At 49.7% G+C, this 49,431-nt stretch carries 39 protein-coding genes; 28 read left to right on the forward strand and 11 right to left on the reverse strand.

Annotated elements, in window-relative coordinates; genetic code table 11:
- The 3 genes from IEX98_RS06860 to IEX98_RS06870 all read left to right on the forward strand — a co-directional run.
- On the forward strand, window positions 1-2,977 hold a 2,977-nt coding region (locus tag IEX98_RS06860), incomplete at its 5' end, for a glycoside hydrolase family 2 TIM barrel-domain containing protein (RefSeq protein WP_229692021.1).
- Window positions 2,978-3,113: 136 nt separating this feature from the next.
- A complete protein-coding gene (locus tag IEX98_RS06865) occupies window positions 3,114-4,028 on the forward strand; it encodes a hypothetical protein (protein ID WP_188888196.1) in 915 nt (304 codons plus the stop codon).
- Between the two features lie 85 nt (window positions 4,029-4,113).
- Entirely contained in the window at window positions 4,114-4,311 is a 198-nt protein-coding gene (locus IEX98_RS06870) for a hypothetical protein (protein WP_188888197.1), read from the forward strand.
- 151 nt (window positions 4,312-4,462) lie between these two features.
- Here the strand turns inward: IEX98_RS06870 and IEX98_RS06875 are convergent, their stop codons facing one another.
- Window positions 4,463-4,813: a hypothetical protein gene (locus IEX98_RS06875; protein ID WP_188888198.1), complete on the reverse strand. Its 351-nt coding sequence runs from the start codon at window positions 4,811-4,813 to the stop codon at window positions 4,463-4,465.
- Window positions 4,814-5,352: 539 nt separating this feature from the next.
- Complete coding sequence (locus IEX98_RS06880) at window positions 5,353-5,727, reverse strand: hypothetical protein (protein WP_188888199.1); 375 nt, start codon at window positions 5,725-5,727, stop codon at window positions 5,353-5,355.
- A 247-nt stretch (window positions 5,728-5,974) separates the two neighbouring features.
- Between IEX98_RS06880 and IEX98_RS06885 the strand changes: the two genes are divergently transcribed.
- The 4 genes from IEX98_RS06885 to IEX98_RS06900 all read left to right on the forward strand — a co-directional run bounded on the left by IEX98_RS06885 (window position 5,975) and on the right by IEX98_RS06900 (window position 10,588).
- Window positions 5,975-6,907, forward strand: a complete 933-nt coding sequence (locus tag IEX98_RS06885; RefSeq protein WP_188888200.1) for a permease — start codon at window positions 5,975-5,977, stop codon at window positions 6,905-6,907.
- On the forward strand, window positions 6,904-7,905 hold the full coding sequence (locus tag IEX98_RS06890; protein ID WP_188888201.1) for a TIGR03943 family putative permease subunit: 1,002 nt from the start codon (window positions 6,904-6,906) through the stop codon (window positions 7,903-7,905). The genes IEX98_RS06885 and IEX98_RS06890 overlap by 4 nt, the downstream gene beginning before the upstream one ends.
- Before the next feature lie 80 nt (window positions 7,906-7,985).
- Window positions 7,986-8,864: an ROK family protein gene (locus tag IEX98_RS06895; protein ID WP_188888202.1), complete on the forward strand. Its 879-nt coding sequence runs from the start codon at window positions 7,986-7,988 to the stop codon at window positions 8,862-8,864.
- A 653-nt stretch (window positions 8,865-9,517) separates the two neighbouring features.
- Window positions 9,518-10,588 (forward strand): LLM class flavin-dependent oxidoreductase, encoded by a 1,071-nt coding sequence (locus tag IEX98_RS06900; RefSeq protein ID WP_188888203.1) that lies wholly within the window; start codon window positions 9,518-9,520, stop codon window positions 10,586-10,588.
- Here IEX98_RS06900 and IEX98_RS06905 read toward each other — a convergent pair.
- Together IEX98_RS06905 and IEX98_RS06910 are read right to left on the reverse strand one after the other, a co-directional pair.
- Complete coding sequence (locus IEX98_RS06905; RefSeq protein WP_188888204.1) at window positions 10,585-11,799, reverse strand: MFS transporter; 1,215 nt, start codon at window positions 11,797-11,799, stop codon at window positions 10,585-10,587. The genes IEX98_RS06900 and IEX98_RS06905 overlap by 4 nt on opposite strands.
- An 81-nt stretch (window positions 11,800-11,880) precedes the next feature.
- Window positions 11,881-12,162, reverse strand: a complete 282-nt coding sequence (locus tag IEX98_RS06910; protein WP_188888205.1) for an ArsR/SmtB family transcription factor — start codon at window positions 12,160-12,162, stop codon at window positions 11,881-11,883.
- A 192-nt stretch (window positions 12,163-12,354) separates the two neighbouring features.
- Between IEX98_RS06910 and IEX98_RS06915 the strand changes: the two genes are divergently transcribed.
- The 3 genes from IEX98_RS06915 (at window position 12,355) to IEX98_RS06925 (ending at window position 17,692) form a co-directional block, all read left to right on the forward strand.
- Window positions 12,355-13,179 (forward strand): hypothetical protein, encoded by an 825-nt coding sequence (locus IEX98_RS06915; RefSeq protein ID WP_188888206.1) that lies wholly within the window; start codon window positions 12,355-12,357, stop codon window positions 13,177-13,179.
- Entirely contained in the window at window positions 13,172-13,873 is a 702-nt protein-coding gene (locus IEX98_RS06920) for a hypothetical protein (RefSeq protein ID WP_188888207.1), read from the forward strand. Before IEX98_RS06915 ends, IEX98_RS06920 begins: the two co-directional genes overlap by 8 nt.
- 513 nt (window positions 13,874-14,386) lie before the next feature.
- Window positions 14,387-17,692 (forward strand): OmpL47-type beta-barrel domain-containing protein, encoded by a 3,306-nt coding sequence (locus IEX98_RS06925; RefSeq protein WP_188888208.1) that lies wholly within the window; start codon window positions 14,387-14,389, stop codon window positions 17,690-17,692.
- Window positions 17,693-17,772: 80 nt separating this feature from the next.
- Here IEX98_RS06925 and IEX98_RS06930 read toward each other — a convergent pair whose 3' ends face one another.
- The 5 genes from IEX98_RS06930 to IEX98_RS06950 form a co-directional block, all read right to left on the reverse strand.
- Window positions 17,773-19,236, reverse strand: a complete 1,464-nt coding sequence (locus IEX98_RS06930; RefSeq protein WP_229692022.1) for an FAD-dependent oxidoreductase — start codon at window positions 19,234-19,236, stop codon at window positions 17,773-17,775.
- Between the two features lie 196 nt (window positions 19,237-19,432).
- Window positions 19,433-20,284 (reverse strand): phosphonate ABC transporter, permease protein PhnE, encoded by an 852-nt coding sequence (phnE, locus tag IEX98_RS06935; RefSeq protein WP_188888209.1) that lies wholly within the window; start codon window positions 20,282-20,284, stop codon window positions 19,433-19,435.
- A complete protein-coding gene (gene phnE, locus IEX98_RS06940; protein WP_188888210.1) occupies window positions 20,281-21,072 on the reverse strand; it encodes a phosphonate ABC transporter, permease protein PhnE in 792 nt (263 codons plus the stop codon). Before phnE (IEX98_RS06940) ends, phnE (IEX98_RS06935) begins: the two co-directional genes overlap by 4 nt.
- The gene (phnC, locus tag IEX98_RS06945; protein WP_188888527.1) at window positions 21,069-21,842 is read right to left on the reverse strand and encodes a phosphonate ABC transporter ATP-binding protein; all 774 of its coding nucleotides are present in this window, start codon (window positions 21,840-21,842) and stop codon (window positions 21,069-21,071) included. The genes phnE (IEX98_RS06940) and phnC overlap by 4 nt, the downstream gene beginning before the upstream one ends.
- A gap of 110 nt (window positions 21,843-21,952) precedes the next feature.
- On the reverse strand, window positions 21,953-22,921 hold the full coding sequence (locus IEX98_RS06950) for a phosphate/phosphite/phosphonate ABC transporter substrate-binding protein (protein WP_188888528.1): 969 nt from the start codon (window positions 22,919-22,921) through the stop codon (window positions 21,953-21,955).
- Between the two features lie 203 nt (window positions 22,922-23,124).
- Between IEX98_RS06950 and IEX98_RS06955 the strand changes: the two genes are divergently transcribed.
- From IEX98_RS06955 to IEX98_RS07000, 10 genes are all read left to right on the forward strand, one after another.
- Window positions 23,125-24,729, forward strand: coding sequence for a bifunctional metallophosphatase/5'-nucleotidase (locus tag IEX98_RS06955; protein WP_229692023.1), 1,605 nt, complete (start codon window positions 23,125-23,127; stop codon window positions 24,727-24,729).
- 397 nt (window positions 24,730-25,126) lie between these two features.
- Window positions 25,127-28,702: an AAA family ATPase gene (locus IEX98_RS06960; protein ID WP_188888211.1), complete on the forward strand. Its 3,576-nt coding sequence runs from the start codon at window positions 25,127-25,129 to the stop codon at window positions 28,700-28,702.
- A gap of 18 nt (window positions 28,703-28,720) precedes the next feature.
- Window positions 28,721-29,146 carry a hypothetical protein gene (locus IEX98_RS06965; protein WP_188888212.1) on the forward strand — a complete coding sequence of 142 codons (426 nt, stop codon included), beginning with the start codon at window positions 28,721-28,723 and terminating at the stop codon, window positions 29,144-29,146.
- A gap of 11 nt (window positions 29,147-29,157) precedes the next feature.
- A complete protein-coding gene (locus IEX98_RS06970) occupies window positions 29,158-29,766 on the forward strand; it encodes a hypothetical protein (protein WP_188888213.1) in 609 nt (202 codons plus the stop codon).
- Window positions 29,767-29,991: 225 nt separating this feature from the next.
- Window positions 29,992-30,780 (forward strand): hypothetical protein, encoded by a 789-nt coding sequence (locus IEX98_RS06975; protein ID WP_188888214.1) that lies wholly within the window; start codon window positions 29,992-29,994, stop codon window positions 30,778-30,780.
- A gap of 969 nt (window positions 30,781-31,749) precedes the next feature.
- Window positions 31,750-33,294 carry an argininosuccinate lyase gene (gene argH, locus IEX98_RS06980; RefSeq protein ID WP_188888215.1) on the forward strand — a complete coding sequence of 515 codons (1,545 nt, stop codon included), beginning with the start codon at window positions 31,750-31,752 and terminating at the stop codon, window positions 33,292-33,294.
- A 15-nt stretch (window positions 33,295-33,309) separates the two neighbouring features.
- Window positions 33,310-34,266 (forward strand): amidohydrolase family protein, encoded by a 957-nt coding sequence (locus tag IEX98_RS06985; protein ID WP_188888216.1) that lies wholly within the window; start codon window positions 33,310-33,312, stop codon window positions 34,264-34,266.
- A 16-nt stretch (window positions 34,267-34,282) separates the two neighbouring features.
- Window positions 34,283-35,644 carry an extracellular solute-binding protein gene (locus IEX98_RS06990; RefSeq protein WP_188888217.1) on the forward strand — a complete coding sequence of 454 codons (1,362 nt, stop codon included), beginning with the start codon at window positions 34,283-34,285 and terminating at the stop codon, window positions 35,642-35,644.
- 31 nt (window positions 35,645-35,675) lie between these two features.
- Window positions 35,676-36,659: a carbohydrate ABC transporter permease gene (locus tag IEX98_RS06995; RefSeq protein WP_188888218.1), complete on the forward strand. Its 984-nt coding sequence runs from the start codon at window positions 35,676-35,678 to the stop codon at window positions 36,657-36,659.
- Window positions 36,660-36,679: 20 nt separating this feature from the next.
- On the forward strand, window positions 36,680-37,573 hold the full coding sequence (locus IEX98_RS07000) for a carbohydrate ABC transporter permease (RefSeq protein ID WP_188888219.1): 894 nt from the start codon (window positions 36,680-36,682) through the stop codon (window positions 37,571-37,573).
- 48 nt (window positions 37,574-37,621) lie between these two features.
- Here IEX98_RS07000 and IEX98_RS07005 read toward each other — a convergent pair whose 3' ends face one another.
- Both IEX98_RS07005 and IEX98_RS07010 read right to left on the reverse strand, forming a co-directional pair.
- Entirely contained in the window at window positions 37,622-38,281 is a 660-nt protein-coding gene (locus tag IEX98_RS07005; RefSeq protein ID WP_229692024.1) for a M15 family metallopeptidase, read from the reverse strand.
- A gap of 115 nt (window positions 38,282-38,396) precedes the next feature.
- Complete coding sequence (locus IEX98_RS07010; protein ID WP_188888220.1) at window positions 38,397-39,335, reverse strand: helix-turn-helix domain-containing protein; 939 nt, start codon at window positions 39,333-39,335, stop codon at window positions 38,397-38,399.
- Window positions 39,336-39,497: 162 nt separating this feature from the next.
- Between IEX98_RS07010 and IEX98_RS07015 the strand changes: the two genes are divergently transcribed.
- From IEX98_RS07015 to IEX98_RS07050, 8 genes are all read left to right on the forward strand, one after another.
- Complete coding sequence (locus IEX98_RS07015; RefSeq protein ID WP_188888221.1) at window positions 39,498-40,352, forward strand: sugar phosphate isomerase/epimerase family protein; 855 nt, start codon at window positions 39,498-39,500, stop codon at window positions 40,350-40,352.
- Entirely contained in the window at window positions 40,352-41,374 is a 1,023-nt protein-coding gene (locus tag IEX98_RS07020) for a Gfo/Idh/MocA family protein (protein ID WP_188888222.1), read from the forward strand. The genes IEX98_RS07015 and IEX98_RS07020 overlap by 1 nt, the downstream gene beginning before the upstream one ends.
- 176 nt (window positions 41,375-41,550) lie before the next feature.
- A complete protein-coding gene (locus IEX98_RS07025; RefSeq protein WP_188888223.1) occupies window positions 41,551-42,150 on the forward strand; it encodes a carbohydrate-binding family 9-like protein in 600 nt (199 codons plus the stop codon).
- Between the two features lie 545 nt (window positions 42,151-42,695).
- The gene (locus IEX98_RS07030) at window positions 42,696-43,463 is read left to right on the forward strand and encodes a hypothetical protein (RefSeq protein ID WP_188888224.1); all 768 of its coding nucleotides are present in this window, start codon (window positions 42,696-42,698) and stop codon (window positions 43,461-43,463) included.
- A 157-nt stretch (window positions 43,464-43,620) separates the two neighbouring features.
- Window positions 43,621-45,285, forward strand: coding sequence for an S-layer homology domain-containing protein (locus IEX98_RS07035; protein WP_229692025.1), 1,665 nt, complete (start codon window positions 43,621-43,623; stop codon window positions 45,283-45,285).
- A gap of 153 nt (window positions 45,286-45,438) precedes the next feature.
- The gene (gene pdxR / locus IEX98_RS07040; RefSeq protein ID WP_188888225.1) at window positions 45,439-46,929 is read left to right on the forward strand and encodes a MocR-like pyridoxine biosynthesis transcription factor PdxR; all 1,491 of its coding nucleotides are present in this window, start codon (window positions 45,439-45,441) and stop codon (window positions 46,927-46,929) included.
- A gap of 63 nt (window positions 46,930-46,992) precedes the next feature.
- Complete coding sequence (locus tag IEX98_RS07045; protein ID WP_188888226.1) at window positions 46,993-47,916, forward strand: D-alanine--D-alanine ligase; 924 nt, start codon at window positions 46,993-46,995, stop codon at window positions 47,914-47,916.
- 6 nt (window positions 47,917-47,922) lie between these two features.
- The gene (locus IEX98_RS07050; RefSeq protein WP_188888227.1) at window positions 47,923-49,104 is read left to right on the forward strand and encodes an aminotransferase class I/II-fold pyridoxal phosphate-dependent enzyme; all 1,182 of its coding nucleotides are present in this window, start codon (window positions 47,923-47,925) and stop codon (window positions 49,102-49,104) included.
- Window positions 49,105-49,431: the final 327 nt, after the last annotated feature.

Raw genomic sequence — 49,431 nt, forward strand, 5'->3', positions numbered from 1 at the left:
GACGATGCGCAGTAGTCTGAACGGCAATTGGAAATTCAGCTATGCGACCAATGCCGCCGGCAGGATCGAATCGTTTTACCGCACGGACTATGACTGCCATGGTTGGGAAGACATTCAAGTGCCGGGCCACATCCAGCTTCAGGGCTGGGGTGGTCCTCAATATGTAAATACGATGTACCCTTGGGACGGGCTCGACGGCGTTAGGCCGCCGGCCATCCCGGAGGAGTACAATCCGGTCGGCAGCTATGTGAAACATTTCCGCTTACCAGAAACGATGACGGGGCAACCCGTTTATATTTCGTTTCAGGGCGTGGAATCGGCTTTCTATGTATGGCTGAACGGGGAGTTTGTCGGTTACGCCGAGGACAGCTTTACCCCTTCGGAATTTGATCTTACTCCTTTTCTAAAGGAGGGCGAGAACAAGCTGGCAGTTGAGGTGTATCAGCGCAGCACAGGCAGTTGGCTCGAAGATCAAGATTTTTGGCGATTCTCCGGCATTTTCCGCGAGGTATATCTGTATACGGTTCCCCAGCATCATGTTCGCGACTTGCGGGTACTGGCAGAGCTGGATGATTCCTATACTGCGGGCCGTCTGACCGTTGATCTCGAGCTCTTGAAGCAGGGAATCTCAGCATCGGCAAGCGTACTTATGGAATTGAAGGATGCCAGCGGCGAGGTTGTGCTTGCCGAGCATGGCCACTTCGATGAACAGGGCAAGCATTCTTTCGCTGTAGATGCGGGTATTGTGAAGACTTGGAGTGCGGAGCGTCCTTATTTGTATTCGATCTGCCTGTCTGTAATGGATGCGGATGGCGTGCTAGTGGAAGCGATCGTGCAAAAGGCAGGTTTCCGGCGCTTTGAAATGATCGATAAAGTAATGTGTCTTAACGGCAAACGGATCGTATTCAAGGGCGTTAACCGTCACGAGTTCAACAGCCGCCGAGGCCGCTCGATTACGAAGGAAGACATGTTGTGGGATATTAAAACGATTAAGCAAAACAACATGAATGCGGTTCGCACCTCGCATTATCCGAACCAGACGCTGTGGTACGAGTTATGCGATGAATATGGCATCTATGTCATTGATGAAATGAATCTGGAATCTCACGGCTCCTGGCAAAAGATGGGCGCAGTCGAGCCATCATGGAACATTCCGGGCGATCATCCGGAGTGGCAGGGCTCGGTCATGGACCGTGCAGTGTCGATGCTGGAGCGGGATAAGAATCATCCATCAATCCTGATCTGGTCCTGCGGCAATGAGTCATACGCAGGCGAAGTGATTTTGAACGTATCGAATTATTTCCGCGAGACGGACCCGGGCCGCTTGGTTCATTATGAAGGCGTGTTTCATAACCGCAAATTCGATGCGACAAGCGATATGGAAAGCCGGATGTACGCTAAACCAGCCGATATCATCGAGTATCTGGAGAGCAACCCGGGCAAGCCGTACATTAGCTGCGAGTATATGCATGCGATGGGCAATTCCATCGGCGGCATGCACAAATATACAGAGCTTGAAGATAAGTACAAGCTGTACCAGGGCGGCTTCATTTGGGACTATATCGATCAGTCGCTGGTGAAAAAAGACCGTTACGGCCGGGAATATTTGGCCTACGGCGGCGATTTCGACGATCGTCCGACGGACTATAGCTTCTGCGGCAACGGGATCGTATTCGCCGATCGAACGGTGACGCCGAAGATGCAGGAAGTGAAGTTTCTTTACCAGAACATCAAGCTCGAGCCTTCCCGGTTTGGGGTCAAAATAAAAAACGGCAATCTGTTCGAGAGTACGGAGAAGCTTGCTTTATCGGTGAGACTGCTGCGCAACGGTCATGAGGTCTATTCTTGGCTAGGCGAGGCGCGTGTCGAAGCGGGCGATGTAGCAGTCGTGCCGCTGGAGCTGCCGGACAGCTCGGTACACGAAGCAGGGGAATATGCTATTCATGCGGCATTGGTGCTGAAGGAAGCTGAATTGTGGGCCGAAGCAGGCCATGAGGTCGCGTTTGGTGAAGCTGTATTTGAGGTTTCGAGCGCTGCTAATGCTTCTGAGGTCTCGCCGATTCCGGCAGGATCGGTTCGCGTCGTTGAAGGAGATGTCAATATTGGGGTCTCGGGTAACGGCTTCTCGATCCTGTTCTCCAAGCAAGTTGGCTCTCTCGTATCGGTTCGTTACGGCAATCGCGAGATGATCGCGGTTCCGCCGGCTCCGCTGTTCTGGCGGGCAGCGACCGACAACGATAAAGGAACGCAGCTTGGCTATGAAGCGGGCGTTTGGTACGCTGCCAGCTTGGCACGTAGATGCACGAATGTTAAGCTGACGGTGGACGATGAAGGAATTAGCGGGATTACAGCATCAGGAGCTTACGCAACGGTTGCCTTCGATTATGCGTTTAGCGTCAGCGACAAGCTGCAGTTCCGCGTCGCTTACACCGTCTATGCCGATGGAAGCATTCGCGTGCGAAGCGGTTATAAAGGTGTGCCAGGCTTGCCGAATTTGCCTATTGTGGCGTTATCGTTCAAGCTGTCTGCAGATTACGACCATACCGAATGGTATGCAATGGGGCCGGAGGAAAACTATATCGACCGTGCCTTCGGAGCAAGACTGGGCGTGTTCAGCCGCAAGGTAGAGCAATTGCCTTCGCCGTATTTGGTGCCGCAGGAATCCGGCAATCGCACCGGCGTGCGCCGCTTGGCGATCACGGACAGCCGCGGACTGGGGATTTCATTGACTGCAGCGCCTTCCGCGCCTGTGGAGTGCAATGTATCGCCGTATACCGCTTTCGAGCTGGAAAATGCGGCCCATGCTTGGGAGCTGCCTGCTGTACATTACACGGTAGTAACCGTTGCCGGACGCCAGATGGGCGTAGGAGGCGACGACAGCTGGGGAGCGCCGGTGCATGACGAGTACGTCATCCCATCCGACTGTGAAATGACATTTGAATTTGTTCTTTCCGCGGTTGACCGTTCCGCAGAATAATAATGGAGGCTGATGCTTACCGGGGGGAGTTTGAACCCGGGGTGTCGGCCTTCTTTTTTTCTGGCGGAGAGGCCGTTTATTTCATTATGAATCATGCTACAATGGTACATAACGATTAGAGAAAGGCGGAGATTAGATGGCTTATCCATTTGCAATCGAACCTGCTGATTATACGGGATTTGAGAATGAGGCTGCCCAGATCAGCCAATGCAAAGAATGGGGCTTGCTCTCAGACAAAGCGACGAAGAGCAAAGTCTTTTTCTATAAAGGAAATGGCTTGAATGAGGCCGTCTCCATTATTGGCTATGTTGACAAATTAACCGCTGTTATTGAACTGGGTGATGGCGCTGTGCGTCATTGCATTCATCCTTCTTATTTGAAGGAGATGCAGGCGGCCAACTACAGCGGCGTGAAGGCGGCTGCAGCAACTGAGGCTGATGCTGGCGAAGACGGGGAAGCTGCAGAGTCAAATGAGGCTGCTGAGGCGGCAGCGCAGCCGGTGTCCGGCGGTGGCGATGGGGAGCAAGCAGATACTGCTGAGGTTGCCCAAGCAGGCGAAGCTGCGGCTGATGCGGCGGCGGAGTCTGTGAAGGCAGCTGACACTGCTGCTGGCGGCAGCGAGGAAGCGCCGGTGTCAGCGAAGTCTGACGCTGCAAGTGATGCGGACGAGCCTGCTGCGGAGGAAGCTGAGGTGAGAGCAGCGGCGAAGCCGAAAGCGCCGCCGAAGGCGAAGAAGGAGAAGGCGCCAAAGCTGGAGCTGCCTGAGGAGAAAGTCAAGCTGACGGCAATCGTGCAGGAATTCACGACCGTTCCGAACCATTTCTCCGATACGGATGACGAGGTTATCATTTATGAAGCAGTGGCGATTCTGGAGTCTTCGACGGATATCGGTCTGGCCTGGTCCAGTCATAGCGCGACCTTGAAGAAGCTGGAGTTGGAAGTTGGCGACAAGATTCAGTTTGATGCAAAAGTCGTAGCTAAGAAGCTGACGAAGCATCCGGTCCCTTACAAAATCAACAACCCGGCGAAAATTCAAAAGGTCGAAGAATAGCAGCGGGTATGCTGGAGCAGTGAGTGTGGTCCTGCCAAGGGGATGTCCCAAAAGGGGAAGTCCGAGTGAGAGAATCCCATAGTATGTGCAAAAGAACCTTCAAAACCACGAAGAAAGTGGATCTGAAGGTTTTTTTATCGCACATATTACACAAAAAGTGGGGGCTATTTTTTTTGGAAACTGCTTTTGGGACGGCCTCTTTGTTGTTGAATTTGGGGTGGTACTGCCTGACATTATGTATCATAGCGATTTAGAAGCTGCTGTTTTGAATGGTATTGCTTGAAAGGAGGCAATGAAGTCTAGTGTATTCTTAGGCCTTCTTTATTGTGTACCCTAATCGTTATATCGCTTATGGCTTCGTCACTTAGTAAATAGTTCAAATCCTGTTCGGACATCGCTGGGGAGCGGAGCACGGTTGCATTCGACACAATTTTCTATGAGGTTGGTCCGCTTTCCAGCAAGGTGTAGTCCTTCGTATACCCAGATTCATTAACCCCGAGAATCTCGGCTGTTTTACCTGTATAATGCAGTCTAATTTCTAGCTCATGGAGCTGCTCTGCCGGTACGTGCTCGACCAAGGCGGTAATGTCGTACTGAACACCTTTATAGGGCTGGCCATCTTCCTCGAAGGAGGTTAATCTAGCCTGAATGTTTTGGACGGTGAAGGATTGAGGTTTAACTTCATTGATGGTTTCAACCGTTGTTTCAGCCGGTTGACCGACAGTACAGCCTGCGAGCAACGCAGAAGTAAGAAGAAAAATAGCTGCTGCTTTAGAAAAGTACATGTTGCACTTCCTTTCCTAGTGTTGGTGATCTGTGAAGGAGTGGATGCTATGCGGGCGCTGCAAGGTTTATATAGGCGATATTTGCGGGTCACGGCGGGCATTAACGAATCAGCTTCGCAATATTGCGAACTGAACTTCGCTAACGTAACTACTTTCTGTTCAGAGTCGGGCATTAGCGAACTGAATTTCGCTGTTGGAGAACCTAGGTTCACGAGTAACGAAGCTTGGTTCGTTAATTGAAACGGTGACTGCCGTATGCAGCTAAAGAGCGAACCCAGGTTCACTATTTAGCGAAGCAGCTTCGTTGCTGCTGTTGGATGGAGATGGATTCTGGAGGTGTTTTACATAATTATACATTGTCAAAGCGAGTGTAACCATCTTTACTCAGCCGCATGGCTGTACAATGATGAGCGCTGATCCAATTTGGTCAAGGCTGCCCGCAACTCTCTCTTGTCAACCACATAACCACATGAAATAGCAAAAAGACCGTCCCACGTTTCCTAATTAGGAAAAGGGGCAGTCTCTTTTGCGGGCTTCTGCTAGTTTTCACCGGGCGATCCGGCTAGCTGCAGCTGGTGGTATTGTTTTTGAATAGCTAGTTGGTTTAGTGCCAGCTCGTTTAAGTAGGTTTGGATATTGGACTCCAGTTTATGGATGATTTGAAGCTTCATGTCGTGGATATGGTCTTCTCGGCAAAAGACGGAGCAAGAGAGGAAGCCATGTGCAAAATGTTTGCTTTCTTCGCAAATGGTGTTTAGCTTCTCCTTGTAGAGCCGTTTGACGGCCCCGGTCTCCGGTTTAATCTCATAATACCGATTTGTCTCAATCAACAGTTTCCACTTGCCTATTCTGAAGAGGAGCTCTCCGTTATTCAAATCGCCGGTTACTTTGCAGAATGTCGTTGCCTTCGTCATGTTGTCCGCAATCCTCTCGTTCATTCATGCATGTCACGCTAATTAATCCACGATGACGATCATGGTGGATATGGAAATTATAGCATAAAATGCGACTTAGAAACTATGAATAATATGTGAAAAATAATTCTTAAGAACTATTTTTATATAGGAGTGATTGCAGTGTGAATTGCTGTACTAGCGAATCATTTGAACATGTTTCATAATAGGGAATGCGCTAGATTACGAGTGTAAAGTCGACGGAGGCATGACGGTGAAAACGATACTACAGTTGAACACGATTTTTTTGAGCATGATTATGGAGGCTATTCCATTCGTGCTGTTAGGCGTCTTGATCTCCGGCTTTATTCAAATTTTTTTAACCGAAAAATGGATCGCCCGCATGATGCCGAAAAATCGTTTTCTGGCGTCTTTGTTCGGCTGCGGAATCGGGATTTTATTCCCGGCCTGTGAGTGCGGGATCGTTCCTATAACGAGAAGACTGTTGAAAAAAGGAGTGCCGCTGAACGCAGGCGTTGGCTTCATGCTGACAGGTCCGATCATTAATCCCATTGTATTGTTCTCTACCTATATCGCTTTCGGAAATGACTGGAAAATGGTTGGCATCCGGGCAGGAATGGCTATCGCAGTCGCTTTGGCCGTTTCGATTATTGTAGGCTTTCTGTTTCCCGTTTTGCCGCTGCGCCAATCTGTTGCAGAGCAGCAGGCTGCAGCCGCGCTTGCCGTCTCAGATATCCAGTCAATGACGGTGGACCCTCCAAAGCCTTCTTTAAAGCATCAACTGATGGATGTGCTTAGCCACAGTGTGGAGGAATTTTTCTCAGTCGGAAAATATCTCGTCTTAGGCGCTTTTATTGCCGCATGCATGCAGACCTTTATTCCGACCTCAACGCTGCTTCATTTGGGCAGCAATCCGCTGACGGCTTCCTTGATTATGATCGGGCTCGCTTTTACGATGTCCTTATGCTCGGAGGCAGATGCGTTTATCGCTTCATCCTTCCGCAGCACATTTTCGACAGGCGCGCTGTCGGCCTTTCTCGTCTATGGCCCGATGATCGACATTAAAAATACGATTATGCTTCTCGCGTCGTTTAAAGGGAAATTCGTAGTGGTGCTTATCGCTTTGGTGACGCTGTTTACCTTGGCCGGATCATTGGTGGTAGGGAGGTTGTTCGGATGACACGTCTTTATATTTTGATCGGATTTATACTGATGTTCGCCCTGATGCATAGCAGCGGCGACTTGAACAAATACATTAATATGAAATACGCGTATCTCTCTATTAGCGCGATTGTTTTGCTCGCCGTGCTCGCCATTGTCGAGTTTGTCCGAATCTACCAAAAGGAGGGGGCGGAAAAGGCGAGGGCGGAGGCTGCTGCCGCTGCTCATGCTAAGGAGCATAGTGACGAGCCAGGCCATGCAAGCAGTCACGGTGATGATCATATCCATGATGATCATGCCCATGGTCATGATCATCCCCTTCACGATCACCAGCACGAGCACGATCCCCATCATCATCATCATGATGGGGATGACAGTCATTTTGGCCATTCGCATGAGCCCTCCTCCAGATGGAAGCGGGTCGTCGGCTATTTTATTTTAATCGTGCCCATCCTTACGGGTATTTTCCTCCCGGTGCAAACGCTCGATTCCAGCTTTGTGAAGGCGAAGGGGTTCTCTTTTCCAACCTTTGAGGAAGCGGAAAATAATCCAGGACAGCATCAATTTCTGAAGCCGGATTCCAGCGTGTTTTACGGTAAGGAAGGATATGAGAGCCTGAAGAAGAAAGAGCTGTCTGAGTTTGCAGGCATGCGGCAAATCGAGTTGACTGACAGCAATTATTTGAAGGGTATGGAGGCGCTGTACAACAATCCGGGGCAGTTTATGGGGGCGTCCATTAGCTTTGACGGTTTTGCCTACAAGGGTGAGCAGGTAGATGGCAATCATTTCTTTGTATTTCGCTTCGGCTTCATTCATTGCGTGGCAGATTCCGGTGTATTCGGCATGCTGGTCGATTTTCCGAAAAACACGGATTTGAACGATAATGATTGGATTAACGTAACCGGCAAGCTTACTTGGGAGTTCTACCAGCCCTTTAAACAGACCATTCCAGTGCTGCAGGTGACGTCATGGAAGCCGATTTCTGCACCGAAAGATCCTTATGTTTATCGGTTATAATTATTTTTGAGCAATTGGGTTGCAATTCGTCGGCGTCTAGCCGATAGTAGAGTTATTACTATGAAGGAGTTGACTTACAAGTGCGTATTGGAGCGATTGAAGCAGGCGGGACGAAGTTCGTCTGCGGCATCGGCAATGAAGAAGGCGTTATTGAGGATCGCGTAAGCTTTCCGACGGAAAATCCGGAGAGCACGATGGCAAATGTCATCGCATATTTCGAGGGCAAGGGAGTCGAGGCAATCGGGATCGGCACGTTTGGCCCCATTGATATTGATAAAGCAAGTCCTACTTACGGTCATGTGACGACGACACCAAAGCCGGGCTGGTCGGGCTTTGATTTTCTAGGAACGATGAAGCGTAATTTCGATGTTCCTTTTGGCTGGGATACCGATGTGAACGCCGCCGCTTTCGGCGAAGCAACATGGGGTGCCGCTAAAGGGCTCGACAGCTGCGTTTATTATACGGTTGGTACGGGTATCGGAGTAGGCGTATACAGTGAAGGTAAACTGGTTCACGGTCTTGTACATCCGGAAGGCGGTCACGTATTGACGCGTCGCCATGCTGATGACGACTATGAAGGCTTCTGTCCTTACCATGGCGATTGCCTGGAGGGGATGGCTGCTGGTCCAGCACTGGAGAAGCGCTGGAAAGTGAAGGGCAGCGAATTGGCGGTTGACCATCCGGCATGGGCGCTGGAAGCTTATTATCTTGGACAAGCAGTCAGCAACGTTATTCTGATGCTTTCTCCGAAAAAAGTAATTCTCGGCGGCGGCGTTATGCATCAATTGCAGCTGTTCCCGATGATTCGCGAAGAAGTGCGCAAGCAGCTTAATGGCTACGTAAGTGCTAAAGAGATCGTAAGCGGTCTCGACAGCTTTATCGTACCTCCAGGTCTTGGCGACAACGCCGGCCTTAGCGGTTCGCTCGCGCTTGGCTTGGACGCGCTTAAAGGCAAATAAGCAGTATGAATAAGAGGCGGTGCAGGGATTAATCCTGCGCCGTCTCTTTTTTTGGATATGGAGTATGGAGGTGCTTCACATCGTACGGCGTTAGATCGTAAGGGAGAGCACCCAGAGGATATGGCTGGATTTGAGGTTAAGACCCTCGGAGGGTCTTAACGCGCTAAAGTGAATGAATAATTAAGTGGATAAGACCCTGAGAGGGCCTTAAGGCAGCTGAAAAACCTGCGAAAATGCGGTCAAGAGTATGATTGGAGACAGTTAAGACCTTTTGAGGGTCTTAAGGTGAAGATACGTCACTATAATTAGATAGATAAGACCCTGCGAGGGTCTTATCATGCTGGTTGGTCTTTAAGAAGATAGTTCCAAATCGCCGCAATTAAATATCCAGATGATCACACGCCCGCTCGAAATAAATATTCGACAGTAAGACACTGCAACGTAAAAAAGGACCCCGGAGGGTCTTTTTTACGTTGCAGTGTCACCAAGACAGCGGCACCAAGCATCTATCTCCATCTAATATAGAATTTTTCAATGGATTATAGAATAGTATTATAATAGGAATTGTAAGATTTTAATTGCCCCAGGTAACCGGGCGTGCTAGAATAGTTCAAATTAATGGAAAAGCATAAGGAAACGGAGCTGAAGGTCATATGAAATTCGCATTGTTCAGCATTATGATGAACGTCCCTAACGCGGTTAGCGGGGAGACACTGACTTCACAGCAAAAATTTCAAAATATATTAAAGCAAGCGGCATTAGCCGAAGAGGTTGGCTTTGAGGCATACGGGGTGGGAGAACGGCATGGCGAGCCGTTTTTGTCTTCCTCGCCTCCCGTTGTATTGGCCGCAATAGCTGCCCGAACTTCCAAAATCCGCTTGCTGACGACGGTTACGGTACTAAGTATACTCGACCCGGTAAGGGTCGCTGAAGATTATGCAACGCTGGACCATCTTTCCGAAGGAAGACTGGAGCTGATTATTGGCAAGGGCAATGATCCCCGCCACTATCCGCTCTTTGGCATCAAGGAGGAGGAACAATGGGAATCGCTTGCCGAACGGTATGCCCTTCTCAAGCAGCTGTGGAATGAGGAGAACGTGACCTGGCAAGGGAAATACCGGCCTGCGCTTGAGGGTGTGACGACTTATCCAAGGCCGTATCAAGTCTCTATTCCAGTCTGGCACGGAAGCGCCTCGAGCACCAATTCCACCGAGCTGGCGGCGAAATATGGCGAGCCGTTGTTCTCCTCGAATACGTTTCACCCGCAAGCAAAGTATAAAGCGTTAATCGATCACTACCGGGAACGTCTGGCCTACTACGGACATGATCCGAAAAAAGCCATTGTCGGCTCAGGAGCGGGCAGCCTTTATTTGGCTAATACCCGTGAAGAGGCGATCAGCCGCTTCCGTCCTTACTATGATGCGTTTCAAGGTACGGGCGCGGCGCTTCACAACAATTCTCCATTTACCGGGCTTGAAGACAGCATCGAAAACGGGCCTACGCTGGTAGGCAGTCCCGACAGCGTCATCGAGAAAATTTTGAATTATTACGAAGCGTTCGGCAATCAAGTGCTAAGCATTTCAGTCGACGGATTGACCGAAGCTGAGCAGCGTGAGCAAGTGCAGCGTTTTGCGGACGAGGTTGCTCCAGTGCTTAGAAGAGAAATCCCGAGCGACGTATGGGAAACTGTTAAGCCGACCTCATCCGCCTCTCTCGCGATTTAAGCGCCGTTTTTTAACACTTGGCTTTCTTCCGTTGCCACGCTATTACTAATGCTGCTCGAGCGGGAACGAACGGATCGGCGATATGCAATAGTCGTAATGCTGACGGCTACAGCAACCCCAACGGCGCCGATCCAGCTTACAGCATGCAGCGATCCTTGCTCAACGATGATACCGCCGAGCCCTGCGCCAGCAGCCATGCCTAGCTGCAGCACGGAGCTGTTTAAGCTGAGCATGATACCCGTTGCGCCTGGAGCCAAGCTAATAAGGTTATACTGCTGCGTCGGACCCGAGGACCAGGCTGAGAACGCCCAAAGCATCAGCAGAGGGAACATTAGAGCTGCGGACTGACCTGCGGCTGCAAGCAGCAACAACGCAATAATATGCAGCGACATCCCCCCAATGAGAGTTCTAGGAGCTCCCCATCGATCTGTGCTGAAACCGCCCAGCTTGGAACCAAACAGGCTGGCGATGCCGAAGGCGAACAGGCCGATGCTGACCCCTTGCTCGCTCATCCCGGTAACTTCCAGAAGGAACGGTGAAATATACGTATAAGCGATGGAATAACCGCCGATCCAGAAAAAGGTGACAATTAAGGCCGCCGTAATACGCGGCTCTTTAAACAGCTTAAGCTGGTTGCGGAGCGGCACAGGCTCCTCGCCATTCATTTTCGGAATAAAGAAAGCGATAAGAAGCATGGAAAGCAGCCCCAGTACGCCGATTCCCCCGAAAATCATTTTCCAGTCATAGACGGATGCGATGACCCTGCCCAAAGGCACGCCCACAATGAGAGCGGCGCTAAAGCCCATTACGACAGTAGCGATCGCGCTGCCTTGCTTCTCAGGCGGAGCCAGTGACGACACGACAGTCAGCGACGTTACGACGAATACGCCAGCGCTAAGCGCCAGTATAATTCGCGATATGATGAGAAATTCAAATCCGGACAATACTGCAGCAATGCCGTTGGCTACGGCGAATATAGCAAGCGAGTAGAGGAGAAGCTTCCTTCTTTCCATCCGGGAAGTGAAGGCAATTAGAAAAGGCGTACCGAATGCGTAAGCAATCGAGAATACCGTAATAAGTTGGCCGGCTGCTGATACGGATACGTTGAGATCTGCGGCAACCCGGTCCAGAATACCTGCGATGATAAACTCCGAGGTACCAACAAGAAAGCTGATGACAGCCAGCAAGTAAATTTTCCACACTTGCGACATAAATGAATTGCTCCTCTCTCCACTCCAATAAATCTTTATATTTTATATTTCTAAATATATAGAAATAACAACGAAAAAAAATTACTCCAGCAAATAAGGGGCATATCTCCGCGCCAGCTCGCGGTCAATGCTGTAGAAGATGTAGGTGCCGTCTTTGCGCGTATGAAGAAGCCCGCATTCCGTCAACTGCTTCAAATGATGAGACAGCGTTGAACCTGCTACTTTCTCGAGTTTGCTCCCGATATCCGAGCAGCACAAATTTTTCTCATCCATAAGCAGAAGAGCGATATTAATCCGGGTAGGCTCTCCCAATGCTTTGTATACTTTTACGGCTTGACGTACTTCCTCGTTATCCCCTGCCATCGTCCCTCACCTTTTTTTGCTGCGTCATTATTTCGATAACTGTGGAAATAAAGATAGCACACCTTTTCAGGATTGTAAATGGCATTTTTTCGTTTGCTGATTTCCGCTTAATTGTGCTAATTATGAAACCATTGTCTTTTTCCAGCGTCTAAACTTAAATATAAAATGTTGGAAAACGGAAGGGGAGGGAAGATGCGGAAATATGGATTGAGTCTGTTATTGCTTGTCATAGCCGCTTCATGGGGCGGGAACCTTTGGTATTATAAAATGCAAAAGCTGGAACAGCCGATTTTTCTGCAGCATTATTACGAAATGCCGGCATCCTTGTTCCAGAATACAAGTCTATACTATGTGATGAATAAGGATGATCTTAGAGAGCCGGTATATTTTGAGCTGCCAACTGGGCAATTGTTACAGGTAGCGCATATACAATCCCGCGATGAGCGAGGTCGGCTCCAGTTGAAGGAGGCGATTGTCTCACCCGCCTTTATAGACGATTTGAAGCAGATGAAAGAGCCGCTAACGATTGATCAGGTGAAGGTGCATTATTCAACAGGAGGAGAGACCGAAACGGTATCGATCGGTAAAATCATCGTGTATCCGGATCGCAGAGAGGAGCAGGCTTTGGAGCAGCAGTCGGTTCATGCCTCATCGGGCGGGACCGGTTCAGCGAGTTATACAACCACTCGAGACTTAACAATTGCATCTGTTGATTATAGCTTTCCCGAAATGCTCCAAGGGATAATGAAGGTAAAAGTGAATGGAATAGATGCTGCAGACGCAGCTTCATTTCCGATTCAACTGAAAAAAAGGGCGGGCTTTCATGTATCTTACAACAGCTATAGCCTGCCTAAAAATGATGAAAGACGATTCCAAGCTTTTATTGTCCGGATTAATTATTGGGACGAGAAGGGCGATTCTGTGGGAGATCAGTCTTTTTATATTCAGCCGCAGCTTTATGCCGGCGACCTTCGTTCCTACGTGAAATCGAGGGAAGGAGACGATAATCGTGAGTAGAGCCTTTTACCGAATGAGCTGGGGCCTCTTGCTGACAATAGTGGATATTCGTCTTGGCTTTTTCGATATTTTACCTGATTTTATCGGCTATTGCATGATATGGAGTGGCATTCAAGCGCTTGAGAACTACGAAAGCGCTTATCGCAAAGCGAAGCCGTTTGCCATTCTATTGACGATTGCTTCGTTGAGCGAGCTGCTGCCGTTTTGGTCAGGCAGCACTATTCAACTAACTGCTAATGAAGTAGTCTTTTCCCTTCCTAGCCTGATTTATTCGGGTGCAATGATGCTATCGCTGCTGCTTATGCTGGACAGCCTACTCTCGGTGCTTCATAGGCATGCTTTTCAAGAGGGGTATGTGGAGTTTGCCGGTAGCGTTAGAGGAAGAAGGCAATTCTTTACGTCCGTATCAGCAGTTACTTTGATCGTATTCCCGTTCAGCATGAATGCGTCGACAGATGTGCTTCTCGCGATGATCCCTCTCACGCTTCTCGGGATGCTTGCGTTAATTATCGTATTCTTCACCTTAAGGAAGGCGGGGAAAACTTGGGGCTATACTGGCAACCACGAAAATAATCCCATGTTGGTGGAAGAGAGAGATACCCATGCCCAAGCGGAAAATGAAGAGATTGTTGCTGAGGATGAATCCGTGGAAGCCTCATTTGCCTCGCAGAATGAGGGGAACGACAAGACGTAACATTGGATGCGGAGGGCGAGCGTAAATTGCAGCCTAAAAGTAATAATAACAATCGGAGCATTCCTTGATAGCAAGGGTGCTCTTTTTGTTGCCGCCCGCCGCAGCCCGCGAGCGAAGCAGCTTTGCAAAATAGCGAAGCAAAGCTCGTTGTAGACATCTGGAGGGGAACTAGCTCAGGATTTACGAACTAAAATTCGCTATTCGTGAACCTAGGTTTGCGAGTAGCGAATTTTAGTTCGTTGTACCTCGGCGGCCAAACGGACTGGCCTGGTGCAGCGAAGAAAGGTTCGCTAAATAGCGAACTTGCTTCGCTCAATTGAGCCTCCAGATCGAGTCGCTCAAGGAAATAAGACCCAGCCATATTAGTGCTATAGTAGTGTCTCTCTTCCGGCGTCCTTACTGGGATTTCAACGCCTCCTTGGCCTTTACAATAACCTATCACTTCGCGTAAAAATATCATGCTAAACTAATGGCGGATTCAAACTACGTCTATCGAAAATTAGGAGGCATGGGATGAGAGGGCTGGAGTTTTTTAAGAAGAAAGGTTTAAAGCTGGCGATCCTGTTATCACTCGTACTGTCGATTCAAACCGGATTAATCCGCAATTATGACACAGTGCATGCAGAAGGGCCGGTCGATCCGGCACCGTATATTGAAGCGAAGGTTGTTAATGGCAATGCAGGCAAAAAAGTATTGTTCGACAACACGCACGCCCAAACATCGGGTGCAGCAGACTGGGTTATTGACGGCGGCTTTTCCGACTTTGGACAAGCACTTGCAGCAGACGGTTATTATGTAAAAGAGCTGCGCAAAGCTTCTCCTTTCAACTTCAATGATTTGAAAGATTATGACGTATTTGTTATCGCGGAGCCGAACATTCCGTTCAAGCAAAGCGAGCAAGCCGCTATGGAGCAATATGTGCAAGGCGGCGGCAGCATCTTCTTCATCGGCGATCACTATAACGCCGACCGCAACAAAAACCGCTGGGACGGCTCGGAAGCCATCAACGGCTACCGCCGTGGCGCTTGGACCGATCCGGCTAAAGGCATGAGCGCTGAGGAGAAGAATTCTGCCGCCATGCAAGGCGTAGTCAGCTCCGACTGGTTGAGCGACAACTTTGGTGTCCGTTTCCGGTATAATGCGCTGGGTGATCTGGATGCGAACAACATCGTAGCACCAAGCCAAGCCTTCGGCATTACGCAAGGCGTGAATGCTGTCGCGATGCATGCCGGCTCGACACTTGCAATTACAGATCCGACGAAAGCCAAAGGCATCGTATACTTGCCGAAAACGAATGCGGCTTGGGGCAGCGCAGTTGACCAAGGCGTCTACAACGGCGGCGGCGTTGCGGAAGGTCCTTATGTAGCCGTAGCCAAAAAAGGCGCGGGCAAAGCTGCTTTCATCGGCGATTCCTCGCCGGTTGAAGATGCAACGCCGAAATATTTGCGCGAAGAGACAGGCGCTAAGAAAACGACCTATGACGGCTTTAAGGAACAAAATGACGGCGTACTGCTCGTCAATGTCATTAACTGGCTCTCCAAGAAAGAGAGCTATACTAGTCTGGATCAAGTGAACGGCTTGCAGCTCGATCAGCCGACAGCACTGCTTCCGATGGAAACGCCGGCTTCGTCGACGGAACCTCAAGCAGAGCCGTGGTCCGCACCGGCAGCAGGCTACAAATGGTATGACAGCTCGACGTTTAAACTAGGCTCCTATGGCGGTCCGACATCAAGTGCTCCTGCTGCCTACAGCTTTGTAAACCAGGCGCAACTTCCGAATGCACAAGACTTTCAGATTCGGGTTGTCGTAACGAATTTGGCTCCGAATACGACCGTATCCGGTTTTAGCACAGGTATTTATTTGACTGGCGGCACTCAGGTGGCGTTGTTCCAGAAGGAAGACGGCACATGGCCAACGGCTTACGGCTACAGCTCGAACTTCAGCGTTACTTCGGATAGCAAGGGACGTGCAGTTAAAGATATTACGGTACGGATCAAAGCGGGAACGGTCAGCAACACGGCCAGTTTGCGTCTCCGTCTGAACGGCTCGAACTTAATCACGAATACGGTGTCCATCGCGGATGTGCCGGCTGAACCGCTGCCGGTAGAAGAAGGACCGATCCCGGCGAAAATAACGGTAGCAGAAGCACGAAGCAAAGCAGAAGGTGCGACGGTTACTGTTGAAGGCGTCGTAACGACAGAACCGGGCGCATTTGGCGGCCAAGCATTCTACCTGCAGGACGCTACCGGAGGCATCTACGTTTTCCAATCGCAAAGCGGGTTCCATCTTGGCGATGTTGTGAAGGTTACCGCGCCGCTTGCGCTGTACAATACGGAACTAGAGCTGGCAGATGTTGCTGCTATCGAGAAGACGGGAACAGCATCGATTCCAACCGCTGCTCAAGTTAGCGCGATTACGGATAGCCTGCAAGGGCAGCTCATTCAACTGAATGATGTGAAAATCAGCAATATCATTACAGCAACGCCTGCCGGCTCCTTTGAATTTGATGTGGTGAAAGGATCCGTAAGCAACCATATTCGAGTTGATGCACGTACGGGTCTGACGCTTGCGAACTTCCCTTACACAGAAGGCGATGTCGTTGATATTACCGGCGTAGCCGCTATTTTCAAAGGCGTTAATCAGCTTAAGCCTAGAGGCATCAGCGACTTCCATCATCAAGCAGATAGCGCGGCTCCTGTAACGACGGCAGCTCTGTCGGCTGAACCTGCAGCCGGAGCAAACGGCTGGCACAAGGAAGCAGTGACAGTTACGCTGAAGGCAGTCGATGATCAACCGGGCATTATCAAAACGTACTATACGATTGACGGAGGCAATGCAGTACTTTACAACGGTCCAATTGCGATCAGCACCGAAGGTGTTCATTCCCTCCGCTATTATTCAATTGATGCGGCCGGCAATGAAGAGTCGACGCACACTTTGGAAGTGAAAATGGATGTAACGGCTCCAACTGCAGTGCTGACACAAAACGGCGGAGCAGTAAGCGATGTGACGGATGCGGCTCAACTGACTTTTGAATTAAAAGCAACGGACGCACACTCCGGTATTGCTTCAGAGAGCTTGCTGCTCGACGGAAAAGCAATTGTCAGCGGTCAATCGCTGAACGCAGCTGCAATCGGCGCAGGCAGCCATACGCTAACGTATAAAGTGACGGATTTTGCGGGACATTCCTCGCAAGGCAATGCATCCTTCAAAATCACGGCTTCGGAAACGCCAAAGGCAACAGGAGCACCTGCTAAACCTGTCCTGTCCGACAACAATGGGCAAGCAAACGGCCTCCGGGGCGGCAGCTATACGGTCACAATGAATGTATGGTGGGGCAACAACGGTTCGGAATTCAAGCTGTATGAGAATGGCGTACTAATCAGCACGAAACGCGTGACGGACAACTCGCCTGCGGCGCAAACGGCACAAGTTGACGTTTCCGGTAAAAAGAACGGCACTTACGTCTACGTAGCCGAACTGACGAACCGTTATGGAACGACAACAAGTGCACCGCTTGTTGTTAATGTAACGGATGCGGCGCCAGGAAAAGCAGTATTGTCCCACAACAATTGGAGCGGCAGCGGAAGCTACCTCGTTACGATGAATCTGTGGTGGGGAACGAATGCTTCCGAATACCGTCTCTACGAGAACGACAAATTAATCGATACGAAAAGTCTGACAGAAGCTGCCCCGAATGCACAAACGGCAGTAACGGCAATCGAGGGCAGAGCACCGGGCCGTTATGTATACCGCTGTGAGCTAGTCAATGCGGCAGGGTCGACTTATAGCGAGACGATTACGGTACAGGTGAAATAGCAGCAATAAACAAAAGGACCTCACTACCCGCTGTAAAGCGGGGATGAGGTCCTTTTTCTAACAAAGCTCAACACGGCATATTAACCGGCAAGAACGATGTTGAAATCTTTCTTCAAATACTTATGAATCCGTTTGAAGTCTTCCGGAGTGAGCTCCTTCAGCCTTTTTTTACCGGATTCACGGCCGATAATGATGCCGATCGTTTGAGCTGCTGTAGCTGTATTTGGCATAATTCTGGCGCTGCCGTAAGCCTGGATCGATGCACCGACGTTTTTGCCTGCAACAATGACATTCTCGTAAGCCTTAAGCTCGAATGATCGGAGCGGCATGCCGTAGCGGTCCGTTAGGCCAAAGCCGATGCCTGTCGGAATCCGTTTCGTTGCCTGCAAGTCCATTCCATATCCGCCGATGCTCACATTATCCCAGAACATCTTGTTCGACTTTAAATCTTCTTTCTGGAGAATGTGCTCCGTTTCAAAACGGTTATAATCTCTGATATAGAGGTAATCCGGGAAGCCATCGAGCTCTGCTTTGGCGAAGCCGGGAATGTTCTGGCGCAAAAATTTCAAAATATGCGGTGCTTCAGCCGATGCTTTTGCGATTGCGGACTTCACTGATTCCGGTTTGGACGGGTCCACGTCAAAAACAAGCAGGGCGTTCATAATAGCGCGGCCGTTTTTCTGATTGAGCGTATTCATGCCCCTTAGCACCAATTGAGGATCCGTTGGTTTGTACTGATTGATCAAATTTCCGAAGCCAGTCGCAATCGTCCAATCGACATAGGTGTTTGGACCGTACTTCTTCTGAACATTCGTCAGCGGATAATCCTTCAGAATCGTCTTATGAAGCTTGGACCAGTCGACGTTTTTGAACTTGATCATCAACGTGGCGGACATATATTCTGGCGTGGGATCTTTCTTGGAAACTAGGCTTTCCATTCCCGGTATCCGCTTAAGATCAAGCAGGCTAGTAAGGGCGTTGAAGTCTGTATTTTCGACCCAGTAATTGGCTTGCACATTACGGGTTGCTCCGTCTTGCGTTTTGTAGGTGATCGATTTAAGCGATTTTTCTTTTGCTAATGGAACTGTTTCTATCGTCTGAATCTTGATGCCTTTTTCAATAGGAATTCCCCGGACTAATTGATTGAAATATTGATTGAATTCATGTGCTTTGCGGATGCTTCCTGACTTATAGGCGTCAAATAGATATTTAATTTCGCCCTGCACGATGCTTTTGTTTTTCCGGTCATTAGGAATATCCAGAAACTGCATTTGTCCTTGAATGAGCTCTCCTCCAGTTTGAGTGCGAGGATCAAGAATAAGAACGCTTTTACGTGCTTTACGCACTTCTTTCGCCAATAGAACGCCTTGAATTTCGCTGCCGATGACGATTACGTCATAGTAGCTGCAATCTTTGCCGCAGGACGGCTCTGCTTGCAAATGCGGTTCGAGTGAGCTTGGTGCAACGAGTTGAAAAACAATCGAGAGCATGACGAAAACCATAATGATACGAGCGGTTTTAATACCTTTTAATCGATTAAACAAAGCTGTTTATCTCTCCTCTGGAACAATAATGGATGGAAATATAATATTTTCCATACAGAAATATAACAACCTTGAGGGTAACATAGAATGGTGAATCTATCAAATCCTAATTATTGTAGAATAAGGCGGCCTTCTAGGAACTGATGCTCAGCTCGAAGAAGGCACGCTAAAGAGGAAATAGATGAACGGGGATTTATTAAACAAGACGTTTGCGGATCAAGCCGGAAATCGCGTCGATCGCGGTAATCATAACGATGATGCCGAGCAAAATAATGCCGACACGGTCCCAATTGCGTGTGCTTAGTGCGAAGATCAGCGGCGTACCAATGCCGCCGGCCCCGATAACGCCGAGGATGGTGGCGGAACGCACATTAATCTCGAACCGGTACAGCGTGTAGGATAAAAAGCCAGGAAGCACCTGCGGAATAACGGCGAACCATAGCAGTTGAAGACGGTTCGCTCCTGCTGCGGTCAACGCTTCTAACGGTCCGCGGTCGATATTCTCAATTTCATCGGCAAACAGCTTGCCAAGCATGCCCACGGAATGGAGGCCAAGTGCCAGTACCCCAGCGAAAGAGCCTGGCCCCACTGCCTTTATAAATAAAATAGCCATGACGATCTCAGGGAATGTACGAATCACGCTCAGCAGCAGCTTGCCTGAACCGGATACCGCACCTGAGCGGCTCATATTGGTCGCCGACCAGAAAGCGAATGGGATGCAGATTAGCGTGGACAGGAAGGTGCCGCCAATCGAAATGGCGAGTGTATCCAGCAAGCCGCGCAGCAAATCCTCGCCGTCGGGCAAATAGACATAATCCCAGTCGGGGGAGAAAATCCCGCTAATAATCGCTTTCGTAATTTGAGCAGCTGTTTCTTTAAAGCCATTGAACGGAATGCCGGCAAGCGTCCATGCATAGACGGCGATAAGCGCAACGAGAATGAGCCAGCGATAGCGGTTTCTGCGTGGTTTGGGAACAAGAGTGTCCCATGATTTAGCCGCCGGCACTGCCCGATTGGACTTGTTTGTTGAATTCGAGTTTGTCGTCATAGCAGCTTCTCCCGCAGCTTCGTGCTTGTATAATCAATAATCAACACGATAGCCAATGTGAAAATAATGATGGTGCTTGTTTTGTCGTATTCGAAAAAACCAAGCGTTACTTCATAATAATGTCCGATTCCGCCGGCCCCTACGAGGCCGAGTATTGCCGCGGCGCGGATATTAATCTCAAATGTGTAAAGCGTATAGGACATGAAGTGGGCCTGAATTTGCGGAATGACGCCGAAAATAATTTTTTGCATCCGGTTTGCGCCAACGGATGTCATCGCTTCAAGCGGCCCTTGATCGATTGTCTCCAGCGCTTCATAGGTCAGCTTGGCGATAAGGCCGATGGAGAAGACGGTCAAGGCAAAGATGCCGGGCAGCGGCCCAAGGCCAAAGATCGCGACAAACAAAGCTGCGAGCAGCAGGTCAGGTATCGTCCGTATGAGATTCAGCAGCAGCCGGATCGGGTAGAAAATCCATGCGCTGCCGACCATGTTGCTTGCGCAGAGCAGGGCGATCGGCACGGCCAGAATTGCGCCCGCCGTCGTTCCGATGAGCGCCATGCGGATCGTCTCCAACATCGCATCTGTAATTTTTTCGAAGTAGCTCCACTTTGGAGGGAACATCTCCCGCAGCAAGTCCATCATATTGGGCAGTCCGCCGATCAGCTCGCCAAAGTTGGCTTCCGTCTGAAAGAAGCTGCCCCACAGCAGAACGATGAGCAGTCCTCCGGTTATATAAAGCTTCAGTTTGCCCGGCGGCTTCGGCCGATTCAATTCGGTGTTCGCTTTCATCCTTCAAGCTCCCCTAGCAGCTCGTCCCGCTTGATCGGACGACCGTAGATTTCAGCGAATTTTTCATCCGTAGCCTCTTCCACCGGCCCGTCAAACACAACCTGTCCGGCGCGCAGACCGATAATTCTCGTTGCATATTCCCGCGCAAGGTCGATAAAGTGCAAATTGACGATCGTTGTGATGCCCAGCTCTTGATTAATGTTTTTTAAATCGTCCATGACCTGCTTTGTAGTAAGCGGGTCGAGCGATGCGACAGGTTCGTCAGCGAGTATGATCTTGGCTTCCTGCGCAAGCACGCGAGCAATTGCGACCCTCTGCTGCTGGCCGCCGGATAGCTCATCTGCACGGGCATACGCTTTTTCGACAATATTAACGCGATCAAGCGCCTGGAAGGCAAGCTCGGTGTCGCTTTTCGGGAACAAGCCCAGTAGCGTCCGCCAAGTAGAGCGGTAGCCGACCCGGCCGGCAAGCACGTTCCGCAGAACAGAGGAGCGTTTGACCAGATTAAAGCTCTGGAAGATCATGCCGATATCGCGGCGGATAAACCGCAGCTTTTTCCCGGAAGCTTTTGTAATGGACGCGCCATTAATGAGAATCTCGCCTTCGGTTATATCATGCAGCCGGTTGATCGAGCGCAGAAGCGTTGATTTTCCGGCTCCCGACAAACCGACAATAGCAATGAATTCCCCTTTATTGATCGTCAGGTTAATATTGTTCAAGCCTTTGGTTGCATTGGGGTAAACTTTAGATACATTGCGGATTTCGATCATCTTCATGTGGATCCTTCCTTTTCGCTTCATAAAAAGTACAGCCAGTACGGGCTATGCCCACACTGGCTTATTGCCTAGCTGACTATGCGATTGTCCTTACAAATTGCGGCCTATTCCGTTTTTACTTTTTCGCCGTATTCGCGGACGATGTTGAAGATGCTGTCGTCGGATTTTACATAGCCTTCATGGGAATAGATATCTTTGATGATGGTATGTCCTTCTGGATCATTGCCGATATCGATGAAAGCTTGTTGCAGCTTAGCAACCCACTCTGCGCTCATGTCGGAACGGACGGAAATGGTATCGTTAGGGATTGGCTCCGTGAACGTAAGGACGCGAGTATCTTCAAATACTTTCGGATAGTCTTTGCTTACAATGTTGCGGGCATCTTGGAAAATCGCTGCAGCATCGACATCACCATTCAATACAGCGATAACGCCTTGGTCATGACCTTTAACCGTTACAGGTACAACGTCTTTCAGCGGATCAATGCCGTTCTCCAGCAATTTGCCGGCAGGCCATACATAACCAGCGGAAGAAGTTACGCTTTGGTAAGCGATCTTTTTGCCTTTCAGGTCGGCAACGGTTTTAATTGGCGAATCTTTTTTGACGATAATCATCGATTTGTAGAAATCGACCAGATCTTCTGTTGGCGCTCCAGTCTCATCTTGTACGCCGAAACGCTGCGCTTGAAGGATAACTTCAGCTGCGCCTTTTTGTTTAGCCAATACATATGCGGATGGAGGAAGGAAACCGACGTCGACTTTTTTCGAAGCCATCGCTTCAATAATTGTGTTGTAGTCCGTCGAGATGCTTACTTTAACGTCAATGCCGAGTTTGTCGCTAAGCAGCTTCTCAAGCGGCTTAGCCTTTGCTTCAAGCGTATCAGCGTTTTGCGAAGGTACGAATTGTACCGTCAACGTTTTTGGCTCATAGCCTACTGGTTTAGGAGACTCAGTTGCCTCAGGTGTATTTGTCGCTCCGCCATTTGCACCGTTGTTGGCCGGTGAATCATTTTTCGCGCCGCAAGCGCTCAACAGGGATACGGACACTAACAGAGATAATACGACTGCCGTCATTTTTTTCAATTCCAAAACCCTCCAGAAATAGTTTGTTTTTTGGTTGCTTGTTCACTATAGGCAATGTTTATTAGCTGTCCGTAAACGGCGGTATAAGTATTTGTAAATGTCGGGGACAGGCGTTAACAAAACGGAATTTCCTGTTAAACTAGCCTTGCGTTACTGCTGAATATTAAGCTGATGTTGGGAGATTGGTGCAGACAATGAATAAGATAACAACAGATATGTATCGCTTTACGATTCTGGCGACGAGCGATGTACATGGTCAGATCGTGCCGACCGATTACCGGACGGGCGAACATAGACCTGCGGCACTCGCTTCTTTGGCCTCCATTATTCGTGAACAAAGAGAAGCTGCGCCCGAGCTGCTGCTTATCGACAATGGTGATGCGCTGCAAGGAACGCCTTTGGCTCATTACGTTTCGCGGATGAGGGAGGGGGAAGCTCAGACTCATCCTATTATTGCCGCAATGAACGAGCTTCATTATGATGCGGCGCTGCTTGGCAATCATGAATTTAATTTCGGAAGAGAGCTGCTGGACAAGGCGATCGGCCAATCGGCATTCCCTTGGTTGTCTGCAGGCATTGTAGATCAGACAACGGGCGAACCGGCTTTTGGCAAACCCTATCTCATTAAAAGGTTGAACGGCGGCTCCATTAAAGTTGCACTGCTGGGCGTGACGACGCATTATATTCCGAATTGGGAAAATCCGGAGCATATATCCGGACTTGTATTTCATGATGCATTGGAATCGCTCCTGACTTGGGCTGCGCGCATACGGGAGGAGGAGCAGCCTGATTTGATTATTGCGGCTTATCACGGCGGATTTGAGCGGGATTTGGCAAGCGGTGAACCAACTGAACGATTAACAGGCGAAAATCAGGCTTACGCGATGTGCCAGGCCGCGAAGGAAGCCGGAATTGACGTACTTATAACGGGCCATCAGCATCGGCTTATTGCGTCACAAGCAGCAGGAGTAACGGTAGTCCAGCCCGGTACGGGCGGACAAGCGTTAGGGAAAGTAGAGGTTGTATTTGCGCTGGAGCAAGGGAAATGGACCGTGAAGGAGAAACAAAGTGAGCTTCTGCTGCCAGACGAGCGGACGGTGCCGGATGCCAGAATACTGGAAGTGATGGAGGAAGCGGAGGCTGGTACGCAAATTTGGATTGATCAGCCGCTTGGCTATGTGACTGGCGATATGTCGGTTGGCGATCCGCTGACGTGCCGGCTTGCGGATCATCCGTTTCTATCTTTCGTCCATCGGGTGCAGCTCGAGGCATCGGGAGCCGAGCTATCCGTTGCAGCGCTGTTGAGCGAACAGCCCTCCGGTTTTGGAGCGAAAGTAACGATGCGTGATGTGCTGGCGAATTTCATGTTTCCCAATACGTTGACGGTGCTGCGGCTGTCCGGGCGCGATATCCGGGAAGCGCTAGAGCGGACGGCTGATTATTTCCGGCTGGGAGACGACGGAAGTCCGATCGTTAATCCGGCTTATAGAGAGCCGAAGCCACAGCATTACAATTACGATATGTGGGCCGGGATTGTCTATGAGCTGGACATTACGCGTCCCGTAGGTGAGCGAGTTGTCAAATTGGAGCGTAATGGGAGTCCGGTAGTGGAGGGGGACAGCTTCGACGTTGTCATGAACAATTACCGGGCAAGCGGTGGCGGCGATTACGAAATGTTCCAGGGCAAGCCTATAGTGAAGGAGATTATGGCGGAATCGGCTGAACTGGTTGCCGACTACTTCCGGCGATATGAGACTGTGACGGCTGAATGCGATAACGGCTGGCGGGTTATCTATTAGATTAGAGAGGCTTCTCTTGCCGTTAGCGTCATTTGTTACTAGGATAGAATGTAGAGTTAATCCTAGGGCAAAGAGCTAGATGAAGGCAGGCATAGGGGAGTGGCAATCAGAATATCCCGTGCAGGCGGCAACCTTTTCAAAGTATACGTATTTGGCTTGATGTGTTTCCTAGTATTAGAGTTTGGATTTATTATTTCTGATATTGAAAAAGCTGTATGTTTTATTCGTTATAATGACATATTGTTCTACGAAGTTTAAGAGGCGTCTTGCGATCGCCTTCTTTTTTTTATGATGAAATAGGCTGAGTAAATTAAATAATGTAACCAATTCTATCTATTAATAGTATAATGTAAAATTAGAAAAGTTTACTTATAGCTAAGGAGGGGTAGCTCGACAAATGCGACATAAACTGAAAAAAGCCTTACATATAATTGATTTTCTTATTCCAGAAATTCAGCTTGTCAAAATGGTTAAACAAGAGGGATTCATCGCTCCACCGGAAACCTCAGAGTATATGGAATGGCAAGCGCAAATGCAGCAAGCATCAAGTTATCCAAATGCAGGTTCGTTTGCAACAGGCCAGCCACAATATAATGGACAAGTGGATGGTACAAAGGACTTGTCTACGAAAGAACTGGATCAGCTGTTCCAGGAGACTGAGAAAGAAATTAACAGAAAAATCCTTGGTCAGCAGCCCTTCGTCAAGGATTTGGTCGCAAGCTATAAGCAAGGCTATTTGACTAGCAGCAGTGCCGCCGCAAGAAACGTTATCTTACTGGCTGGGGCTGCCGGAACGGGTAAGAAGACAGCACTTGAGCAACTGGTTTTGGAGATGTCTTTGCGTGGGCTAGGCAGCTCCTCAGATGTAATTGATATTGATTTGAGTCGCTATGAAGAGGACGAAATATCAGGTAACTTTATTGAGGATATGTCTGAAGCTTTCCAGGAATCGGAAGGGACGGTTCTATTTCGCAATGTGAAGGAAGCAGACGGCGCTATTATTAATTTATTAGGACAGCTTGTAAGGGAAGGAAGCTTTAGAACCAAAGAAGGAATTCGTGTAAGCGCGGAAGGCTATTATCTTATTTTTTATCTGGATGAACCAGTAAATAGGCAAGAGGCGCAAGGTATAATACCGCCTGCACTAACGAACAAGATCCCGTCCTCCCTCCTGCAGGGCATTAGAGCAATAGCTATATCATCTCCGTTGGACAGCAAAGAAATGGTACACATTGCATCGATTATGCTAGATGAAGCAGTCGCTGTATTAGCGAGTGACATGCAGACCAGAATTGCTATTGATTCTGAGGTATATGAGACGTTGGCTGGTATAGGAACGGAGAACAGGACATTTGGTGAGACTGTACAACAATGGATCGATAAGGAGCTTATACCTGTAATCTCTAGTTTATGGGCCCGAAACGACATACGTCGCGGAGATAAATTGGAGATTAGGGTTAGCAATGGTGTATTCTCGGTTGGTACTCGCTTCAATACGTTCCCGATTAAAGCGGTATCGTTCGTCCGTCAAGAATCAATTGAAGACATTTTGAACGAGTTAAACGCATTAACAGGCCTTGAGTCCGTGAAAAAGTTTGTCCATGAGCTTATGGAGACAGTGCAGGTAAATAAGCTTAGGGCGCGCGGTGGGGAAAATGCTGTCGCAATGGCTCTGCATATGGTATTCACAGGCAATCCAGGAACGGGCAAAACGACAGTAGCCCGTTTAGTCGGACGTATTCTTAAGGCGTTAGGTCTTCTTTCTCAGGGTCAATTAATTGAAGTTTCCCGGCAAGATCTTGTTGGTCAATATGTAGGTTCAACTGCTCCAAGGACAATGGCGAAGGTAACGGAAGCGCTCGGCGGAGTTTTGTTCATAGACGAGGCGTACACACTCGCTCGTCAAGAACATGATACCTTTGGTTTGGAGGCCATTGATACCATTGTCAAAGCGATGGAGGATCACAGGGATAATCTCGTTGTTATTATAGCTGGCTACACTCAAGAGATAGAAGTGTTCTTACGCTCTAATCCAGGATTACGCTCCAGATTCCCGTTCATTGTAGAGTTCCCTGATTATTCCGCACAGGATATGCTGGAAATTATGCTTCGTATTTCCAAAGCGAATCATTTCCGCATCGATCAGGAGGCACATGACGGACTAATTGAACTTTTTGAACAGAGACAAATACCCGGCCGCAATGACAGTGGAAATGGTAGGCTTGTCCGTAATTTGTTCGAGGAGGCTGTTCGTAAGCAATCTACCCGTATTGGGGGAACACTCGCAAATGGAGGCGGAGATTTACAACTCTTAATAAGAGATGACTTTGGTATCGGGAAGAAGGAAGCTTTTAATATCGAGAATGAGCTTGCTGCTATCGTTGGGCTGGACAAAGTAAAGACGTTCGTGCGTACACTGGAGAAGCAGTTGATTGTAGACCGGAGGAGGAAAGAGGCTGGCATTCATGTTGATACAGGACAAATGATCAATATGGTCTTTTCAGGAAATCCAGGTACGGGTAAAACGACGATGGCACGACTGCTCGCAGGTATGCTGCGCTCTATGGGTTACTTAAAGACGGGACATCTAATAGAGGTAGATCGTTCAGATTTGGTTGGCGAGTATGTAGGCTCGACGGCAAATAAGACGAAGCTGGTAGTTGAATCCGCTTTGGGCGGCGTGTTATTCATAGACGAGGCTTACGCACTGGCTCAGGATGGCGTACAAGGAGGAGGCTTCGGCAAGGAAGCTATTGATACGCTCGTGAGGTTAATAGAACTGCATAAGAACAATCTAGTTGTAATCTTAGCGGGATATACAGAGGATATGCAGCGTTTCATCCAAGTGAATCCTGGGATGTCTTCGAGGTTTCCGCTTCAGATTGAATTTCCGGATTACTCTGCTGAGGATATGCAGAGAATTGCTTCCATTATGGTTAAGGCAAGGGGCTTTACGATGGCCGCTGATGTGGATAAATTGCTTTTAACCTACTTTAATGAGAAACAAATACCAGGTAAAAAAGATGGAGGCAATGGACGTCTCGTCAGAAATACATTGGAGGAAGCTCTTCGGAGGCAGGCGGAGCGACTGGCAGATCAACCGGATGTCGGTAAGGATAGACTGAATGAACTTACAGCTTCTGATTTCGGTATTGCCTCAGCCTTGGAGGCAGCCAGTGGTCGTGATAATTCATTAAATGCTTTAGACTCAATCGTTGGTCTGACATCGGTGAAAGAGTTTGTTAGAAGCCTCTCCGCTCAGATTGAAGTTGCTAAGCGACGCGAGCAAATGGGGTTGCCTAAAGCATCAGCTCAATCTCTGCATATGATCTTCAAAGGGAACCCGGGTACAGGTAAAACAACGATTGCTCGCATTCTTGCTCAACGGTTTAAAGAGTTGGGTGTAATCAAGATGGATACGCTGGTAGAGACCGACCGCTCCGGTTTGGTTGCGGGATACGTGGGTCAGACAGCTCTCAAAACCCGTGAGGTGATCGAACGTGCGTTAGGCGGAGTACTGTTTGTTGATGAGGCTTATGCACTGGCAGAGGGAGATCAGTTCGGACAGGAGGCCATCGATACGCTTGTCAAAGCGATGGATGATTATAGGGATCGACTTATTGTAATTCTGGCAGGCTACGATAACGATATGGAGAAATTTCTGAATCGGAATGCAGGCCTGAGATCAAGGTTCCCTAATAATATCACATTCGAAGATTATTCCGGAGAAGAAATGCTTCAAATCGCATATATGCAAGTGAAAGCGCAAGGATATGTCTTGACCAATGAAGCGGTGGACAAGCTGCGTTCCATTCTTGAAAGCTATCAAGGAGATATAACGGCAGGTAATGGTCGTTTGGTGCGTAATTTAGTAGAGAAAGCGATCAGGGGACATGCTTTACGCATTAGTCAGCATGTGAATGTGACTGCGGAGGATTTATCAACAATTACACCTGAAGATTTTGAAAGGTAGAGAGGAGAAAGTGTTTCGATGAAATGGCTATTGGCAATTGTTTTTTATCATATTGTTATGATCCCGGTTGTTATTATGACAATCCTTTTGCCTTTTATTCTTTACAAAGATATCAAAACCATATTAATTAATGAGGTTCCCGTCTCTAATGGAATGGATGCTGTCTTAGCTATGTTCTCCTTTTTTATTTATTTAGCAGTAAGAAGCAAGTTTTTGGGCAAGCCGTATCGTAAAATAACTATACTTCTTCCTCTTCTTCAAATGTTAATTTATACGAACGGAGCTCTTGTTATTGGAATCGTGATCCTTAATAAATGGGCAAATGATGGGCTTTACTCCAAAGGATGGGCTATCGTCTTTGCATGTTTAGCTATTGTTGCTATAAGACTGCTGATGTCGCTTTTTTATAGAAAATTTCCGATTGTCCAAACAGATTATCGCTGAAGGAGGACCGCATGAATAACAATTATAGGGATAAAAATCGACAGAATCTATCGAGTTTGGGGCGTACAAGGAACTCTGGTGAAGATTTGGCTAATAAACTGAAAGTAAAACGTGCAAAATCAAAAAATATACATCGCACTGCAATAGGATTGACGGCTCTAGTTATTTTTTGTGCAGCAATTTTTTTGAATAATTCTTCAGTTAGCACGGCTGATGTAACCAATGTTAAAGAAAATGGAATCGGAAAAGGTATGAAAGCGGGAACAGTTTTAGTAGCAGCAGATGATTTGGGACTTCAAGCGAAAGACTTCAACGTTGAGATGAAGTCAAACGTGAAAACAGGCCGGTTGTTAATATGGGACTACGCCGCTGAGGATGGCGATGTGGTGACCGTAAAAGCTGATGGCAAAGTAATTGCAGAGAACGTGGGAATTTTGCATGAACCGTTTTCATTAGATATACCTATCCCTAGTGTAGTTGAAGTGGTAGGCATCAAAGATGGAGGCGGAGGTATCACCTATGGAGTTAAGATTCCAGGGGCGGTAGGCAATAGCGTTTTTTTTAACGCTGCTCCGATTGGTTCCGCTAATAAGTATACGATAACAGGCCCGGTTAAATAGAGCAGTTTATTGAAAGATACCGTCATCCTGGACTGGGTGACGGTATTCTTACATCCATTGGCCCTATTTTGTATTCGGAAAATGATGACCGCTTCTGATTTCACATATTTTGTATATCTGGTGCGGGGTAACATACAGGTTCTATAAAAGTTAGAACTTCCAGATTATGGAATAGATTGTTACGATTGAGCCGTAATCCATTACTTTAATCGGGGATGATCGCTCATGGCTCAGTCGTTTTGGAAAAAAAGCTTCACTTATTTATCTGCCAAACTAGCGGCATCCGGCGGACTGTTTTTGTTGTTTGTACTCGTTACCTCCGGCCTTGATCTGTATAGATGGGCGGAGGCGGCGAGTTTTTTGTTTTTTTGGATATTGTTTTACGGGTATGCCTTCTGTTTTTCAATCACAGGAGATGCCGTCTTGCTTATAACTCGCGGTTCTGAAGGCTGGTTTGTGCTGCTGAAAGTCATGCTGCATATCATTGGAGGAGTGCTGCCTTTTATGGTACTGGGCGGAGGATTCACGGCTGGGGAAAATGAATCTTGGCCTTTCATCCTATTTTTTGGGTTTTTGGGCGCGATTTGTGCAGTGATTTATGATGCTATTTTCTTTTTTATGCGGTCGAAATTTCCCTATACGGCTATCGTAGCAGTGACACTGCTGCTTTTATTTATCATATTGTCGAAAGCCGATATGACTGTGACGAGAGATTGGAAAGAGACGCAGATGGATGGGAGCTATGAGGCGAGCTTCGATTATTTTCGCGGGAAAAAGGCGATTAAGGTCGAGTTGGAGCAAGATCAATCGCTGCGCTTTTCAGTTGATTGGTCGCCGGAAAATAGCGGCGGGTACGGACATCATGTATTGGATAAGCACGACAAGCTGGTACCGCAATATGACACTAATGAACATGGAGGTACGATCAGAGCAGAACAGGCCGCCCCATACCGGATTGTGGTAACGGGCGATAAATTGAAAGGTGCGGTATCGGTGCACTGGAGCGTTGAATAGTGCGGGGGGATAAGTAACTTGGTTTTCGCTATATAGCGAAGCGGATTCGCAAAAGAGCGAACGGATTTTCGCTAATTCGAATGTACAGTAAGCTGAACTGCACCATAGCGAAACAAATTTCGCAATAGGAGAACCCAGGTTCACGATTAGCGAAGTTAGGTTCGTTGCAGCAGAGATGGCGCGGCTGGTGGGTCTGAACAAGTAACTTGGGTTCGTTAAATAGCGAATCAGGTTCGTTGTAGTAGAGATGGCTCGGCTGATGGGACCGTAAAAGTTACTTGAAGTTAGTGGTAGGGATGAATATTGGAGTCCTACGGGTACGAATACGAAAATAGCGAAGCAGGTTCGCAAAAGAGCGAATCAAAGTTCGCTAATTCGATGCTGTAAACAGATGGACTGTGCTGCAGCGAATCAAACTTCGCAATTGGAGAACCTAGGTTCACGAGTAGCGAAATTCAGTTCGTTGTAGCAGGGGAGCTCGGCTGATGGGTTCGTACAAGTAACTTGGCTTCGCTAAATAGCGAAGCAGGTTCGTTGCGAGCAAAGCATGCTCGAAACGATAGTGATAGCAAGTCCACATTAGCGTCCAAAGCCCGGTAACTCGCACCAAAAACGAATTCCAAAAAAAGGGTTGATCACCCTTAGAAAGAGTGCTATTATTAACCATACAATTCCGCTGGGAATAATTTATTTAGAGCACGACCGGATAACCGGAGGCTTCGTCGCTGCAGAGCAGCACGGGGCCTTTTTCTGTACTTTGGGCGTCCTCGAATACCATTACAAACATGATCTTTACCGGACAGCCGGAGAGGTCGCATCATGCGACAACTCTGGCTGTTTGCTATTGTAAAGCGCATCGGTTGAGCCGCGTCCAAAAGCGCGGAAGCCGCATACGCTTTAAGCGCAGCTGGATGGCGAACAAGATATGCTTGAAGCCAGCGCTGCGCCATTAAAGGAGGCAGAGCGAACATGGCGATTACATCCGAACAATCGCAGCAACAACATGAACCGGAGAAAGAGGAGACGACGTTCCCGGGCGCAGCATACGCGAATGCGGTGCTTCAGCCCGCTTACGATAATGCGAAGCAGCATTTGCTGGAGCCGATGCTGGCTATTCATAAAGCTCATCTCATTATGCTGAGGGAGCAGGGATTGCTGCGGCAAAAAGATGCCGAGCTTACGGCAAAAGCGCTGCTTCAGCTGGATTCCGGCAAGCTGCGTACTGGCACGTATAGCGGGAAATTCGAAGATCTTTTTTTCGAAGTGGAGCATCTGCTGCTGGAATTGTCAGAGGAAGCGTCCGGTAATTTGCATTTGGCGCGGAGCCGCAACGATATGGGCATCGCTATATATCGCATCGTACTCCGAGAAAAGCTGGCGGCCGCACTTGCAGAGGCGCACGCGCTACATGAAGCGCTTCACAGCTTTGCGGTCCGGCATGCGGAGACGATTATGATTGCACATACGCATACGCAGCAGGCGCAGCCGACGACGGTTGGTCATTACATTGCGGCTGTAACGGATTCGTTATCCCGCGATATCCGCAGACTGAAAGCGGCTTATGAGGGATGCAATCTTAGCAGCTTGGGAGCTGCAGCGCTAACGACGTCGGGATTCCCGATAAGCCGGGAGAGAGTCGCCGAGCTGCTTGCCTTCGACGGATTGATCGAGAACAGCTACGATGCGGTCAGCGGTGCCGACTATGTTGGGGAAGCGGCAACAGCTGTCCAACTGGCGGCTATTAACTTAGGGCGGTTCGCCCAAGAGCTGCTGCTATGGTGTATGCAAGAATTCGCCATTGCCCGCGTAGCGGCGCCTTACGTACAGATCAGCTCCATCATGCCGCAAAAGCGAAATCCCGTTTCTATCGAGCATGTTCGCTCGCTTCTGTCCAGCGCCGCTGGCGATGCGCAGACGGTGCTTACGATGATTCATAACACGCCTTTTGGCGATATCGTCGATACGGAGGATGACTTGCAGCCTTATGCATGGCGCAGTCTTGGAACGTTAGAAGCGGTTTACAGGCTGCTTGGTAAGGTCATCGCAACGCTGGAAATTAACGAAGAGGTGCTCCGCCAACGTGCGGCGAGCAGCTTTGCCACTGTAACGGAGCTGGCAGATACGCTGGTCAGAGAGGAGGGGCTCAGCTTCCGGACGGCCCACTCTATCGTCAGTAAGCTGGTCACTTTGGCTGCAGAACGAGGAGCCAGCGTAGCTGACTTAAATCTAGCCAGCCTGAACGAAGCTGCTGCCGCAGCAGGACAGAACCAGCCGCTCAAGCTCTCTGCCGAGGCGCTGCGTAAAGCGCTCGACCCCGAACATTTCGTAAGGGTCCGCACCCTTCGCGGAGGCCCTGCGCCAAGCGAGCTGCGCCGCGCGCTCGGCGGTCAAAGCTCGCGGCAAGCTGAGCTTAAGGTTTGGCTGGAGGGCAGCAGGCATAAGCGGCAAAAAGCGCTCAACCATCTGGATTTGATTTTGAACGAATGGCTGGCCGAATCAAGCAAACCCGAATAGGAGAGGTGACTGCAAATGTTCCGAAATAACTTTCAGGTGTATGACATCCATGGACATTTACCGTATCGCATTCAAATCGGCGGAAGCTGGAGCAAGCATGAGCTGATAGACCGCTACGGCAAAGAACGGGGGGAGCGGTTCCGGCTGACCTGGGATTTTCCTGAAGGCGGCGCTGCCGGCTCAGCGGATGATACAACGCCGCTTATTGATCGCTGGGTGCAGGAGCTGGACAAATACAATATTGGCGGCATGAATTTTCTGACTGCGCTGGACAACGACAATATGGCGGATCAGCTGGCGCATTTTCCAGATCGGTTCACAGGCTTTGCCTTCCACCCTATCGAGGCTCCGGATGCGGCGGATGAGCTAAAGCGTGCGGTCAATGAATTGGGTTTGAAAGGCTATAAGCTGTTCGGGCCTTTGACGAAAATTCCGTTCGACGACCCTTCGTTGAAGCCGGTATGGACCTTTTTAGCGGAAAAGAAACTGCCTGTTCTCATCCATTTCGGCATGCTCGGCCATGCAGGCGGCATCGTTCACCACCCGAATATTAACCCGCTGGCGATCTTTAATACGGCCCGGGAATATTCCGATATTCCGTTCATTATTCCACATTTTGGAGCGGGTTACTTCCAGGAGCTGCTGCATTTGTGCTGGAGCTGTCCGAACGTCTTGATCGATACTTCGGGCTCGAATCAATGGGTGCGCTGGATGCCATATGAATTGACGCTGGAGTCGCTGTTCCGCAAGACGTATGAGCTGATCGGGCCCGAGCGGATCGTATTCGGAACCGATGCAAGCGGCTTCCCGCGCGGGTTTCCGTACCGATACTTGCAAGATCAGGTCCGCGTGACGAGAGAGCTTCGGTTTAGCGAGAGTGATATTGAACTTATTTTCGGCAATAACGCAAGACGGCTGCTGGGACTTCCGATTCCACAGGAAGCGGGGCCGGAAGCAAAACAAACGAAATAAAGGGAGGAATTTGGAGATGAAAAAGAGACCGATACTGGCAATTGCTGCGGCGGCGCTGGCGTTTACACTGGCTTTGACTGCATGCGGCAATGGCAATAACAAACCAAATGAGAAGGCGGATTCTGGCAATAAAGAAAAAGCGTCAAACACACAAACGGCCGAACCGCCAAAGCTTGACCCGAACGCAAAAGTGACGATCGAATACTGGCAATATGAATTTCCTGCCAAGGTCGAGCTCATTAACGAGCTGATTACACAATTCCAGCAGGAGCATCCCAACATCACGGTCAAACAGACCAATTTCCCTTACGATCAATATAATCAGAAGGTAGCGACGCTCGTTCCGGCAGGCAAAGGGCCGGACGTCATCAATTTGTACTATGGCTGGCTTCCTAAGTATGTAGCCTCGGGCTATTTGCAGCCGCTGCCGGAAGCGGATTTCCCCGCTGCGGAAATTGAAGCGAACTTCTTCCCGTTCGTAGAGACGGCTAAGCTGAACGGAGGCTATTATGCGCTGCCGACCGGCGTGCGGACGCTGGGGCTATTTTACAACAAGGATTTGTTCGTCAAAGCGGGTCTTGATCCGAATAAGCCGCCTGCCACTTGGGAGGAGCTTGTTACTTATACGAAGAAGCTGACGGAGCTGGATGACAAAGGACAATTTGTTGTAGAAGGCTTTGGCTGGGAGCCGGGGTCGCAGCTGCATCACTGGTTCCGCGACGGGCTGCTCTATCAGGCTGGAGCACAGGATACGAGCGAAGACCGGAAAAAGCTGCTATGGAATGAAACGCCGGCTGGACTCGAAGCTTTTAAATACTTAATTGATTTTGCCAAGGAACATAAAGTCGGTATCAACGGTTTCTACACCGATGACGCGAATGCTTTCAAAACAGGCCATGCGGCTATTAACGTAGACGGCTCTTACCGGCTTAGCTCCATTAAGAAGGACGTTCCGGATTTGAACTATGGCATCGCGCCGCTCCCTTCCTATAAGAACAAGTCGACGCAAGCCTCATTCTGGGCGAATGCGATTCCTTCTAATGTGAAGGGCGATAAGCTGGCTGCTGCTGTCGAGTTTCTGAAGTTTTTAACGAGCAAGGGCGTTCAGGAGCAATGGGTAGAGAAGATCGGCGAGCTGCCGGCACAGAAAGAGGTTGCGCTGCAGGACAAATATATTAATGACGAGAAGCTGGGTCCGTTTATCGCACAGCTGCCGGACGGCCGCGCGCATTTCTTCATCGATGAAACGCAGGAGCGTACGCTGTTTGTCGAGGCTGTGGATCAAGTGCTGCTGAAGGATGTGCCGATCGAGAAAGCTTTCGAGGATTTGATTACGAAGACGCAGAAGCTCTATGACGACTATTGGGCGAAAAAATAACGCCGGAGCGGCGCAAGGAAGGTGGTGACGTATGGAGCGGGTCATCGATTCGACGCCTGTGGAAAGCGGAGGCCGCACGGAACCAACTCCGAAAGGGTCCCGTCAACGCCAACGGCGCCTGCCCTTAATTGGCGGTGTCCGATTAGGGCTGCGGGGCAAACGGTATTTATTTATCTACGGCTGTCTGCTGCTCCCCTTGCTGTTCTTTGCCGCCGTACGGCTGCTTCCCATTCTGTATTCGTTCAATGTCAGTTTCCGGGAGTGGGCGATTCTATCGCCCGACAAGCCGTTCGTCGGGTTCGCGAACTTCGCATCGTTGTTCCAGGATGAAGTCTTTCTTGGGTCGCTTCGCAACACGGCGGTCTACGTCATTGTCGGCGTGCCGGGGCAGATCGTAGCGGGGCTTGCCGTTGCCCTGCTGCTGCAGCGAATTACGGTGCTGCGCACCTTTTTTCGCACCGTTTATTTCATTCCGTATATTACGAGCGTCGTTGCCGTCAGTTGGGTGTTTCGCTGGATCCTAATGAAAAACGGTGTCGCCAATGGGATTTTGCTGGAGCTTGGCCTTGACCCGCAGCCATTTCTCTATTCACCGTCGCAATCGATTTTTTGGATTATTGCAGCGATGATCTGGCAAAGCATCGGTTTTCAAATGCTGGTGTTTCTAGCCGGATTGGAAAATATTCCGCGTCTCTATTACGACGCGGCGTCGATTGACGGAGCAGGGAGCTGGAGCCGGTTCCGCCATGTGACAATTCCGCTGCTTAATCCGGTGATATTGTTTTCCGTCGTTATTGCCAGCATCGGATTTCTGCAATCCTTCACGCAGGTGCTTAATATGACGGGCGGCGGGCCGCTCAACTCGACGAACTCGATTGTGCTCTATATTTACAATACGGCCTTCAAAAGCTTTGAGATGGGGCGCGCTTCGGCGGCGACCGTCATCCTGTTCGTCATTATTTTAGCGTTTACCGTCCTGCAGCTTAAAGTATTGGACCGCAAGGTAGAGTATTAAGGAAAGGGGCGGATACAGCGATGAGCAAGACGGTTTCTGCCGGAGACGTCACAGGCAACAGCCTTGGCGCAGCCGGAACGAAGGGGTCGGTCAAACGCCGTTCGGCCGCGGTGTCGGCAATCAGTTATCTGCTTCTGACCGCAGGGCTGGCCGTCATGGTATTTCCGTTCATATGGATGATCGCGACCTCGTTGAAAACGCCGCAGGAAATGTATTCCCTCAGTCTGATTCCGCAATTGCCGGCTTGGGATAATTACAAGGCGTTATTCACTGGCTCGCCTTTCGGAACCTGGATCATTAACAGCTTCATTGTGGCGGTAATCGCCACGGCGAGCGTCTGTTTGTTCGATACGATGATCGGCTACATATTGGCGAAATTCCATTTTCACGGTAAAAAAACGATTTACCTCTTTATTCTGAGCACGCTGATGGTGCCGACGGAAATGCTGATCATACCGTGGTTTCTTTATTCCTCCAAGCTGGGCTGGGTGGATACGTATTGGGGCATTTTATTTCCCGGCCTGATTACGGCCTTTGGTATTTTTCTAATGAGGCAGTTCATGGAATCGGTACCGTCCGATCTGCTGGATGCTGCGCGAATAGACGGGATGAGCGAGTGGGGCATTTTGTTTAAAATCGCCTTCCCGCTTGTCCGCTCAGCTATTGCGACGCTGTGCATTTTAACTTTTCTCGGAAGCTGGAATTCCTTCATCTGGCCGTTAATCATTACGCAGACGGAGGGACGGTTCACGATTCCAGTCGGTATGGCCTTCTTCTCTAGCGAAGCGAAGGACAGCAGCAATTGGATTCAGATTATGGCGGGAGCCACAGTCTCGGTGCTGCCACTGTTGCTTGTGTTTGTCGTATTTCAGAAGCAGATCATCCGCGGTATTGCGACGACAGGGTTAAAGTAAAGTAATATATAGAGGAAAAAGAAAAGCGGCATCCGGCAAATGAGCAGATCATTTCTGCTCGGCCGGAGGCCGCTTTCCGCGTTTCAGTTCAGCGATGGAATACCCAAAGTCCATCTGGAGATGCGGGTAATCCCGGAAGTTTTTCCAGTCTCCGCCCCAAATGAAGCCTAACTTTTTAGCAATCGCTACAACTTCCATCCAGTCCGCTTTGCCATTTCCGTTGCCGTCATATTCCATATCCCAGACGACGCTGTTGTCCTCGACTGTCCGCAGTGCAAAATCGATAGCGAGACCGTAATTATGATACGACTCCCCTCCCCGAACGTTTGTCACGATCGGTCCGCTCTTGCTGCGGCCTTGCTCGTAAAGGCGATCCTGCTCCTCACTCGTTCGCATTCCGTCCGTAATAAGAATCGTAATGCCGATCTTTGCCGTTTGTGCGACAAGCTCATCCTTCTTGGCAGCTACAATGGGATGCAGCTTTGGAATTTCGCCGGCGGGAGCTGTTTCCCATTTCGATACGGTGTCTGGAGTGGAAAGCAGCCGCTCAAGCACATTCAAACCGCTGATGCTGCTCCATAGCAGTGCAGCAATCATAGCTAGAATGAGGGCGGTCATGAACGGATTTCGTTTCGGTTTTCGTCTTGCTAAAGGCTGACCATGTCCGATAGCGTGCTCATTTGGCGACCATTGATTTTGAGGTGTCATATTCTAGTAATCTCCTAAATTTGACTCTATCATACTAGTGTAGCATAGAAGTTTCCCCGTCACCCCCGACCTGAGTTGGGGTTAGCTGGTTTGGAGAGACAGACGGGGATGGCGATTACGTTGGCAGGTGATTGTCTTTGCCGCCTACACGGGCTTTGGCGGTGCGGGCATATTCCGATGGAGACATGCCCGTCGATTTCTTGAAATCGCGGGAGAAATAGTGGATGCTGCCATAGCCAAGCGCAGCCGCAATTTCCGTATAGTTAAGCGCATGCTCGCGAATAAGCGTTTTTGCTTCCTCGATCTTCAGCAGCTTGAAATATTCGATCGCTCCCGTTCCTGTCTGGGAGTGGAAAATTTCCTTCAGACGGCTTTTGCCAAGATGCGTTTCCTTGCACAGCTGTTCCAGAGTTAATGGCTCGGAAAGCTTCGATTTCATAAAATCGATGATGCCCCCCACGATGCGCTGCTCGGCCTTCTCCGTCTGAATCGATGAAGGTCTGCGTACTCCGGCAGCGCGGCTCTGTTCAGCGGACCTCTCCGCATCCATGCCGCGTACCAGCCGGATGAGAAGCGCCTCCAAGTAACCCTTCATCGCTTGTTCGCTGGCGAAGGGGGCATCCGGATTCCGGATCAGCTCATGAACGGAAGGATTATCGTAGGGAGGAAGAAAGGAATGGAAGCCCTCCTGCAATAGCAGCGACAGCAAATTGCGCTCCGGTGTTCCAAGCGGCAGCAATAAGTTGGCAAAACGGTCCATGTAAGCCGAACGGCATTCAAAGGCCAGCACGATCAGATTCGGCGGTTTATGCCCGTCGCCGACCCGAACGGTATGAAATTCGCCGGGCTTATGGAATATAATCATCCCTTGAGTAAGCTCGTAGGTCCGATCGTCCGCACGCACCTCAACCGCACCCTTATCCACGTAAAGCATTTCCCAGAAATCATGCTGCTCCCCTTCGAACACATACCCTCTTGTATATTCAAAATAATGAAATGAAATCAGTTTATTAACCGTGATTACTTCCTGAAGCGTTAGCCGGTTGAAATCCATCAAGAGACATCCTTTCCCGGTACCTGCCGGTTATAAGATTACGCTTGCAATTTTATCATACTTCCATCCCGCATTGTGCAAAACGTCCGGCTGATTGGCTAAAGTCGCAGGGCCAGCTGTCCCTCTATAATGGGCTTACAGTTGAACGAGGAGGGCATGCAAATGGCGTTAAAAAAAGGAATTAATGCGTGGTCGTTTCCTGCGGACCTTAGCGTACGGGAGAGCATCCTGCTGGCTGCGGATGCAGGCTTTGACGGTATCGAGCTGTCGCTTAACGCGACTGGCGAGCTTAGTCTGGAGAGCACAGAGGAGCAGCTTCGTGAAATCCGCAGTATAGCGGATGATGCTGGCATTGCACTGACAAGCCTTGCGAGCGGCCTTTACTGGGATTATCCATTGACGAGCGCCAATGCTGAAACCCGGCAAAAAGCGAAGGACGTAGCGAAAAAGCAGCTTGAATCGGCAGCGATTCTTGGCGTAGATACGATTCTTATTGTGCCCGGCGCGGTTGGCGTCGATTTTATACCGGGGTCTGAGGTTGTGCCTTATGACCAAGCCTATGATAATGCCCTAGAGGGCTTCCAGTCGCTTGCTCCCCTTGCGGAAGCGGTCAAAGTTGCGATCGGGATTGAAAATGTATGGAACAAGTTTTTGCTGTCGCCGCTGGAAATGCGGGGCTTCATCGACGCAGTAGGCTCTGATTATGTCGGCTCGTACTTTGACGTCGGCAACGTCGTGTATGCGGGTTACCCGGAGCATTGGATTTCGATATTGAACAAGCGGATTAAAAAAGTGCATTTCAAAGACTACCGCAGACAAGCCGGAGGGCTGCACGGTTTCGTTGATCTGCTTGCCGGTGACGTCAACTATCCGGAAGTGGTGAAGGCGCTCGGCGAGATTGGCTATGACGATTATGTTATTGCGGAGATGATCCCGCCTTATACGCATCATACGAAGCAAATCATTTACAATACATCGGCGGCAATGGACGCTATCTTGGGAAGGACGGAACGCTAATGCTGCGAATCGGATTGATTGGACTAGGTTTTATGGGCAGATCGCACCTGGAAAATTACCTTCGTTTGGAACGGGAAGGCGCGGAAATTGAAGTGGTAGCGTTATGCGATATGGACGCCAACAAGCTGGCTGGCGGCAGTGCGGGAGGCAATATCGATACTTCCTCAGAGAATGAAATCGATTTTAACCGGTTCAGCAAATATGCCTCTGTTCAAGACATGCTGGATAAGGAGCAGCTTGACGCTGTCGACATTACGCTGCCGACTTTCTTGCACCGGGAAGTAGCGGTTCAATGCTTGAACGCGGGCTTGCATGTACTTTGCGAGAAGCCGATGGCCATGAACGCTGAAGATTGCGATGCGATGATTGCGGCTGCTGAGGCGAACGGCAAGCAGTTGATGATTGGCCACTGCTTACGCTTCTGGCCGGCATACGTTTATTTGAAGGACATTGTAACGAGCGGCAAGTTTGGCAAGGCAACGAGCGGCGTCTTTTACCGCGGCGGCGGCACGCCGAGTTGGGGACCTTGGGTGCTGCAAAAAGAAAAGGGCGGCGGTGCTCTGCTCGATATGCATGTACATGATACGGATGCGATCCACTGGCTGTTCGGCAAGCCGGAAGCGGTATCCTGCAGCGGCAAGAACGTAATTGTAGGAAGCGGCTATGATATCGTATCGACCAACTATCGCTATGAGGACGGCAACGTCGTTAATGCCTGCGTAGACTGGACGCTGAATGGTGATTTTGGCTTCGAAATGGGCTTTAGAGTTAATTTTGAAGGCGGCAATATCCAGTTTAATGGTGATCGGGTAAAAGTTAATCCAAATGACAGCGCAGGCTTCGAGCCGCAGCTGTCGCCTGATCAAGGCTACTATTTTCAACTAAAATATTTTGTCGAGACTGTTGCCAGCGGCGGTCAAATTGCGGAAGCGACTTCCGTAAGCGCAAAAGGCAGCATTCAAATTATTGAAGCCGAGCGTGAATCGGCCGATAATCGCGGGGAATGGGTAGCTGTGAAATAAAGCTGCGGCAATCGCAGATCTAAAAGAAAGAGTGAAACCTCTCCGGTTTAGGGGAGGTTTTTCATTTCCATTTGTTCGGCTGCTTTGCTGCTGGATTAGGCGCTATTTTCCAACTGTTGCGATATAATAGGAAGGGCTGTGCTGTAGATATCGTTCGTTAGAAGGGAGCTTGGGCGATGCGTTATGTATGCAGGAAAGTAGAAGGGCCGATTGAATCGGTGAAATGGGACGGGCTGGAGGCTGTATCTCTCGTTCAAGTAGTGAGCGGTGAGGCCGCGAGGCTGCAAACCTCCGTTAAGGTGTGCTGGTCGGAGGACGCTCTCATGGTCCGCTTCGATTGCGAGGACGACCACCGTGTAGCGACGATGACGGAGCGCGATGCTCCGCTTTACCAAGAGGATGTTGTTGAAATTTTTCTGGATGCTGCCGGCAAAGGCCGCCAGTACCGGGAATTCGTCATCAGTCCGCGCAACATCGTGTATGATGCGTCGATCGGCAATGATGGTGAAGGAAATATCGATATAAATGTGGGGTGGAATGCAGAGGGCTTGCAGACCTCGGTTATTGAAGGGGAAAGTGGAGCTTGGGCTTGCGAGCTGTACATCCCGTTCATTAACTTCGACGCTGTGCCTGTTGTTGGTACCGAGTGGCGCAGCAACATGTACAGGATTGACGATGACAAGCAAGGCAACCGTCATTTCTGGTCATGGTCGCCGATAGGTTCGGTTCATTTTCATCTGCCCAAGCATTTTGGCACGCTAGTATTTGCGGAATAATAGAAGTCTCATAAATTTCGAGATGAAAAGAACCATCAATTCCACTTTAATCGTGGTTTTGAAGGTTCTTTTTCTATATTATCGAATTCTCTCAGCAAGGTTTACCCTTTGGGGCAGCCCCATCTTTAAGTTTTTCCGTACCGTACGCCTCCCGGCAGGCGGTGCCATCGTGAAACGCGGTGCTCGGTCGCACGTCGGCGGTCAAACCTCGTATTGTTAGCGAAGCTCGTTCGCTTTTTAGCGAACTTAACTTCGCAGTTGCCCCTCTCGCGGCGGGTCACTTTCCCATTAACGAAGAGCTTTTCGCTATTCGTGAACCTGCGTTCATGAATAGCGAAATTTGCTTCGCTGTTTTCAGAGGAGGGTCCAAGAACACCCTCTTACAGCGAAACTGACTTCGCTATTTTGCGAACCCGCTTCGCTCTAGTGCTCGTATGATACTTTCAGCCCCTGGGTTCTATAGAACTTAGAACTAACGCTATTTTTTATGATTTCTTATACTGAGATCAACGGTACTAGAAATAGCGTTAGTTTGGGGGAAAGTCATGTTCATTCGTAAAATGGCAACCGCATACGTCACTGTAATGACGATTGTTTTGTTTTTTGCATGGCAATATAACGGTCTGTGGACTGAGGAGTGGGAGGCGGCATCTGACTTTGCAGGATGGGCTGTCATCGTCTCGATCTACGCGTTTCCCGCTGTTTTCATATACGGTATTGCCGTTTCTATATGCATTGAAATTATTATGGCAAAGCTCACCATTCATGCTGCGTTCAAATGGGTGGTTTCAGCAACTTTGCACCTGAGTTTTGGCTTCTTATGCTCGCTTCCTTTTCAATCTGTTTTTTTCGGTTTCATTGGAGCAGGGGCTGCCTTTTATTTTTTCTTAGTGGACCAATTGGTCATTTGGTGTATTCGCAGGTTGAATCGTCGTACTCGCGTGACTCTGCTCGCCGTCCCATTGGTCTTATTTGTATTTAGCTATGCCGCACTGCTAATCGACTCGCCTGCAAAACCGTATACACCCCCTTTTTCTGCTGAGGAAGCCGTTCATTTCGCAACATCAGGCAGCGGTTCAACTATTGATAATTTTCCTAAGGAGATTGGTACCATGCAGCTTGAAATTCAGGGCTACACGGTGGAGAGGGAGACGGCTGTTACACCTCTTGGTACGAAGGAGCAGTACCGGGTTGCATTCATAGAACGATGGATGAAAGGGAGCGAAGGCGGTGAGCACCGAATGTACTATACAGTCACTAGAGGTTCATTGGAGGCAGCTGGAAGTGACGGGCCACGGCCGCCCTATCATTAGGTTTATAGAATAGAGCGTGAGTTCAAGAGCTAATCCATTTACCAATAACTAAGCAATGCCGCATTGACCGGCCTTTGTTACGATATAGAGATTGCAGCTCTTCCAATCTAGCGGATCAACTTATCTGTTAGAAGAATCGAAGAGAAGGGGGATCTCGATGTATTGGAAAATGGGGAAATGGACCATAGTACTCTTCGCGCTCACTCTTGTTTTTTATACAACTGAGGGCGTACAGCCCTTGTCTGCTGCCAAGCTGCTGACGGCATTGACGGCAGAGAAGGATAAAAAGCCGTTTAACGATATTTCCGGGAGCTTTGCGGAGGCGGCTATCATTCGTCTTAATGAGAAAAAGATTTTACAAGGCACAGCGGAGCATACTTTTTCGCCTAAAAATCCGGTTACACGCGCGGAATTTATAACGATTGCAGACCGAGTATTAGGGCTGGAGCAAGCGCTAAGTCCCATTCAGCCGTTTTCGGATATCGCTGCGAATGCCTGGTATACCGGTTATATTCAAGCAGCGGTGCAGCTTGGTTTAGCCGACGGTACAGGACCTCGGACCTTTGAACCGGCCAAGCCGGTAACGAGGCAGGAAGCGGCGGCGCTGCTCGTTCGCGTGTTTAAGCTGACAGAGGCTAGCCACGGCACGTCTCCTGCATTTAATGATGCCTATCGCATTGCCGATTGGGCCAAGGACGTTGTTGCGATTGCGCAGGACGTTGGCTTAATGAAAGGCGACGATAACGGCAAGTTTCGTCCTGATGCGCCGCTTAGCCGGGAAGAGACGGCCGCGATTCTGGATCGCGCGCTTCAGAACAAAGAGTGGGCAGCCGACTTGGCAGCCAAACCGCAGGCACAGATCCAGCTCGGCTGGCAGTATGCACAAACGACAGAACAATTCGAGCAGTCGGTGCTGCGCTCGAAGACGGTTAATACACTGTCGCCGCGATGGTATTTTACCGATAAAGCGGGCAATCTAACCGATAATACCGACTCATCACTTGTAACGTGGGCTTCCCGTAACGGAAAGGCAATCTGGGCAATGGTCGGCAATCGCTCTAACTTGGAGGCGACCCATCAAGTGCTATCCAGCGCCACGACGAGAAGTAAGCTTGCTGCGAATCTTGCCAATGTTGTTCAGAAGAATAAGCTTGCCGGACTCAATGTCGATTTCGAAAATGTTGATCCTCAGGATCGAGCTAATTTTACCGCATTTATAACCTTACTAAGCAATAAGTTGCATGCAATCGGCGCTGTTCTGTCTATCAATGTATCGCCGGATTTAGGGACGGATTGGACGGAAGCTTTCGATTACAAGGCGCTTGGCATGCAGGCTGACTATATCGTAATGATGGGTTATGACGAGCATTGGGAAGGCGGCTCCATTGCAGGCTCCGTTGCCTCTTTGCCTTATGTGGAGCATGCAGTGACGGTGCTGCTGAAGGCCGTTCCTGCGGAAAAAGTCATTCTTGCGCTGCCGTTCTATAACCGCGATTGGACGCTGAATAAGAATGGGAGCGCCGCTTCATCGGCGGTGCTGTCGCTCGGAGAACAGAACAGCTTGGTCTCGAAGCGGTCGATCAAACCGCTGTGGGACAGCACCGTCGGCCAATATACGGGCAGTTACCTTCTGCAAAACGTCCAGCATCGCATATGGCTGGAGGATGGGCGCTCGCTTTCCGCCAAATATAAATGGACAGTAGATGAGGGATTGGCAGGAGTGGCTTACTGGTACATTAGCGGTGAATCGTCGGATATATGGAGTAGTTTGCGCAACGCCGAGCGATTTTATGGGATGAGTCTAGGATCAACAACTCCATAGTTTCTGGCATGTACTTTGGCATGACGAGCCTATAGACGGCAACTGGTCCAATGGCTTGTATTCAGTTAGAACCACGAGACGTTTCAAAAACGTCTGTCGTGGTTCTTTTTTTGCCGCCCTAAATATGACATGATAGAGCAAGGAGGTGATGGGGTGTACGCTGATATTAAGATTGCAGACGACCGGCCGGTATATATACAGGTTAAGGATTATATGAAGAGACTGATCCGGAGAGGCGCTCTGCAAGGTGATCAGAAGCTCCCGTCTACCCGAGAATTAAGCGCATTAATGAAAATCAGCCGGAACACTGTTGTCACCGCTTATAATGAGCTGGAGGAAGAAGGCTATATATACGCCGTGCAAGGCAAGGGCAACTTCGTTGCTCCGGGGGCGGCAGGAAACGTCAGCGAGCTTTCTTATGAAGAAGGGGAGTCCGGGTTCGAGGACGATGGCGGGCATATCGATTGGCGTCAGCGCATAAGTCGTTATGCAAGCGAGGCGGAGCGGTTGGATCTTATGAAACGAGGCATCCGAGCGGAAAAGGGTTCGATTTCGTTTACGAGCATCGCGCCGGATGAGAAGCTGTTCGATCTTCACAATGTGAAGCGGGCGTTTATGGACCGGATGTCTATTGAAGGCGAAGTACTTCTTAATTACGGATATGCCAAAGGCTATAAGCCGCTGATCGATTTTTTACTTCGCTATATGGAGAATAAGGGCGTTGATCTGACCGGTAAAGATATTTTGATTACAAATGGATTTACCGAAGGCTTCGACATCGTGTTGTCTGCACTCGGCAAAAGCAGCGGCAGAGCGATTTGCGAAAATCCTACGCATAATACAGCGCTCAAAAATATGAAGCTGCACGGCTATTCCATTACCGGCGTAGATATGGAGGCAGACGGTATCGACCTGAAAAGGCTTGAGACGGAGCTCGACTCCGGAGAGTTCGATCTTGCCTATCTGGTTCCGTCTTATCATAATCCAACGGGAATCGTCATGTCGCCGGAGAAACGAATCGAAACGATTAGGCTGCTGAGCAGCCGCGGAATTCCGATCATTGAGGATGGCTTCAATGAGGAGCTGCGTTATTCCGGCTCTCATGTCGCGCCGTTGATCGCATCGGCAGGACGAAGCAATAACGTTATTTATTTGGGCAGCTATTCGAAAATATTGTTCCCGGGCCTGCGCGTAGGCTGGGTGCTGGCGGACAAAGAGCTGATCGGTTATCTGGAAAGCATCAAGCGATCACGAACGATTCATACCTCGACGCTGGATCAGTCCTTACTGTATCAGTACCTGCATAACGGCAACTTCGAGAAATACTTGAAGCGGGCAAAGGCGGAGTACAAACGGAAATACGAGCTCGCTATCGAAAGCTGCAAAGCTTACCTCCCGCTTCGGAAGCTGTCGGGCGATGGAGGTCTTCATTTGTTCATCGAATTTGATGAAACGCTGCCGACGAGGATATTGCTTGAAGCCTGCACGCGCAAAGGCGTCGTGTTCACACCAGGCGACAACTTTTATGTGGAGGAAGGGCAAGGGCGGCATACGATGCGGCTCGGCTTCTCGAGAGTAGCAGATGAGCAGATCGTGCAGGGGATACGAATTATTGGCGATACAGCAAGGGAATTGATGGGCTAAGCCACAACGGCAACGGAAAATGGTAAGGCAACCGGAATTCACATACATGGGGAGCGTGCGAAAATGAAAGTCGGAGTTATTATGGGCGGCGTATCATCGGAGAGAGAAGTATCACTGTTGACGGGTAAGGAAATGATCGCGAATTTGGATCGTGACAAATACGAGGTTGTACCGGTCGTACTCGACAGCAAGCGTGATCTGATCGAAAAATCGGCGGGCATCGACATCGCCCTGCTTGCACTGCACGGCAAATACGGGGAGGACGGTACCGTTCAAGGTACGCTGGAATCGCTTGGTATTCCTTATACAGGCTGCGGCGTGCTGTCGAGCAGTGTGAGTATGGATAAGGACTTGTCCAAAAAACTGCTCCGTTTCGAAAACGTGCCAACGGGCAATTGGATTCAGGTTGAAAGCTTGGAGGAGCTGTCGGTTGACGATGTAGAAGTTCAATTGGGACTTCCAGTCGTTGTGAAGCCGAATTCGGGCGGCTCCAGCATCGGGACGAAGCTGGTGAAGACGAAGGAAGCGATCGGGGAAGCGGTGCAGGAAGCGCTGGAATGGGACCGTTCCGTTATGATCGAGCAGTTTATCGGCGGACAGGAAATTACCTGCGCCATACTGAACGGGAAGCTGCTGCCGATCGTGGCGATTAAGGCGAATGCCGAGTTTTTCGACTACACATCGAAATACGAGGATGGCGGAGCCGACGAGCAAGTTATTGAGCTGCCGGCAGAGGTGCAGGCGCGTGTCGAGGCGGCAGCGCTGGCGTGCTACCGGGCATTGAAATGCAGCGTGTACGCCCGTATCGATATGATCATTACCGAGGAAGGCATGCCGTTTGTGCTGGAGGCCAATACGCTTCCGGGACTTACGAAAAACAGCTTGCTGCCGAAAAGCGCGAGTGCGGCGGGCATTTCTTTTAGCCAGCTGCTGGACAGCATTATTGAATATTCTTTGATCGAAAGAAAGCGTGAAAATAAGGAGTAGAGTGATATGAGAACGGTAAGCGAGTACTTGTCGCCGGTTGTGAGGGAGATTCCGCCATCCGGCATTCGAAAGTTTTTCAATGCGGCGGAAGCGGGCCGCGACATCATTTCGCTGGGAGTGGGCGAGCCTGATTTCACGACGCCGAAGGCAGTTCGGGATGCGGCTGCGCGTGCGCTTGACCGGGGTTATACGAAGTATACCGAAAACGCAGGGATACTGGAGCTGCGGGAAGAAATCTCGGCATACTTGGATCGTGGTTTCGGTATCCGCTATGACCCTGCCAGTGAAGTTCTCGTCACCGTGGGCGGAAGTGAAGCGATCGATCTCGCGCTGCGGGTGCTTCTCTCTCCCGGCGATGAGCTGCTCGTTCCCGTTCCGAACTATATCGCTTATTCCCCGATTACGAAGCTCAATGGCGGCGTAGCGGTGGAGGTAGAGACATTCGCTTCGGACGGCTTCAAGCTGACAGCTGAGGCACTGAAGAAACAATTGACACCACGCTCGAAGCTGTTGTTGGTTAGTTACCCGAACAATCCGACCGGAGCTGTTATGACCTATGAGGATTGGCTGCCGATTGCTAAGCTGGTGGAGGAGCATGACCTCATCGTATTGTCCGATGAGATTTACGCTGAATTGACCTACGGGCGGACGCATGTCAGCTTCGCCTCCTTACCGGGGATGAAGGACAGAACGATTGTCATCAGCGGTTTCTCCAAGGCGTTTGCCATGACCGGCTGGCGCATGGGCTACGCTTGCGGTCATCCCGACTTGATCGGCGCAATGTGCCGCGTTCATCAGTATACGCTGCTGAGCGCGCCGACGCTGGCGCAGATTGCAGCTATCGAATCGCTCCGCCATGGGCTGGGCGATAAGGATGAGATGATTATGTCCTACAACCACCGGCGTAAAATGTTCGTGCAGGGACTGCGGGATATCGGCTTGTCCTGCCATGAGCCGGAGGGCGCCTTCTACGTATTCCCGTCGATTGCTTCGACGGGGCTAAGCTCGCAGACGTTCGCTGAGCGGCTGCTGCAAGAGGGCCGCGTAGCAGCGGTGCCGGGCGACGTATTCGGCCCGGGAGGCGAAGGCTTCATCCGCTGCTCGTACGCCGCTTCGGAAGCCAACTTGCTCGGCGCGCTTGAGCGTATGGACAGCTGGCTGCGCACGTTGAACCGCGTCGGCGTATAGCCGGTGCGCAGGAGCCGCGGGGGAATATGCCCCTGCGGTTTTTTTTGCGTTGAGGTTGTTACAGGCTGAGAGAAAGATTTCGCAAAAAGCGAAACCAGGTTCACTGCAGGAGTGCGAACAGTGCAAATTGAACCTGCAGCGAACCAGATTCGCTAAATAACGAAGCCAAGTTCGCTGCACGGAGTACAACTGGAGCTCATCGAACCTACAGCGAACCTAATTTCACTATCCGTGAACCTAGGTTCATGAATAGCGAAGCTAGGTTCGCTCTGGCGGAGTGGATGCTCAAAATAGTATAAAATCGCTGAAAACAGCGAATTGAAGTTC

Source organism: Paenibacillus radicis (ex Gao et al. 2016) (assembly GCF_014641555.1).
Taxonomy (GTDB): domain Bacteria; phylum Bacillota; class Bacilli; order Paenibacillales; family Paenibacillaceae; genus Pristimantibacillus; species Pristimantibacillus radicis.

Coding starts and splice junctions, on each gene's coding strand:
- IEX98_RS06865 (WP_188888196.1), top strand. CDS start 3,114: ATGGCTTATCCATTTGCAATCGAACCTGCTGATTATACGGGATTTGAG.
- IEX98_RS06875 (WP_188888198.1), bottom strand. CDS start 4,813: ATGTACTTTTCTAAAGCAGCAGCTATTTTTCTTCTTACTTCTGCGTTG.
- IEX98_RS06880 (WP_188888199.1), bottom strand. CDS start 5,727: ATGACGAAGGCAACGACATTCTGCAAAGTAACCGGCGATTTGAATAAC.
- IEX98_RS06885 (WP_188888200.1), top strand. CDS start 5,975: ATGACGGTGAAAACGATACTACAGTTGAACACGATTTTTTTGAGCATG.
- IEX98_RS06890 (WP_188888201.1), top strand. CDS start 6,904: ATGACACGTCTTTATATTTTGATCGGATTTATACTGATGTTCGCCCTG.
- IEX98_RS06900 (WP_188888203.1), top strand. CDS start 9,518: ATGAAATTCGCATTGTTCAGCATTATGATGAACGTCCCTAACGCGGTT.
- IEX98_RS06905 (WP_188888204.1), bottom strand. CDS start 11,799: ATGTCGCAAGTGTGGAAAATTTACTTGCTGGCTGTCATCAGCTTTCTT.
- IEX98_RS06910 (WP_188888205.1), bottom strand. CDS start 12,162: ATGGCAGGGGATAACGAGGAAGTACGTCAAGCCGTAAAAGTATACAAA.
- IEX98_RS06915 (WP_188888206.1), top strand. CDS start 12,355: ATGCGGAAATATGGATTGAGTCTGTTATTGCTTGTCATAGCCGCTTCA.
- IEX98_RS06925 (WP_188888208.1), top strand. CDS start 14,387: ATGAGAGGGCTGGAGTTTTTTAAGAAGAAAGGTTTAAAGCTGGCGATC.
- phnE (WP_188888209.1), bottom strand. CDS start 20,284: ATGACGACAAACTCGAATTCAACAAACAAGTCCAATCGGGCAGTGCCG.
- phnE (WP_188888210.1), bottom strand. CDS start 21,072: ATGAAAGCGAACACCGAATTGAATCGGCCGAAGCCGCCGGGCAAACTG.
- phnC (WP_188888527.1), bottom strand. CDS start 21,842: ATGATCGAAATCCGCAATGTATCTAAAGTTTACCCCAATGCAACCAAA.
- IEX98_RS06950 (WP_188888528.1), bottom strand. CDS start 22,921: ATGACGGCAGTCGTATTATCTCTGTTAGTGTCCGTATCCCTGTTGAGC.
- IEX98_RS06955 (WP_229692023.1), top strand. CDS start 23,125: ATGAATAAGATAACAACAGATATGTATCGCTTTACGATTCTGGCGACG.
- IEX98_RS06960 (WP_188888211.1), top strand. CDS start 25,127: ATGCGACATAAACTGAAAAAAGCCTTACATATAATTGATTTTCTTATT.
- IEX98_RS06965 (WP_188888212.1), top strand. CDS start 28,721: ATGAAATGGCTATTGGCAATTGTTTTTTATCATATTGTTATGATCCCG.
- IEX98_RS06970 (WP_188888213.1), top strand. CDS start 29,158: ATGAATAACAATTATAGGGATAAAAATCGACAGAATCTATCGAGTTTG.
- IEX98_RS06975 (WP_188888214.1), top strand. CDS start 29,992: ATGGCTCAGTCGTTTTGGAAAAAAAGCTTCACTTATTTATCTGCCAAA.
- argH (WP_188888215.1), top strand. CDS start 31,750: ATGGCGATTACATCCGAACAATCGCAGCAACAACATGAACCGGAGAAA.
- IEX98_RS06985 (WP_188888216.1), top strand. CDS start 33,310: ATGTTCCGAAATAACTTTCAGGTGTATGACATCCATGGACATTTACCG.
- IEX98_RS06990 (WP_188888217.1), top strand. CDS start 34,283: ATGAAAAAGAGACCGATACTGGCAATTGCTGCGGCGGCGCTGGCGTTT.
- IEX98_RS06995 (WP_188888218.1), top strand. CDS start 35,676: ATGGAGCGGGTCATCGATTCGACGCCTGTGGAAAGCGGAGGCCGCACG.
- IEX98_RS07000 (WP_188888219.1), top strand. CDS start 36,680: ATGAGCAAGACGGTTTCTGCCGGAGACGTCACAGGCAACAGCCTTGGC.
- IEX98_RS07005 (WP_229692024.1), bottom strand. CDS start 38,281: ATGACACCTCAAAATCAATGGTCGCCAAATGAGCACGCTATCGGACAT.
- IEX98_RS07010 (WP_188888220.1), bottom strand. CDS start 39,335: ATGGATTTCAACCGGCTAACGCTTCAGGAAGTAATCACGGTTAATAAA.
- IEX98_RS07015 (WP_188888221.1), top strand. CDS start 39,498: ATGGCGTTAAAAAAAGGAATTAATGCGTGGTCGTTTCCTGCGGACCTT.
- IEX98_RS07020 (WP_188888222.1), top strand. CDS start 40,352: ATGCTGCGAATCGGATTGATTGGACTAGGTTTTATGGGCAGATCGCAC.
- IEX98_RS07025 (WP_188888223.1), top strand. CDS start 41,551: ATGCGTTATGTATGCAGGAAAGTAGAAGGGCCGATTGAATCGGTGAAA.
- IEX98_RS07030 (WP_188888224.1), top strand. CDS start 42,696: ATGTTCATTCGTAAAATGGCAACCGCATACGTCACTGTAATGACGATT.
- IEX98_RS07035 (WP_229692025.1), top strand. CDS start 43,621: ATGTATTGGAAAATGGGGAAATGGACCATAGTACTCTTCGCGCTCACT.
- IEX98_RS07045 (WP_188888226.1), top strand. CDS start 46,993: ATGAAAGTCGGAGTTATTATGGGCGGCGTATCATCGGAGAGAGAAGTA.
- IEX98_RS07050 (WP_188888227.1), top strand. CDS start 47,923: ATGAGAACGGTAAGCGAGTACTTGTCGCCGGTTGTGAGGGAGATTCCG.